Here is a 57,671-nt window from a genome sequence, read left to right on the forward strand (position 1 = left end):
CCTTCGAGGAACGCGCGGATCGACGGATGCGTCTTGTAGCGCTGGAATTCCTCGAACGGCGACAGGTACGGGTTCGTGTAGCCGAGGCCGACCACGAAGCCGACCACGACCTGGTTGTTGTCCATGTGATACAGGAACGAGCCGCCGTACGTGTCCGACTTCAGCGGCCAGCCGGCCGTGTGGATCACGAGGCCCGGCTTGTGCTTGGCGGGATCGATTTCCCACAGTTCCTTGATGCCGATCCCGTACGCTTGCGGATCGGCGTTCGCGTCGAGCTTGAACTTCGAGATCAGCTGACGGCCCAGGTGGCCGCGGCAGCCTTCGGCGAACAGCGTGTACTTCGCGTGCAGCTCCATGCCGAGCTGGAAGTTCTCGGTCGGCTCGCCGTCCTTGCCCACGCCCATGTTGCCGGTGGCGACGCCCTTCACCGAGCCGTCGTCGTTGTACAGGATCTCGGCAGCGGGGAAACCGGGGAAGATCTCCACGCCCAGGGCCTCGGCCTGCTGGCCGAGCCAGCGCGTGACGTTGCCCAGCGAGATCACGTAGTTGCCGTGGTTCTGGAAGTTGGCGGGCAACGCCCAGTTGGGCGTCGTGATCGCGCCCGTCTCGGACAGGAACAGGAAGCGGTCTTCGGTCACCTCGACGTCGAGCGGCGCGCCGCGTTCCTTCCAGTCGGGGAACAGTTCGGTGATCGCGCGCGGGTCCATCACCGCGCCCGACAGGATGTGCGCGCCGATCTCGGAACCCTTCTCGAGCACGCACACGCCGATCTCGGTGCCTTTCTCGGCGGCCAGCTGCTTGAGCCGGATCGCGGCCGACAGCCCGGCCGGGCCGCCGCCGACGATCACGACGTCGTATTCCATCGATTCGCGCGGGCCGTACTGCGCGAGCAAGTCCTGTGTGGTCAAAATCCTGTCTCCTCCTGCGCCCCGACCGTTACGGTCAGAACTGGTCTTCCGTCAACGCGAGCACGCTCTCGTTGCCCTTCGCGCCGACGATCGACGCTTCGAGCCCGCCTGCCTGTACGAGGACGTGTTCCGCATAGCATTGTGCGATCGCGATCTTCGCATCGTAGAACGCCGTGTCGCTCGCGCGGTTCGCGTGCGCCGCCAGCAGCGCGCGCGCCATCTGCCATCCGCACAGCACCACGCCCGCCAGCTTCAGGTACGGCACGCTGCCCGCGAACACCGCGTTCGGGTCCTGCTTCACGTTCGCGACCACGTAATCCACCACCGTCGACAGCGAACGCGCGCCCTTCTCCAGCTGCGCCTTCATCGACGCGGCCGCCGCGCCGTCGACCTTGCCGAGCGCCGCGACGGTGTCGCCGATCTCCGCGATCAGCGCCTTCGCCACCGCGCCGCCGTCGCGCATCGTCTTGCGGCCGACCAGGTCGTTCGCCTGGATCGCGGTCGTGCCTTCGTAGATCGCCAGGATCCGCGCATCGCGATAGTACTGCGCGGCGCCGGTTTCCTCGATGAAACCCATCCCGCCGTGCACCTGCACGCCGAGGCTCGCCACGTCGTTCACCATCTCCGTGCTCCAGCCCTTCACGACCGGCACCAGATATTCGTAGATTGCCTGATGACGGGCCCGCGTCGCCTCGTCCGAATGGCGGTGGGCAACGTCGCTGTGCGCGGCGGCCACATAGGCGAGCGCCCGCGCGCCTTCGGTCAGCGCGCGCATCGTGCCGAGCATGCGGCGCACGTCCGGGTGGTGGATGATCGTCACCGACTGCTTGGCCGACCCGTCGACCGGGCGGCTCTGCACGCGCTCCTTCGCGAATTCCGCGGCCTTCTGGTATGCGCGGTCGGCCACGCCGATCCCCTGCATCCCGACGCCGAAGCGCGCGGCGTTCATCATGATGAACATGTATTCGAGGCCGCGATTCTCCTCGCCGATCAGGTAGCCGATCGCGCCGCCGTGGTCGCCGTATTGCAGCACCGCGGTCGGGCTCGCCTTGATCCCGAGCTTGTGCTCGATCGACACGCAGTGCACGTCGTTGCGCGCGCCGAGCGAGCCGTCCTCGTTGACCAGGAACTTCGGCACGATGAACAGCGAAATGCCCTTCACGCCTTCCGGCGCGTTCGGCGTGCGCGCGAGCACCAGGTGGACGATGTTGTCCGCCATGTCGTGCTCGCCCCACGTGATGAAGATCTTGGTGCCGAACACCTTGTACGTGCCGTCGCCCTGCGGCTCCGCGCGCGAGCGCACCAGCGCGAGGTCCGAGCCGGCCTGCGGCTCGGTCAGGTTCATCGTGCCCGTCCATTCGCCCGAGATCAGCTTCGGCACGTAGCGCCGCTTCTGCTCGTCGGTGCCGGCCGTCAGCAGCGCCTCGATCGCGCCGTCGGTGAGCAGCGGACACAGCGCGAACGACAGGTTCGATGCGTTCAGCATCTCGATGCACGGCGTCGCGATCAGCTTCGGCAGCCCCTGGCCGTCGTATTCGGCCGGATGTTGCAGACCCTGCCAGCCGCCTTCGACGAACTGGCGGAACGCCGCGCCGAAGCCGGGCGTCGCCGTCACGACGCCGTCCTTCCAGCTGCTCGGGTTGCGGTCGCCCTCGACGTTCAGCGGCGCCAGCACCTCGCCGCAGAATTTCGCGGATTCGTCGAGCACGGCCTGCGCCGTGTCGTAGCCGGCTTCCTCGAAACCCGGCAACTGCGCAACGGTGTCGATGCCCGCGAGTTCCTTCAGCACGAACAGCATGTCCTTGACAGGGGCGTTATAGCTCATGGTCGATGTTCCAATCAGGCGGTGAATGAGGCGCGCGGCCCGGGCGGCTGCGGCAAAACCGGCCAGCGCCAGGCGACGTCGTGACCCATCGTAATGCCGCGCCGGCGGTTTTCCATTGTCATATCCGGCCCACATGGTGACAAAACCGGCCATGCGATGCGCGGGGCGATGGCGGAAACGGGCGTCGGAGCAGGGTCTTACGGGCGCGGGTCTTCAGCGCACGACGACGCGCAATCGGCGTGCCGGCCGGATGGGTGGAGCGGTGAGGTCGAAGCGCCGGCGCGTCACGGTGGCGTGAACCAGCGGCAAGGGGCAAGGCCGGCGACGGGGCGCCGATCAGCGGAATCGCCAAAGGATGCCGGCCATGGGAGCCGGCGAAGGGAGCACGTTATGGGATCGCGCCCCGCACGCGACGAACCCGGCGGGACCGAACGATCCGGAATCCGGCACCGGATCGCGGAGCAGATGGCGGACGACGACCGGCCCGGGCCGGTGAAACGAGCCGGATGGCGCGCGGCATCCACGCCCACGGCGCGCCGGCCGCCCTCCGCTATCGCTTGTCCTGCGCGAGCACCGGATCGCCGAGATTCACGGAGACGGCCATCCCCTGCGGCGCCGCGTACTCGGTCATCCGGCGGCGCGACAATTCAAAGTGATCGCGGACCAGTTGCCCCGCCGCGTCGGCGTCCTGCCGTTCGAGCGCATCGATGATCTGGTCGTGCTGGACGACGGCGCTTTCGAGCGTGTGCTGCATCGTGTCCGTCGTCGGATAGCGGTAGAACATCTTCCCGAGCCGCGCGTGATCGATCAGCAGGCGGCGCAGGCTCGGCATCAGGTAGTCGTTCTGCGCGATCCGGCCGATCTCGAGGTGGAATTCGTCGTTGTAGAACACGCGGTTCGCGACGTTGCCGCTTTCGATCGCGGCGCGGAAATGCGCCTGGATCGTCCGCAGCCGCGCGATGTCGTCGGGTGTCGCGTTCAGCGCCGCCAGCTGGGTGGTCGCGATATAGATCACCGGCGCGGCAATGAAGAAGCTGCGCAGCGACTGGAAATTCATCGACGTGACACGCGGCGCCCGGTTCGTCTCCAGCTCGATATAGCCTTCCGCGGCCATCTGCCGGATCAGCTCGCGAATCGGCGGCCGCGACATGCCGAACTCGTCGGCCAGCGCCGCTTCGTCGATCAGCGCGCCCGGCGCCAGCTCCATGTTCACGATCCGGCGCCGCAAGGCCTCGCCCAGGGCCGACTTGCGATCGACCGTTTGTGCCACGTCCACCGGTGCCGACTCCCCACCCGTTCCTTTCATAACGCCCTCGTCACTTTGAAGCGCGTACTATACGGCCCCGTCCGGGGCCATGGCTAGCGCCGTTCCCTGTCCCGACGGCATGCGCACGATGCATGCGCCGCCTCCTCCTACCCCCTCACGAAAACCTCGCCTCGACGGCATGCGATACCTCGCGCCGCCGCTTCCGGTCTCCGTCGTCTCCACCATCGCCGTCGAACCGCCTCGCACGTTGAGGGTTAACCCTCGATTTCCGCGATTCGATTGTTAGACTATAGTTTGTCTACTAAGTATAGTTTATTGGACGCACGACAAAATTATTCTTCCCGGACAGGCGGATCGCGCATCAGGACACCGCCGCCGACGGCCCGGCGCCACCGCCCCGATCACCCGCACGGCCAGGGGCTGACATCGCCAACAAGGACATGGGCGCATTCGCACGCACGTGTCATTTCAACCAACGAGACACTGGATTCAGGAATGCTTAGGGTTACTTCGCCGACGGTAGAAGAGGTTGCGCAGCCTCAACGCGATGCGCGCAAGGTCCGGGTCGGCGCGCTGCCTGCCGACGACCAGGCGTGCGGCTGGTACCACACCAGCCCGCCGCGCGTGCCGCGGCCGTGCCACACCGGCACCACGAAGGCGCGCTGGGGCGTGATCGGCGCCGGCTTCACCGGGCTCGCCGCGGCGCGCCAGCTCGCGCTGAACTTCCCCGACGACGAAGTCGTGCTGGTCGACGCGCAGGAAGTCGGCTTCGGCACGTCGGGGCGCAATGCGGGCTTCGCGATCGACCTGCCGCACGACATCGGCGCGGACGACTACATCGGCGACATCGATACGGCGAAGACGACCCTGCAACTGAACCTGCTCGGCCAGTCGATCCTGCGTGCGCTGGTCGACGAACACGGGATCGATTGCCACCTGCGCGCGTCGGGCAAGTACCAGGCGGCGGTCGAGCCGCGCGGCGTCGCGGTGCTCGACGCGTACCGGCGCGGTCTCGACAAGCTCGGCCAGCCGTACGAAGTGATCGAAGGCAAGGACCTCCCCGCGCATATCGGCACCGGCTTCTACCGCAAGGGGCTGTTCACGCCCGGCACGATGCTGCTGCAGCCGTCCGCGCTGGTGAAGGGCCTGGCCGACAGCCTGCCGCCGAACGTCACGCTGCACGAGCACACGCCGATCACCGACGTCGAATACGGCGACAAGATCGTGCTCTCGCATGCCGGCGGCCGCATCGTCGTCGACAAGCTGGTGCTCTCGAACAACGCGTTCGGCATGCGCTTCGGCTTCCTCCAGCGCACGATGCTGCCGGTGTTCCTCTATGCGAGCCTCACGCGGCCGCTGACCGGCGCCGAGCAGGCGCGGCTGGGCGGCCAGCCGTTCTGGGGCGTGATTCCGGCCGACCCGTTCGGCAGCACGGTGCGCCGCACCCACGACAACCGCATCCTGATCCGCAACAGCTTCAGCTTCAATCCGAACGGCCGCCCGAACGACCGCCATCGCGAGCGCGCGCTCGCGCGCCACCGCCTGTCGTTCGAGCGCCGCTTCCCGATGCTGCCGGACGTCGGGTTCGATTACACGTGGAGCGGCTCGCTGGCGCTGTCGCAGAACCACAAGGGCTTCTTCGGCCAGCTCGCGCCGAACGTTTATGGCGCGCTCTGCTGCAACGGCCTCGGCATCACGCGCGGCACGGTGACGGGCACGCTGCTCGCCGACTGGCTGGCCGGCAAGCGCGATGCGCTGATCGACTTCCTGCTCGCGACATCGGGCCCGAACCGCACGCCGCCCGAGCCGTTCCTGTCGGCCGGCGTCAACGCGACGCTCTGGTGGGGTCAGCGCAAGGCCGGCATGGAGAGCTGAACCGGCCACCTCGCACAACCACCCCATCGCATCCAGGATTCAGCGATCGGGCGCCGCGCCAACCCCGCGCGCCCCACGGAGATCGCCCCCATTCATCAGGAAGGAAGGAGACAACAGCCAATGGCAAAAACGACGGTATCCATCGAAGACGTACCACTCAACGGATTTCACCAGTTGCTCACCGTGCGCTCGGGCGGCGGCTGGCTCATGGACGGCTACGTGCTCAGCATCATCGGCGTGGCCATGGTGCAGTTCTCGGCCGCGCTGCACCTGACCAGCTTCTGGGAAGGCATGATCGCGGCGTCGGCGCTGCTCGGCATCTTCGTCGGCGGCTTCCTCGGCGGCTGGCTGACCGACCGGATGGGCCGCCGCCGGCCGTATTTCTTCGGCCCGGTGCTGTTCATCGTCTGCTCGATCGCGCAGCTGTGGGTGCAGTCGGGCGAGGCGCTGTTCGTGCTGCGCTTCATCACCGGCATCGGCGTCGGCATCGAGTATCCAGTGGCCGGCTCGCTGCTGACCGAATTCATGCCGCGCAAGTACCGCGGCCCGCGCCTCGCGCTGCTGACGATCATCTGGTTCTTCGGCGCGGCGCTCGCGTACATCGTCGGCAACGTCCTGCTCGCGCAAGGCGGCCCCGACGCGTGGCGCTGGGTGCTGGCGAGCCCGGCCGTGATCGGCGTCGCGCTGTTCCTCGTGCGCATCGGCACGCCGGAATCGCCGCGCTGGTTGCTCAACAAGGGCCGCAAGGCGGAAGCCGACGCGGTGATCCGCAAGGTGTACGGGCCGTCGTTCTCGATCCGCAACCTGCCGGAAGAGCCGGTCGACCGGAAGATCTCGCTCGGCGCGCTGCTGCACTCGGGCTACGGCAAGCGCATGCTGTTCGTGGTGCTGTTCTGGACCTGCTCGGTGATCCCGGTGTTCGCGGTCTACTCGTTCGCGCCGCGTGTGCTGCAGGCGCTGCACCTCGAAGGCGACTGGGAAGCGTACGGCTCGGTCGCCATCACGCTGCTGTTCGTGGTCGGCTGCGCGCTCGCCACGCGCGTGATCAACACGCTCGGCCGCCGCGCGCTGGTGATCCACAGCTTCCTGTGGTCGGCGCTCGCGCTGCTGGCACTCGGCGCGTGCTCGAACGGCTCGGCCATGCTGATCCTGGTGCTGTTCGGCGCATACGCGTTGCTGATTGGCGGTGCGCAGGTGCTGCAGCTCGTCTATCCGAACGAAATTTTCCCGACCGACATCCGCGCGTTCGCGGTCGGCATGGGCGCGTCGCTGTCGCGCATCGGCGCGGCGGTCGGCACGTGGCTGGTCCCGATCGCGCTGCAGAACATCGGTATCGGCAACACGATGTACGCGGCGGCGGCCGTGTCGTTCGTCGGCCTGCTGGCTTCGGTCGCGCTCGCGCCCGAAACGGCATCGCTGTCGCTGCAGGAAGCCGCCTCGCTCAGTCATTGACCCGTATTTCACGCACGCCGCGACGGTCGCGGCGTCGGCATTACCCACGCAACGCTTACTTTCATTCCAGCGGGAGCACATCATGCAATTCAACGGCATCTACACGCCGGCCATCACGCCCCTGACCGCCGAAGGCGGCATCGACAAGGCGGCGTTCGCCGAGGTCCTCGAATACCTGATCGACGCCGGCGTGCACGGCATCATCATCGGCGGCTCGACCGGCGAATACTACGCACACACGATGCAGGAGCGCATCGAGCTCGGCGCATACGCGAAGCAGGTGATCGGCACGCGCGTGCCGCTCGTGATCGGCACCGGCGCGATCCGCACCGAGGATTCGGTCGAATACGCGAAGTCGGCGAAGGACATCAAGGCCGATGCGATCCTGGTCGGCTCGCCGCCGTACGCGCTGCCGACCGAGCAGGAAAACGCCGCGCATGCGATCGCGGTGGACCGCGCCGCCGACCTGCCGGTGATGCTCTACAACTACCCGGCGCGCATGGGTGTGTCGATGGGCCGCGAGTTCTTCCGCACCGTCACCGCCGCGTCGAAGAACTTCGTCGCGATCAAGGAAAGCTCGGGCAGCACCAGCCAGCTGCACATGCTCGCGCGCGAATTCCCGAACATCAGCGTGTCGTGCGGCTGGGACGACCAGGCGCTCGAATTCTTCGCATGCGGTGCGAGCAGCTGGGTTTGCGCGGGCTCGAACTTCCTGCCGGCGGAACACGTCGCGCTGCACCAGGCGTGCGTGGTCGAGAACGACTTCCGCAAGGGCCGCCGCATCATGTCGGCGATGATGCCGCTGATGGATTTCCTCGAGGACGCGGGCAAGTTCGTGCAGTCGATCAAGTACGGCAGCGAACTCGCCGGCCTGCGCAGCGGCGGCGTGCGCGCACCGCTGCAGCCGCTCGACGAAGCGAACAAGGCGGCCCTCAAGCAGATCGTCGCCGACGTGAAGCGCGAGATCGCGGCGGTCGTCGGAGGCCAGGCCTGATGGCGGAACTGCTCAGCGCATCGCAATACGCGGCCCTCGCGGCCGGACTGAAGCTGCCGACGCAGGCCTTCGTCGACGGGGCGTTCCGCCCCGCCAACTCCGGCAAGACCTTCGCGACGGTCAACCCGGCCACCGATCAGGTGCTCGCGCATGTCGCCGCGTGCGACGCCAGCGACGTGGACGATGCGGTGGCACGCGCGAAGGCCGCCTTCGCCGACGGCCGCTGGCGGCAGCTGCCGCCGTCGCAGCGCAAGTCCATCCTGCTGAAGTTCGCGGACCTGCTCGAACAGCACGCGCACGAACTGGCGACGATGGAAAGCCTCGACAGCGGCAAGCCGATCCGCGAATGCCAGAACATCGACGTGCCGGAGACGATCCACACGATCCGCTGGCACGCGGAGCTGATCGACAAGATCTACGACAACACCGCGCCGGTGGGCTCGAACGCGCTCGCGCTGGTGGTGCGCGAGCCGATCGGCGTGGTCGGCCTGGTGCTGCCGTGGAACTTCCCGCTGCTGATGCTGGCGTGGAAGATCGGCCCGTCGCTCGCGGCAGGCTGCTCGATCGTGGTCAAGCCCGCGACGGAAACCACGCTGACCGCGCTGCGCGTGGCCGAACTCGCGCACGAGGCCGGCGTGCCGGCCGGCGTGTTCAACGTGGTGCCGGGCGGCGGCAAGGATGTCGGCGAGCCGCTCGGCCGCCACCCGGACGTCGCGATGGTCAGCTTCACCGGCTCGACCGCGACCGGCCGGCGCTTCCTGCACTACGCGGCGGAATCGAACCTGAAGCGCATCGTGCTCGAATGCGGCGGCAAGAACCCGGCCGTCGTGATGCGCGACGTCGCGGACCTCGACGCGGTCGCGCAGCATGTGGTGAACGGCGCGTTCTGGAACATGGGCGAGAACTGCTCGGCGTCGTCGCGCCTGATCGTGCACGCCGACATCAAGTCGGCGCTGCTCGAGCGCATCGGCGTGCAGATGCGCGAATGGAAGATGGGCGACCCGCTCGATCCCGAGCACCGCGTCGGCTCGCTGATCAGCAAGGCGCACTTCGACAAGGTCCGCTCGTTCCTCGATCAGGCCGGCGCGGACAAGCTCGACGTGGTGTTCGGCGGGTCGACCGAGCAAGGCATCTTCGTCGAGCCGACCGTGGTGGACGGTGTGAGCCGCGACCACACGCTGTTCCAGGAGGAAGTGTTCGGGCCGGTGCTGGCCGTTACGACCTTCACGGACACCGACGAGGCCATCGCGCTCGCGAACGACTCGGTCTACGGGCTCGCGGCGTCGGTCTACACCAGCAACCTGAACGACGCGATTCACCTGTCGCGGTCGATCCAGGCCGGCGTGGTGACGGTAAACTGTTTCGGCGAAGGCGACATCACGACCCCGTTCGGCGGCTACAAGGCTTCCGGCTTCGGCGGCCGCGACAAGTCGATCTGGGCGCACGACCAGTACACCGAGATCAAGACCATCTGGATCGACGTACCGACCCGCGCCGCATAATCTCATCGACACGCAGCACCCGCATGCCGGCCGCGATCGCCACGAGCGATCGCGGCCGGTTTGTCGCATCTGCCGGGCAATCGGCCCGGCGCAACGTATTCACCCGGTATTGGCAGGAAACACGCATGAACAGCAGGAACAGGGCGACGCTGATCGGATTCGTCGCAATCGTTTTATGGAGTTCGGTGGTAGGGCTGATTCGCGGTGTCAGCGACAGCTTCGGCGCAACCGGCGGCGCCGCGATGATCTACACGGGGGCGGCGGCGCTGCTGCTCGTGACGACCGGGCTGCCGCGGCTCGGCGATTTCCCGCGCCGCTACCTGCTGTGGGGCAGCGTGCTGTTCGTCGCGTACGAATGGTGCCTGTCGCTGTCGATCGGCAACGCGCACACCGCGCGCCAGGCGATCGAGGTCGGCATGGTCAATTACCTGTGGCCGACCTTCACGATGGTGTTCGCGATCCTCTTTCTCCGCCAGCGCGCGAACCTGCTGATCGTGCCGGGCGTGATCCTCGCGATGGGCGGCGTCGGCTGGGTGCTCGGCGGCGAGCACGGCTTCGATACGGCCGGCATGGTGGCCAACGTCGTCGACAACCCGCTCAGCTACGGGCTCGCGTTCGCCGGCTCGCTGATCTGGGCCGCCTATTGCACCGTGACCATCAAGATCGCGAACGGCAAGAACGGCATCACGCTGTTCTTCATCCTCGTCGCGCTGTCGCTGTGGATCAAATACCTGCTCGACGGCGAGCACACGATCGTGTTCAGCTTCAGTGCGCTCGCCTGCTTCGTGCTCGCGTCGGCGGCGATGGGCTTCGGTTATTCGGCATGGAACATCGGCATCATGCGCGGCAACGTCGCGATCCTGGCCGGCGTGTCGTACTTCATTCCGGTCATCTCGGCCGGCCTCGCGGCGCTGCTGCTGGATGCGTCGCTGTCGTCCAGCTTCTGGACCGGCGCGTTCTGCGTGTGCGGCGGCTCGGTGCTGTGCTGGCTCGCGACGCGCAAGCGCGCGCCGCGCGCCGCCACGTCGACGCGGGCGGAGCAGTGCACGTAACGGCCGTGCCGATCGTGCGCAGGCTCCGGCCGGACGCGTCGCGCCGATGGGGCGCCCGTCAGATCCCGTGCGCGTCGAGGCGCCCCGCATACCAGTCGACGAACTGGTCGACGTAGTTTTCGGTGGACGGCGAGTACGGGCCCGGAATGTAGCCCGGGTCTTTCGCACCGCGGTGGTTGATCGCGACCAGGCTCGCGTCCTGCGCATTCGTCGCGACCCAGACCTCGGTCAGCTTCGTCAGGTCGTAGTCCACGCCTTCCACCGCGTCCGCATGCACGAGCCACTTCGTGCGGACCAGCGTCTTTTCCGGCGTGAGCGGAATGATGTAGCTGATCATCGCGTGGTCGCTCATCACGTGCGTCCACGAGTTGTGCGTCCACATGTGCGTGTCGCCGAGGTCGCGGCGGGTGAGCTTGCCCAGCAACTTCTGCGACGCCACCTTGGTGTCCATCGTCTGCGACTCGCCGTGGCCCGCGATCAGCAGCCGCTCGGTGCGGAAATGCGTCGCGACGTCACCGGACAGCGCTTCGACCGCCTTGCACAGCCACCCTTCGCTTTCCCAGTCGCGCTGCGTGTCGGCATTGAGCTTCTCGTAGGCTTGCTGGGCCTTCAGCGACGCCTCGTCCATGTCGTCCGCGCTGGAACCGGTCGACTCGGGCAGGAACGACTGCGTCAGCTCCGGGTGCCCGGCCTCGCAGTGGTAGCACTCGCGGTTGTTCTCCATCACGAGCTTCCAGTTGCCGTCCTCGACGATCTCCGACTCGAACGCGATCTTCGTGTTCTGCAGTTCGTACGGCGCGAAGCGCGGCCCCATAGTTTCCTCGAGGTGCGCGATGTCGGCCGGCGGTTCATCGGCAAAGCACACGAGCACGTGCGTGCCGACCACCTTCACATGCACGGGCAGAAGATTGCGGCAGGTGCGGTCGAAATCCTTCCCCATGTGCTTGGTGTGACGCAGGCTGCCGTCGAGGTCGTAGGTCCACTGGTGATACGGGCACACGAGCATGCCGACCGTCGACTTCCCTTCTTCCTTCAGACGCGCGCCACGATGGCGGCACACGTTGCGATACGCACGGATGGCTTCGTCGTCGTCGCGCACGATCATGACCGACGCGTTGCCGATGTCGACGACCGACACGTCGCCCGGCTCCGGGACGTCCGCGGTCACGCCGACCACGATCCAGTGCTGGTGGAAAAAGATGTCGACGTCCGTCTCGAATACATCGGGCCGGCTGAACACTTCGCCCGGCAACCCGCAGCCCGGCTCGCGGCCGCGCACGAGTTCGCCAAGGGGTTTCAATTGAACGTCTGACATCGTCTTCTCCAACGTTGATGGGGAAGCGGGACATCGATCGATCCCGCGTTAGCCGCAGTATTGGATTGCCGGAAAAACGCGTCAATGCGCTTTATTTTCCCGGATTCATTACATTGGATTATGGGTCGACGGGGGCGGCGAGACGCGGCCTTCCGCTGCGATTCCGGTACGGCCTCACGCGCAAAGAAAATCCCGCGCCTCGGGCGAATCGCGCACGAGGGTCGCGGGACAAGGCAGTTCACCGCAGGCAGCCAAACCGCGTCAGTGATAAGGATGATCAAGCAATCGAACCGAGCGATGGCGCGTGCGCATGACATCCGTCGCGCTCACGTCACGCGACACCGGCGGCGTCCTTCAACAGGTCGATCAGCTTCCGGATCGTCGGCGTGACCGAGCGTCCGTGCGGCACGACCAGGTAATACGCGTCGTTCAACGGCAGCGACACGTCCATCAGACGCACCAGCTCGCCCGACGCCAGATGCTCGTGCAGCAACCGGCTCCACCCCAGCGCGACACCTTGCCCGAGCAACGCAGCCTGAACCGCGTCCGGATACAGGCAGGTGCGCACGCCGTACTTGAGCTTGGCCGGACGCGCGCCGACGGCCCGGAACCACTTGTCCCAGCTCAGCCAGCCCTCGGACGTCGAGTCTTCCTCGATGAAGGTCATGTTCGCGAGCTCGTCCAGCGAACCCGGCGTCCCGTACCGGTCTCGCCACGCGGGCGAACAGACCGGGAACACCTGTTCGTCGAACAGCTGATGCGCGGTGCCGTCGCTCCACTTGCCGTCGCCCCAGCGCACCATGGCGTCCACCTCGGTGTGACGCAGATCGGCGGTAAACATCGTCGTCGTGAGACGGATCCGCAGGTTCGGGTGCAGTTCCTTGAGTTGCGCGAGACTCGGCATCAGCCGGAAATGCGAGAACGCAGCGGTCGTGGCGACCACCAGTTCCTCGTCTTCGATGCCGGTCGACAGCCGGTCGAACACGCCGGCGATCTTGCCCATCGCCTCGGCCACGACCGCATGAAGCGCCGCGCCTTCGGCGGTCAGCGTCGTCGCGCGGTGCAGGCGGTCCAGCAGGCGCACGCCGAGCAGTTCCTCGAGCAGGCGTATCTGCCGGCTGACCGCGGCCTGCGTGACGCCCAGCTCGGCGGCGGCCTGCGTGAAGCTGCGCAGCCGTGCGACGGCCTCGAACTCCACCAGCGCCGTCAACGAAGGGATGAGTCGCCGATACCCTTTTGCACCGTCCATGTGCGCTTCACCGTGAACTTGTGTTGTATGAGGCTGAGTTGCCCGTTCCGTATACGCCGCCGACGGGCGGGCGGCAGATCGTGCCGCCCACCCTTCGGTGTCCGAATCGCAGAGAACGGATGACGATCTCGCGCTCGCGATCGCCGTTACAGCGACGCCTTGATCTTCTCCGCGGCAGCCGGCGTCACCCACTTCGTCCACACGTCCTGCTTTTCCTTCAGGAAGCGCTTCGCGCCGTCGTCGCCGGTGGCCTGATTGGCCGTCATCCAGAGCATCACCTGTTGCAGGTCCGCAGTCTTGAAGCTGCGCGTGTTCAGATACTTCATCACGTCCGGACTGGCCTTGTCCGCGAACGACTTGGCGACCAGCGTATACAGCTGCCCGACCGGCCAGCCCGTCGGCTTGGGATCGGGGCAATTGGCCACCGTCGTGCAGCGCTTCCATTCCGCCTGATCGACCGGCACGCCAGCCTCGAGCTTCACCATCTGGTACTTGCCGAGAAGCGAAGTCGGCGCCCAATAAACACCGAGCCACCCCTGCTTCCGCTCGTAGGCCTTCGCCATCGACCCGTCCAGCCCCGCCGCGGACCCTGTATCGACGATTCGGAATCCGGCCTGTTGCGCCTTATAGGCCTTGAACAGCTGGGCAGTGTTGACCGTCATCCCCCATCCCTGCGGGCCATTGTAGACGGCGCCCTTGCCGGGATTTTCCGGGTCGGGGAACAGCTCCGGGTGCTTCAGCGCATCCGGAATCGTCTTGATCTCAGGATGCGCATCCGCGATGTACTTCGGGATATACCAGCCGTAGACCGCGCCCTCCTGAATGGTCTTCGCGCCCATCACGATCTTCTTCTCGTCGATCCCGCGCTGCACGATCGCTGGCAGCAACGCTATGGCCCCTTCCGACACGACGTCCGGCTTGCCCTTGTCGACCATCGACGTAATCGTCGGCACGGTGTCCCCGATCACGGTATTGACCTGGCAGCCGTAGCCTTCGCCGAGGATCACCTTGTCGACGGCCGCCTCCAGCTCCGCACTTTGCCAGTTCATGCTCGCGATCGTCACGTTTCCGCATCCGGCAGCATAGGCGTGCGAGCCGCCGAAGAAAACGCCGACTGCGGCGAGTGCGCCAAGATATTTCAGTTTCATTGCAGTTTCCTCAAAGTTGCCGGACCTTCCCCGGTATGCGTTGGTCTGTACGCCCTTCCGTGTCCGGTGCGAACCGGAAACGGTCGAGCGCATTACTGCGGGCACATGCGATCGTTCGAATCGCCGGCCTGATGGAAAAACGTGGTGTCAAGCAAGCGTCACGGGGCGCTCACCCGCGCACCGCCGCGACGGAGGCCTCCACCCGCGCACCCGCGTCCGGCTGCACGTGCGGCAAGTCGGCTGCGTCTTCCGGCGTCGCCAGCGCGCAGGCCAGCTGGCGCAGGTCGACCGTGCCGAGCGGATGGCTGCCTTCGCCGACGACGGTCAGGCGATCGATGTCGGGATCGCGCGTGAGCATCGACAGCGCGCTCTCGAGCGTCGTTCCGGCCGCGACACGCATCCCGGCCGTCGCCGCGCCCGTGCGCAGCGGCGCCATCACGTCCTCGACACAGACCACGCGCCCGCGATTCACCTGCCTGACGAAGTTGGTCACGTACTCGTCGGCCGGGCGCAGCACGATGTCCTGCTTCGTGCCCTGCTGGACGATGTTGCCGTCGCGCAGGATCGCGATCTGGTCGCCGAGCCGCAGCGCCTCGTCGAGGTCGTGCGTGATGAAGACGATCGTCTTGCGGATTTCCTTCTGCAGATCCAGCAGCACGGTCTGCATGTCCATCCGGATCAGCGGATCGAGCGCCGAGTACGCTTCGTCCATCAGCAGCACGGGCGCGTCCATCGACAGCGCGCGGGCGAGGCCCACGCGCTGCTGCATGCCGCCGGACAGCTGGTTCGGATAGCGTTGCTCGAAGCCCTTCAGGCCCACGCGTTCGAGCCATCGCATCGCCGTGTCGACCGACGTGTTGCGCGCGACGCCGCACACTTCGAGACCGTAGATCACGTTCTCGAGCACGTTGCGGTGCGGCAGCAGCGCGAACTTCTGGAACACCATCGCCGTCTGGCGCCGGCGGAACTCGCGCAATTCCTTCAGCTTCATCTTGCACACGTCGACACCGCCGATCAGCACCTCGCCGGCCGTCGGATCGATCAGCCGGTTGATGTGGCGGATCAGCGTCGACTTGCCCGAGCCGGACAGGCCCATGATCACCTGGATGGAACCGGCGGGAATGTCGAGGTTGATGTTCCTCAGCCCCAGCACGTGGCCGGTCTGCGCAAGCAGTTCCGCCTTCGACAGGCCGTTCTTGACGGCATCGACATGGGACGCGGCTTTCGGTCCGAAGATCTTGTAGAGATTGCGGATCTCGATGCCGCCGGATTTGATGTCAGCCATGGACCACCTCCTGATGCTTTTGAAGCCGCTTGCCGTAGGCCTGGCTGACGCGGTCGAAGATGACGGCGATGCCGACGATCGCGAGGCCGTTGAAGATACCGAGCGTGAAGTACTGGTTGGCGATGGCCTTCAGTACCGGCTGGCCAAGCCCCTGGACGCCGATCATCGCGGCGACCACCACCATCGCGAGCGCCATCATGATGGTCTGGTTGACGCCTGCCATGATGGTCGGCAGCGCGAGCGGCAGCTGCACCTTCACGAGCCGCTGCCAGCCCGACGAACCGAACGCGTCGGCGGCTTCGATGATGTCCACGTCGACCAGCCGGATCCCGAGATTGGTCAGGCGGATCATCGGCGGGATCGCGTAGATCACGACCGCGATGAGGCCGGGCACGCGCCCGATGCCGAGCAGCATCACGACCGGAATCAGGTAGACGAAGCTCGGCATGGTCTGCATCACGTCGAGCACCGGGTCGACCAGCTTGCGGATCCGGTTCGACTTCGCCATCAGGATGCCGATCGGCAAGCCGATGAGGATCGACAGGAACGTGCAGACGAAAATCATGGACACGGTTCGCATCGTGTCCTCCCACATGTCGAGATAGCCGATCGCGGCCAGCGTGACGAAGCAGCCGGCAACGATCTTCCAGTTCCGGCTCGCGACCCATGCGACCGCGAGCACCAGCAGCATGATGATCGGCCACGGGGTGCGCGTCATGAAGTGCTCGGCCGCCGTCAGGAATTGCTGCAGCGGCTGGAACGCCGCGTCGATCGGGTCGCCGTACGCGGCGGTGAAGGCGCGAAAACCGTCGTCGATCGAGCGCTTCATGTTCAAAAGCGCGTCGTCCTGCATGTGCGGAAACGTGTGTATCCAGTCCATTTTTTTCTCCATCATTCCGATACTTGCCAATGCGCCGGCGTGTCGGGGTTGTCGTTCATTCGATGCCGGCCGACCATTCCTTGACGCTCAGGTTGGCCGTCGCCCCGATCGTCAGGAACGGTTGCGGCGGCAACCGCTTCGGCGCCGCGAACCCGCGGAACACCTGTACGAGCCACGAGTCCATGCCCAGCGCCGCCTCGGCGGCCGCGATGCCCGACGCGGTCGCCTTCGTCGCGCCGACGCCGTTGCAGGCGATCGCCGCGAAGATGCCCGGCTCGATTTCGCCGAACGCCGGCACGCCGTTCCACGTCAGCGCCATCGCGCCTGCCCAGCGGTACTCCATCGGCACGCCCCTGAGCATCGGGAAACGTGCATCGAACTTGCGGTCGTGGACCCGGCCGGCGCGGGCGATCGCGCCTTCGGTCACCTGCAGCCGCGGGTTGTACGTATAGCGCGAGCGGATCAGGATCCGGTCGCCGTCGTCGCCGCGCACGCGACGCACCGTGGTCCCCATCGGGAACGCGGGCGTCGCGGCCCAAGCGCGCTCGCCGCCGAGCCGCGATGGATCGAATGCCTTCGTCATCGATGCGTACGTGTAGACATGCAGCAGCACGCCCGGAAACAGGCCGAAACTCTGCGCGTGCCCGTTGTTCGCCAGGATGATCTTGCCGGCGTTGACCGCACCGTTCGGGGTCTTGATGCGCCACGATGCGCCCTGCCGCTCGAGCGACAGCGCGGGCGTGTTCTCGAAAAGCCTGATCGGGTCGCCGAAGGAATCGGCGAGGCCCCGGATGTAGGCGGCCGGCTGGATCATCACGGTGCCGGGCGTAAAGATCGCCGACGTGAACGACGTCGTGCCGGTGACCGCCGCGATCTCTCTTGCATCGAGCAGACGATATGGTTCGTTGACCTTATCGAGCTGGACCGCATAAGAGGCGACGTGCTTGTCGCCTTGCGGCCCCATCGCGACGTTGTACTTGCCGCACGGGTCGAAGACGTCCTTGCCCCAGCCCTTCTCGAGCGCCAGATCGCTGGCGAGTGCGATCGCCATCCGGTGCACCTGGATGTCGTGCCGCCGCTCGTTGCTGCCCGAGCCGCCATAATCTTCCGACGATACTTCGTGCGGCAGATCGATGATGAAACCCGAATTGCGGCCCGTCGCGCCTTCGGCGACTTCGCCGGCTTCCAGCACGACGACCTTCAGGCTGGGATCGAGTTGCGACAGCCGCCGCGCCGCGGACAGGCCGGCGAAACCACCGCCGATGATCGCGATGTCGGCGTTCACCGTGCCGGTGAGCGGCGCGCGTGGCGCCCGCGGGGGCAGCATCTCGACCCAGCCTGACTTGCCGAGGTGCTGCGGGAGTTTGCTCGCTACGAACATGATGGTTCACCCGCTCCGTTACACGGCCTGCCGTTCGCGCTCGACCAGCGGGCCGACCGCGCTCCGCAGTGCGTCAAGCTTCGCCGCGGACAGGCGCGACAGCGGGCGACGCGGATTGCCTGCGCCATAGCCGGTCATCTCGGCCGCGGCGTAGACCGACTGCACGTAGTCGCCTTCCCAGATCAGCGACATCGCGGGCTCCAGCAGTCGCCAGATTTCGCGGGCGTCGTCCCAGCGATGTTCCTGCGCTGCCGCGACGAGTTCGAGGCAAGTCTTCGGTGCAAAGTTGGCGCCGCCCCAGATCAGGCCGCTGACACCGGCATACATCGCATACGGCACGAGCGGATCCGCGCCGTTCATCATCGGCAGACCGGTGCGGACCAGCGCGGCCTGCTTCGCCAGGTCGCCGCTGCTGTCCTTGACCGCGAGGAATTCGGGAATCTGGCACAGCCGGCGCAGCAGCGACGGCGTGATCTCGACACCGACCGCCTGCGGCACGTTGTAGCCGATGATCGGCAGCCCGGCGCGCGCGACGGCGGCGTAGAACTCGAACACGCCGTCATCGTCGGTCGGGCCTTCGAAGAACGGCGGCAGCACCATCACGCCGCCCGCCCCGCAATCGGCCGCATGACGCGTGCGCTCGACGACATCATCGACGAGCAGCGCGGACGTCTGCGCGATGATGCGCGCGCGCCCGTTGATGACCTTCGCGCCGAACGCGACCAGCGCCTTCGATTCCTCCTGCGACAGGTACACGTGCATGCCGGTGCCGGAACTCAGCACGAAGCCCTCGATGCCGACCGCGAGATAGCGCTCGATCAGTTGCTCCAGTCGCGCATGATCCGGTTTCCCGCTCTCATCGAAAGGAGTACTGATTGCCAGGTTGATGCCAGGGAAAGCAAAGTCTTTCATGTCGTTATGCCTCGTCCGCTTCGTTAACGTTCAGGTCGACCCAGAGGGTCTTGAGCTGCGTGTACTGGTCATGGGCGTGCAGCGAGTTGTCGCGTCCGCCGAAGCCCGACTGCTTGAAGCCGCCGAACGGGGTCGTGATGTCGCCTTCGCCGAATGCATTCACCGTCACCGTGCCTGCGCGAATCGCCCGTGCCGCACGCATCGCGCGTTTGCCGTTGCCGGCGAATACCGACGCTGCAAGGCCGTAGTCGGTGTCGTTCGCGATGTCGATCGCCTCCTGCATGCCGTCCACGGTGATGACGGACAAGATTGGTCCGAAGATTTCCTCGCGTGCGTGCTTCGCGTCGTTGTTCGCGACGTCGATGATGGTCGGGTGGACGTAACGGCCTTCGCTCGTCTGGCCACCGTAAAGCACGGTGTAGTCGCCACCCAGATAAGACTGCACTTTCTCGTAATGCTGCGGCGACACCAGCGGCCCGATCCGGTTGGCCGGGTCGAGCGGGTCGCCCACATGCCATTCGTCGGCCAGCTGCGTGATCTTGTCCAGCAACGGCGCCTTGATGTCGCGATGCACGATCAGCCGCGAGATCGCCGAGCAGTTTTCGCCCATGTTCCAGAATGCGCCGTTGACGATGTGGCTCGCGACGGCGTCGAGGTCGGTCGCATCGGCCATCACGACGCACGGGTTCTTCCCGCCCATCTCGAGCACGACTTCCTTGAGGTTGCTCTCCGCCGAATACGACAGGAAGCGCCGGCCGGTATCGGTGGACCCGGTGAAGGACACCATGTCGATGTCGCGATGGCGGCCGATCGGCTCGCCGACCGCCGGGCCCGTGCCGGTCACGACGTTGAACACGCCGGCAGGAATGCCGGCCTCGAGCGCAAGCTCGGCGACCCGCATCGTCGTGAGCGACGTCTCCTCGGCGGGCTTCACGACCAGCGTGCAGCCGGCCGCGAGCGACGGACCGATTTTCCACGCGAGCATCAGCAGCGGGAAATTCCACGGCAGCACGAGGCCGACGACACCGACCGGTTCGCGCACGATCATCGAAATATGACCGTCGGAGGCCGGCGACACCTGATCGTAGATCTTGTCGATCGCTTCCGCATGCCAGCGCAGCACGTTGACCGTTTCCGGAATATCGACCGTCTGACAATCGTAGATCGTCTTGCCGCTGTCGAGGCTCTCCATCACCGAAAGCTCGAGCGCATGCTGCTCGACGAGGTCTGCCAGGCGGAGAATCGCCTGCTTGCGCGCGGCCGGATGCAGCTTCGACCAGCGGCCGTCGTCGAACGCGGTGCGCGCGGCGGCAACCGCGACATCGACGTCCTCCTTCGCGCACGCCGGCACGTCGGCGAGATGCTCGCCGGTCGCCGGGTTGATCGTCGCGAACGTGTCGCCCGACAGCGCCGCGCGCGCTTCGCCGTCGATCACGACGCGGCGCGGCACGTTCAATTCGCGAGCGATGCGTTGATACTCGCTCCTGGACAGCAACTCAGTCATATCAGTCTCTCATCGACACGGGGTTTCATGAGGAACCGAACCAGCCGCTCGGTTCGTCATGCTAAAAATCAATCGATACGTCGACACCTTCGGGCGCCACATACGACGCCATGTTTCTGCGCGCCAGGTAGACGTGCGCGCTCACGATCTCTCCGGCGGCCTGCGCGTCGCGGCGCTCGATGGCGTCGATGATCGCGTCGTGCTGCTGAACCGCCTCGACGAGCTCCGCTTCCATCTTCTCGTCGCGCGGTTGATAAAACGTCTTCGCGAGCCGTGCATGATCGATCAGCAAGCGGCACAGGCTCGGCAACAGATACGGGTTGTGCGCCATCTTGCCGATCGCCAGGTGAAACTCGTCGTTCTCCAGCACCCGCTCGTCCACGCTACCGCGCTCCACCGCGGTACGAAACCGCTCCTGGATCCGCTTCAGCCCGTCGATTTCCGCCCGGGTCGCATGCATCGCGGCCAGCTTGGTCGTCGCCACGTAAATCAGCGGCGCGGCCAGGAAATAGTTGCGCAGCGAGTCGTAGTTCATCGACGCGACGCGCGCGGCGCGGTTGGCCTCGAGCTCGATATAGCCCTCCGCCGCCATCTGCCGCATCAGCTCGCGTACCGGCGGGCGGGACAGCCCGAACTCCTCGCCGAGCGCCACCTCGTCCAGCGTCGCCCCGGGCTGGAGCTCCATGCTGAGGATCCGGTGTCGAAGCGTCTGCGCCAGAACCGCCTTGCGATCCAGCGACGGCGACTGCGCGTCGTCACGTTCGGTGTCCACGAGATTCGCCTTCATGTGCTCTCCTGTTGCATGCATCGTCTGTATACAAATTGTATTCGTCAAGACTTCAATGTGTCTAATGAGGGAAACTGCTGACGCCACGGGCGTTCGTACCGGCCCCGAAAACGGCCTGACGCGCCTCGATCGACCGGCAACGCCATGCCTGCCGGGGCCGTCGGAACCGGAATCAGTGTCGTCCCAGCCCGGATGTTAGAGGAACACTCTTCTCTGGACACCCGATTCGGCTGGCACGCCATTTCTTGACGGGAATCGGGCGGCAATGGCGACTGCCCCATAGCAGGAACGCATCGACCTATCGATTGCGGCGCGCGCCGCCTGCGGCAAACGCGAGGCAGCCTCATCCGTTCCGCCGGCTCGCATCGCACCATCGCGAACGAAATCCATCGCGGCAATATTCCGATCGTTGCCGCCGCGGCAATGGCCGCGCGGACACGCGTCACGCATAACCTAATGTAATGGCGCCCGGAAAATAAAGCGCATTGACGCTGTTTTAGTGCACGCCAATACTCGGCGCACAGCGAAGGCAATCCGGATACGGAGCGCGCCATCGGAACGAGGCGCTACCGGCCCGTGATCGAAGCCCGGCTTTCGCGAATGACAGCGTGCACGTCGAACGTGCGACGCGCCCCAAGGAAGCGATGCCATGAACTCCGTCAACACCCTGTTCGATCCCGCCCACGAAGCACACGACCGTCTCTCCAATCCCGGCACGTGGGACAACACCGGGAGAACCTGGGCGAGCGGCGAACAGCAGGTGCTGACGTGCTGCCGCGTCGTCGACGAGACGCACGACGTCAAAACCTTCGAGTTCCGCGTGGGCGACGGCTCGCCCGTTCGCTTCGAACCCGGCCAGTTCATGACGGTGTCGGCGCACGTCCACGGCCAGTCGGTCGAGCGCTGCTACACGATCTCGTCGCCGCCGACCCGCCCCTATCTGCTGTCCATCACGGTGAAGCGCGTGCCCGGCGGCATCATGTCGAACTGGCTGCACGACACCATGAAGCCGGGCAGCCAACTGCTGGCCTACGGCCCGTCGGGCAGCTTCACGCCGACGGCAGCGCCCGCGGCCAAGCTGCTGTACCTGTCCGCCGGCTCGGGCGTGACCCCGCTGATGTCGATGACGCGCGCGAGCATCGACCTCGGGCTCGACCTGGACATCGTGTTCGTCCACAGCGCGCGAACGCCCGCCGACATCGTGTTCCGCAAGGAACTGCAGCGGCTCGAGGCGCTGTCGCCGCGCCTGCGCACGTTCTTCGTCTGTGAAGGCGTCGGCGACGAAGCGCACTGGCCGGGACCGATCGGCCGGCTCAGCCTGCAACTGCTTGCGGAACAGGTGCCCGACTATGCCGAGCGCGAAGCCTTCACCTGCGGCCCGGCCGGCTACATGAATGCGGTACGCGACGTGCTGCGCACTGGCGGACACGATCCCGCGCGCTATCACCAGGAAAGCTTCGACATCGGCGCCGGCGTCGCGCCGGAACCGGCCGCCCCGGCTGCCGAAGCGTCGTCGGAGACCTTCACGGTCAAGCTGTCGCGCTCGTCGAAGACGTTCACGATGAACGCCACCGACACCGTGCTGTCGGCCGCGAGAAAGGCCGGCCTCGCGATTCCGTCGTCCTGCAGCCAGGGCATCTGCGGCACGTGCAAGACCAAGGTACTCGACGGCACGGTGGACATGCAGCACAACGGCGGCATTCGCGACCGGGAAGTCCAGAAGGGCTTCCGGCTGCTCTGCTGCAGCCGCCCGACATCGGACCTCGTGCTCGAGCTCTAGTCCGGCGGAAACGCGCGCGCGGTGCGGTCACGGGCCTTTCCACATGAGCCCGGACCACGCCGGCGCCCTCACTCCAGATTCCCTGCAAACGCACCCTCAGAACAATTCCAGGAGGCACAGTATGGCGGTCGACCAGTTCCACGATTTAAGCAGTGCTATTGATCAGAATCGCAAGGATGCGGTATTGCGCGACGTACGTGCATACAGGTTGGCCCGGGTTCAGGAACAGCTGCTCGCGCACAAGGTGCCGGCGATCCTGCTGTACGACCCGGTCAACATTCGCTACGCGACCGATACGTCGAACATGCAGGTATGGGCCGGGCGCAACCCCGCACGCTACGTGATGGTGTTCGCCACCGGCCGCATCGTCGCGTGGGAGTTCCACAGCAGCGAGCACGTGTGGGACGGCCTGGATCTCGATGTGGAGTTGCGCGGCGCGGTCAGCTGGACCTACTTCAACGCCGGTCCCGATGCCGAGCAGCGCGCCGAGACGTGGGGCGCCGAGATCGTCGACGTGTTCCGCAAGCACGCGCCGGGCGAGCGCTTCCTGGCGGTCGACCGGCTCGATCCGTTCGGCACCGCTTACCTGGAGAAGCACGGACTCACGCTGACGGACGGTCAGGCGCTGATGGAAACCGCCCGGCTCATCAAGTCGTCGGGCGAGCTCGTGTTGATCGGCGAATCGCTGCGCACCGCCGAGAAAGGGATCGAGCGGATGCGGCGCGAACTGCGCCCGGGCCTGACCGAGAACGACATCTGGGCGAACCTGCATTACGAGAACATCCGCCATGGCGGCGAATGGATCGAAACGCGCCTGCTGGCCTCCGGCGACCGGACGAATCCGTGGATGCACGAGTGTTCGTCGCGGGTGCTCAAGGCGGGCGACCTGCTCGCGTTCGATACCGACATGGTCGGGCCGAACGGTTACTGCTCGGACATCTCCCGTACCTGGCTCGTCGGCGACGGCCGCCCGTCGGACGAGCAGCGCAGGCTGTATGCGTATGCCTACACTCAAGTCCATTTCAACATGGATCTGCTGCGGCCCGGCATGACGTTCCGCGAGTTCTCGGAAAAGGCATGGAAGATCCCCGACCCGTTCGTGAAGAACCGCTACTGCTGCCTGGCGCACGGCATCGGGATGGTCGACGAGTATCCGTCGATCGCGCACCAGGTCGACTGGGACAGCGCGGGTTACGACGGCCGGTTCGAGGTCGGCATGACGGTCTGCGTCGAAAGCTACATCGGCGAGGAAGGCGGCCGCGAAGGCGTCAAGCTCGAGCAGCAGGTCGTGCTGACCGAGCACGGCTGCGTGTCGCTGACCGACTGCAGCTTCGAAACCGACTGGCTGTAACGCTTCGCGGAAAGCCCCGCTTTCCAACGACGCGCGACGCGCGGCGCGGGCCGGACGGCAACCGCGGCGCGTGCGCGTGCATGGCGGCCGGTGCCAAATCGGCCGCCTTTTTCGCTATCCGGACCCGTGCGTTTCTGCGTAGACTTTCGTCTCATCAAGCCAAGTGACCGCGGGAGCAGAGACCAGCATGAGTGAACGCCCGAAGAACATCGCGGATTTCGTCCGGATAGCCGGCGATCTGTTTCAGTCGGACAAGCTTCCCCCTGCCGCGCGTGCGTTCGCACCGAAGGTATTCGCGCGGCTGCAGGAAACGTCGGATAACGGCATGCGGAACGCGGTGCGATACCCCGCATGCGAATGGCTTGACCGGGCGCTCGAGTCGGTCGCGCGCGTCAACCCGACGTTCGCCACCGTCGCGCAACTGATCAAGTCGCTCGAGCCCGTGGTCGGCTGGTCGCGTCGCACGTCGGGAAAGGACGGCAGTCCGAACTACATCGACGGGCACGTGAACGGGATGATCTGCGGGCCCGGCGGCGCGGAAAGCCGTGACGACATTCAGCTCGGCTTCTCGTTGATGATGCCCCACGTCAGATATCCGGATCATGGTCACGCGCCGGAGGAAGCGTACGTGCTCATGACCGCCGGTGAATTCCGGCAGAAATACGGCGAATGGTTCGATCCCGGGATCGGCGGCGGCATCCACAACGCACCTGGCGGGTTGCATGCGATGCGCTCCGGCGACGCGCCGTTCCTCGCGATCTGGTGCCTGCTGAATTGATCTGACGATCGACGCGTCGTGCCGGCCGGGCCGCCTGCGGTCACCGGCAAGCCATTGACCTACCGGTCGGTCTGGATTGCTGCGGATCGCGGTCTAGCGCATGGGCTCCCGCAAGGGAAGCCTGCGATGGGAACCCCATGCGATCCCGCCACGCGCCGCCCCGCTCACGCAGCAACGCCGCACCGCTGAAGCGACGGTCCGACCACCTCGTCAACCTCCGTTCGGCCGATGCGATAGGGTTCGCGCGTGGATAAAACACAACAGTGCAACGGAAGACGCGTTCGAGGCGTTCGCATCCTCGATGGTGCCGTTGTTATGGGGCATACTCTATTCGCTCCCAGCGAACGCTCGTACTATTTACAACGCAAACCCTCGCGCGAGCCACTAAACACACACATGATTCTGGTACCTTGACGCACCGGCCCGAGCGCATCGCGATGGCCATCACCCATCTTTCACACTATGACATTACAGATTGGGATTCCTCTGGAGACAGCCACCGGCGAACGGCGCGTTGCGACCGTGCCCGAGGTGGTCGAGAAACTGATCAAGCTGGGGTTTTCGGTGGCCGTCCAAAGCGGCGCCGGTGCCGGCGCGAACTTTGACGACGACACGTACCGCGCGGCCGGCGCGAGCATCGCCGCCACCGCGGCCGAGCTCTGGTCCGGCAGCGACATCGTGTTCAAGGTGCGTCCGCCGAGCGCGGACGAAGTCGCGCTGATGCGCGAGGGCGGCACGCTGATCGGCTTCGTGTGGCCCGCGCAGAACCCCGAGCTGATGCAGCAGCTGGCCGCGAAGCGCGCCACGGTGCTGGCGATCGATTCGCTGCCGCGCACGCTGTCGCGCGCGCAGAAGATGGACGCGCTCACGTCGATGGCCGGCATCAGCGGCTATCGCGCGGTGATCGAGGCCGCGCATGCGTTCGGCCGCTTCCTGAACGGCCAGGTCACGGCGGCCGGCAAGATCCCGCCGGCCAAGGTGTTCATCGCCGGCGCCGGTGTGGCCGGCCTGGCCGCGATCGGCACGGCCGCGAGTCTCGGCGCGATCGTGCGCGCGAACGACACGCGCGCCGAAGTGGCCGACCAGGTCAAGTCGCTGGGCGGCGAGTTCGTCAAGGTCGACTACGAAGAGGAAGGCTCGGGCGGCGGCGGCTACGCGAAGGTGATGAGCGAAGGCTTCCAGCAGGCACAGCGCGCGATGTACGCGCAGCAGGCCAAGGATGCCGACATCATCATCACCACCGCGCTGATCCCCGGCAAGCCGGCGCCGAAGCTGATCAGCGCCGAGATGGTGCAGTCGATGAAACCCGGCAGCGTGATCGTCGACATGGCCGCCGAACAGGGCGGCAACTGCGAACTCACGGTGCCCGGCGAGGCGGTCGTGCGCCACGGCGTGACCATCGTCGGCTATACCGATCTCGCGTCGCGCCTGTCGCGGCAGTCGTCCACGCTGTATGGGACCAACCTGCTGCGCGTGATCGAGGAGCTGTGCAAGGCCAAGGACGGCACGATCAACGTCGACTTCGACGACGACGCGATCCGCGGCCTCACCGTCATCAAGGAAGGCAACGTCACGTGGCCGCCGCCGCCGATCAAGCAGGCGGCCGTCGCGCCGAAGCCCCCGGCAGCCGCGCCCGCGGCGGCCGCACCCGCAAAGTCCAAGGGACACGGCCACAGCGGCGAGCCGATGTCGGCCAAGGCGCTCGCGATCGTGTTCGCGATCGGCGCGCTGGCGTTCCTGCTGGTCGGCCAGTTCGCGCCGTCGAGCTTCCTGTCGCACTTCACGGTGTTCGTGCTCGCGTGCTTCGTCGGCTACATGGTGATCTGGAACGTCACGCCGTCGCTGCACACGCCGCTGATGAGCGTGACCAACGCGATCTCGTCGATCATCGCGATCGGCGCGCTCGTGCAGGTCGCGCCGCCGCTGGGCGAGCTGGCCAATGCCGGCGATCGTCCGTCCGGGCTGATCCTCGGTCTCGCGGTGGGCGCGCTCACGCTCACGGCCGTCAACATGTTCGGCGGCTTCGCGGTCACGCGGCGCATGCTGGCGATGTTCCGCAAATAAGGGGACAACAACAATGACTTCCAACCTGACTACCGTCTCCTATATCGGCGCCGCGATCCTGTTCATCCTCAGCCTCGGCGGGCTGGCCAACCCTGAAACCGCGCGCCGCGGCAACCTGCTCGGCATGATCGGCATGCTGATCGCCGTGCTGGCCACCGTGGCCGGCCCGCGCGTGTCGGCCGCGGGCATTCCGTACGTGATCGCCGCGCTGGTCGTCGGCGGTGCCGTCGGCCTGTACGCCGCGAAGAAGGTGCAGATGACGCAGATGCCGGAACTGGTCGCGCTGATGCACAGCCTGGTCGGTTTCGCGGCCTGCCTGGTGGGCTTCGCGAGCTATATCGACACGTCGCTGCAGCTCACCGGCGCCGAGAAGGCCATCCATGAAGTGGAAATCTACGTCGGCATCCTGATCGGCGCGATCACCTTCGCGGGCTCGGTGATCGCGTTCGGCAAGCTGTCGGGCAAGATCGGCGGCAAGCCGCTGCTGCTGCCGGCGCGGCACTGGCTGAACCTGGCCGCGCTGCTGATCGTGATCTACTACGGCCGCGCGTTCCTGCATGCGGAAAGCATCCAGGACGGCATGCTGCCGCTCGCCGTGATGACCGTGATCTCGCTGCTGTTCGGCGTGCACATGGTGATGGCGATCGGCGGCGCCGACATGCCGGTCGTGGTGTCGATGCTCAACAGCTACTCGGGGTGGGCGGCGGCGGCCACCGGCTTCATGCTCGGCAACGACCTGCTGATCGTGATCGGCGCGCTGGTCGGCTCGTCCGGTGCGATCCTGTCGTACATCATGTGCCGCGCGATGAACCGCAACTTCATCAGCGTGATCGCGGGCGGCTTCGGCAGCGGCGCGGGCGCACCGGCGGCAGCGAGCGGCGGCGCGCAGCCGGCCGGCGAGGCCGTGGCGGTGAGCGCGTTGGAAACGGCCGAGCTGCTGCGCGAAGCGAAGCGCGTGATCATCGTACCCGGCTATGGGATGGCCGTTGCACAGGCTCAGCACACGGTGTTCGAACTGACGAAGCTGCTGCGCGAGAAGGGCGTCGACGTGCGTTTCGCGATTCACCCGGTCGCGGGCCGCATGCCGGGGCACATGAACGTGCTGCTGGCCGAGGCGAAGGTGCCGTACGACATCGTGCTGGAAATGGACGAGATCAACGGCGACTTCCCCGAGGCCGACGTGTCGATGGTGATCGGCGCGAACGACATCGTGAACCCGGCCGCGCAGGACGACCCGTCGAGCCCGATCGCCGGCATGCCGGTGCTGGAAGTGTGGAAGGCGAAGACGTCGATCGTGATGAAGCGCAGCATGGCGTCCGGTTATGCGGGCGTCGACAATCCGCTGTTCTACAAGGACAACAACCGCATGTTGTTCGGCGATGCGAAGTCGATGCTCAACGAGATCTTCGGCGCACTGAAAGCCTGAATGCGGCCACGCGCGTGGAGCGGGCGGCAAGCCCGTTTCAGCAGCGCGCGGCCCCGATGACCCGTCGGCCCGTCACGCATCGGCAGTGCGTGACGGGCCGACGCACATCCGCGCTACCGAAACGAACGGGAGCCGTCCATGGGATCGCACGAAGGATGCCGGTTATGGGAGCGGGCTTGAACAAACCGCGCTACGCGCGCCGCCGGTAAGTCCCCGGCGTACTGCCCGTCCAGTGGCGGAACGCGCGATGGAACGCGCTCGGATCGTCGAAGCCGATATCGGCGCCGATCGCCGCGATCGTGTCGAGCGTGTCGGTGAGCCGCTGGATCGCGATGTCGCGCCGCAGTTCGTCCTTGAGCGCCTGGAACGTCGTGCCTTCCGAGGCCAGGTGACGGCTCAGCGTGCGCACCGAGCAATGCAGATGCTCGGCCGCCTGGTCGATCACCGGCAGGTCGGGCAGCGCCGCCGACAGGTATTGCCGCACGCGATGGCACACGAGCTGTTCGCTGAACGATTCGAAGATCCAGTCGCCGGGCGCGCGCGCGAGGAACTTGCGCAGGTTGCGCTTGCTTTGCCGGATCGGTGCGTCGAGATAGTCGGCGCTGAAGCGCATCAGCGTGCGTTCGCAATCGAACTGCACGGAGCCGGAGAAGAAGTACAGGTGCTCGACCGCATGACGCGGCCGCGGGCACGCGAACTCGATCTGCAGCAGCGGGATCTTCTGCCCGATCAGCCAGGAACACACGCCGTGCACGAGCTTGAGCATCAGCTCCTGGCCGAGCGCGCCGATCGGGCCCACGGCCGGGTTCGGCCGCAGCAGCACCTGCGCGACCAGGTCGTCGCGCTTCGATTCGACGAAGAAGTCGTCGAGCAGGATATGGAAGAACTGGCCGAAACGATGCAGCGCCGTTTCGAGGTTGCGCGCATCGAGCAGGCTCAGGCACAGGTACTTCAGCGTGCCGCCGCGCAACGGGCGAGAGAAGATGCCCGGCATCTCGTCGTCGAGGTCGATCGCGAGCGTGCGGTACAGCGTCGAGAACTGCTCTTCCGTCACGCGCGCATGCGGCTCGCCGAGCAGTTCGAGCGGAATGCCGGCCCCGCGCAGGTAGCGCTCGACCACGTCGCGCCGTGCGCCCGCGCTCGCCAGAAAACCGTTGACGAGCGAGATCGGCACCGTCGCGCTCGGCGACGGCAGCGCACGCCCGGGCCGGGCGGAAGGTGAATCTGAACCGGTCATCGCGTCCCCGTCGATCGAACCGCTCGCATTGTACTTGAGCGGCCCGTGCCGGGTTTTCGGGGCGTTCGGCGGGCCGGCCCGCGCGCTTCCGGGCGCGCGGCGCTTCGGCGCCATCAGTCGGCGCGGCTGAGTTCCCGGCGCAGGATCTTGCCGACCGCCGACTTCGGCAGCCGGTCGACCAGGCGGATCAGCTTCGGCACCTTGTAGCCCGCGAGGTTCGCACGGCAATGCGCGACGAGTTCCGCTTCCGTCACGGCCGCGTCCGGCGCGAGCACCACGAACAGCTTCACGGCCTCGCCGGTGCGCTCGTCCGGCACGCCGATGCACGCGCATTCGGCGACGCCCGGCAGCGCGGTCGCGACCGCTTCCACCTCGTTCGGGTACACGTTGAAGCCCGACACGATGATCATGTCCTTCTTGCGGTCGACGATCTTCAGGAAGCCGGCCGCGTCGAACACGCCGATGTCGCCGGTGCGGAAGTAGCCGTCCGCGGTGAACGCCACCGCATTCGCGTCCGGCTTCTGCCAGTAGCCGCCCATCACCTGCGGCCCCTGCACGCAGATCTCGCCCGCTTCGCCGATCGCGACCTCGCGATCCTGGTCGTCGAGCAGCTTCACGTCGGTCGACGGCAGCGGCAGGCCCGTCGTGCCCGTGAACGCGTCGATCGACTGCGGGTTGAACGTGACCACCGGCGACGTTTCCGACAGCCCGTACCCTTCGCGGATGAAATTGCCCGTCACCGCCTTCCAGCGTGCGGAGATCACGTCGATCACCGCCGCGCCGCCGCCGGCCGACAACTTCAGCCGCGACCAGTCGATTTCCTTCAGCCGCGGATGGCCGGCGAGCCCCGCGTACAGCGTATTGACGCCGACGAACACCGACGGCCGCGCGGCCTTCAGTACGTCGATGAAGCCATCCATGTCGCGCGGGTTCGCGACGAGCCAGTTCTCCGCGCCGATCGCGAAGTAGGACAGGAAGTTCACCGTCAGCGCGAAGATGTGATACAGCGGGATCGCCGTGACGACGACCTCCTCGCCCGGCTGCCGTGCGGCCGGCACGATCGCCGCGAACTGCTCGATGTTCGCGACCAGGTTGCGGTGCGACAGCGCGGCGCCCTTCGACAGCCCGGTCGTGCCGCCCGTGTATTGCAGCAGCAACAGGTCGGCGCCGCCGAGCGCGACCGGCTCGAAGGCGAGCGATTCGCCGGCGGCGAGTGCGTCCGCGAGCGGGATCGAGCCCGGCGGCAGCGCGTCGCACGCGCCGGCCGGCGCATCGACGACGCCGAGATCGCCGCGCCCCACGCTCAGCACGGTCCGGATGCGCGTCTTGGCGACCACGTCGGCGAACGTGCCCATCGAGCCGCCGCACACCACGGCCACTTCGACGCCCGCGTCGTTGAGCTGGTGTTCGAGTTCGTGCGCGGTATAGAACGGGTTCACGTTGACCTGGATCGCGCCGAGCCGCGCGACCGCGACAGTCGCCACCGGAAACGCGAGCACGTTCGGCAGCATGACGGCCACGCGGTCGCCCTTGCGCACGCCCACGACCTGCTGCAGGTACGCGGCCAGCGCGGCCGACAGGCGGTCGACGTCGGCGTAGGTCAGCGTGCGGCCGACCGCGCGGAACGCGGGGCGCTCGGCGAAGCGACGCATCGCGTCGTCCAGCAGCGCGGTTACGGAAGGAAAGCGATCGGCATCGATCTCGGCGGGGATCGTGCCGTACGAGCCGATCCAGTGTCTCTTCGTCATGTCCTGCTCCTCGGGGGACGGCGCCGGGCAGCGCCGTTCGCACGGCGGCCCGCGCACCGGATGGGCGCAGGCCGTCGCCTGACCGGTGACTATCGCCCGCCCAAGGTGCTTTGAAAATGATCCGGGCGGTCGAAAAGATGATCGAAACGGACACGCGAACGCGCGGCGGGCGGCCTGCCGCCGCTTCCGGCCGGGCATCGGCTCATCCGTGTCGGGCCGCGCACGCCCATGCGCATCAGGGTGAACCCTATGGCGCCCTCGCGCGTTCCGGCGCAGAATCGCGAACCCGGAACGGTATCGAATCGGACACAGAACCCCATGCCGCGCAGTGCGCTCCTGAACCCGACGGCCGCCGGCGCCGCCCCGCTGCCCGACGCGCCGCTTGCCCACGCGTGGCGCGAGAAGCGCTTCTCGCCGGCCAAGCTGGCCGTGCTCGTCGGCGTCGCGCAGGAACTCGGCCTCGACCCGGCCGCCGTGCTCGACGGCACCGGCCTGTCGCCGGAGGCCGTCGCCGACCCGTTCACGCTCACGTCGCCGCTGCAGTTCCTGACCGCCGCGCGCAACGCGATCGGCCGCTACGACGGCACCGATCTCGGCGTGCGCGTCGGCCGCCGGCTGCATGCGTCGAGCTACGGGATGTACGGCTACGCGATGCTGTGCTCGGAATCGCTCGCGCATGCGTTCGATTCCGCCGTCAAATATCACCAGCTCGCGAACGGGATGCTCGCGATCCGCTGGGTCGAACAGGGCGACACCGCGTCGTGGCTGTTCCCGGATCCGCATGAAGCCGCGCTGCCCGGGCCGGACCTGCCGCTGTACCGCTTCCTGATCGACATGCAGTTCGCGCTGCACGTGACGATCATCAAGGACGTGATGGGTGCATGGTGCGTGCCGGCGCGCGCGCAGTTCGCGCAACCGGAACCGGCGCATGCGGCCCAGCTCGCCGACGCACTCGAATGCCCGATCGCGTTCGACCAGCCGCACCATGTGTTGAGCTACCCGGCCGCCTGGCTCGCACGCGCACCGCAGCTCGCGAACCCGATCACCGCCGCGCAGGTGTCGTCGCACTGCGCGCGCGTGCTCGACGAATTGCGCAGCCAGGCCGGCGTCACGCGCCGCGTCTACCAGGAACTCACGCGCACGCCCGGGCAGTTTCCGGACATCGACGCGATCGCCGATACGCTGTGCATGACGTCGCGCACGCTGCGCCGCAAGCTCGACGCCGAAGGCACGTCGTACAGCGAGTTGCTGACGAGCGTGCGCAAGGCGCTCGCGATCGACTACCTGACCACCACCACGCTCAGCACCGAGGACATCGCGCTGACGCTCGGCTTCAGCGATGCGGTCGGGTTCCGCCACGCGTTCAAGCGCTGGACCGGCACGACGCCGAGCGACGTGCGGCGCAAGCGCGGCGGGTAAGCGCCACGCGTTGGCGAGCGCGCGGCGCCGCCGGTTTCAGCGCGCGTCGCCGGCCGCCGGATACGCCACCGCCAGCGCAAACTCGAACACCGCGCCGCGCCCGTCCCGATCGACGAGCCGGATGCCGCTGCCGTTGAGCGCCAGCATCCGGTGCACGATCAGCAGCCCGAGCCCGCCGCTCGTCGCCGCGCCGCCGCTCATCGGCCGCTGCGGCCGCTGGAACAGCCCCGCGCGCCGCGCCAGCGGAATCCCTTCGCCGGTATCCGACACGGTCACGACCACGCGATCGTCCCGCGGCGTCAGCGCGACCTCGACTTCGCCGTGCGGCGGCGTGTGCCGCAATGCGTTGTCGAGCAGATTGGTCAGCACGCGCTCGATCATCCCGAGATCGGCCGACACGACCGGCACGCGCGGCGGGATGCGCGCATGCAGCGCGATGCCGCGCGACTGCGCGGCCAGTTCGAACTTCTGGAATACGTCCTGCACCAGATCGACGACCGAGAACGGCTCGCGCTCGGCCTGCACGCCACCCGATTCGAGCCGCGCGAGTTCGAACAGCGCCTGCGCGAGCCGGCCGACCTTGGTGCTCTGCGCGAGCGCGATCGACAGGTAGCGGCGGCGCTCGGCCTCGGCGAGCGTGTCGGACTTCAGCGACAGCGTCTCCAGATAGCCATGCAGCGACGTCAGCGGCGTGCGCAGGTCGTGCGAGATGTTCGTGATCAGTTCGCGCCGCTGCTGGTCCTGGTGCGTCAGCGCGCGCCACTGGTCGCCGATCCGGTCGGCCATCTGCGCGAACGCGGATTCGAGCACCGCGATGTCGTCGCCGCGCCGGCCCGGCGGCGAGTGCGGCACCGGCGGCTGCGTGTCGGGCGCGCCGTTCGCGTCGAAGCGGCGCATCGCATCGGTCAGCCGGCGCAGCGGGCGCGTGATGAAGCTGAATGCGGTCAGGCCCGCGAGCAGGCCGAGCAGCGCGACGACCGCCATCGACCACAGCGTCGTGCGCAGCACGTTGCCGGCGTCGACGCGCGCGGCCAGCCGGTCGTGCGCTTCGCCGAGCAGCACCACGTAGATATAGCCGGACGGCGGCTGGCCCGCGCGCTGCAGCGGCGCGGCGCTGAACACCTTGCGCGCGTCGGAGCTGCGCGGATCGTCGCCGAGGATCGGCAGCGGCTCGCCCGCGATGAAGCGCCGCACCGGCGCGAGATCGACGCGGTCGCGCTTCACGTGGCCGGGCGGCGCGTCGTCGCCCTTGATGCGCCCGGCGTTGTCGAGCAGGTACACCTCGACGCTCGGGTTCACGCCCATCAGCTGGCCGAACAGCGTGCGCACGGCGTCCGGGCGCAGCCCGTTCGCGTCCATCAGCGGCGTGCTGCCCGCGATGTGCGCGGCGAGATCGCGCGACAGGCCCTGCACGACTTCCTTCTCGCGCATGTCGTTCGCACGGATCTGCAGCCACGCCGACGCACCCGAGCACGCGAGGAGCAGCACCGCGAACACGCACGACAGCCGCTGGGTGAGGGTCAGTTTCATTGCGCGTCCCGCTGGTCCGGCGCGGCGAGCCTGTAGCCGCGGCCCCACACGGTGAGGATCCGCACGGGCTCGGCCGGATCGGCCTCGATCTTCGCGCGCAGCCGGTTGATGTGGGTGTTCACCGTATGTTCGTAGCCTTCGTGCTGGTAACCCCACACGGCATTGAGCAGGTCCATCCGCGAGAAGACCTTGCCCGGATGTCGCGCGAAGAAATACAGCAGGTCGAACTCGCGCGGCGTGAGGTCGATGCGCGTGCCGTCGACGCTCGCTTCCCGCGCGATCGGGTCGATCGACAGCCCGGCGATGTCGAGCGTGCCCGCGTCGATCCGCGAATCGCGCGCGAGCGCGTCGACGCGCCGCAGCAGCGCCTTGACCCGCGCGACGAGCTCGAGCACCGAGAACGGTTTCGCCAGGTAGTCGTCGGCGCCGAGTTCGAGGCCGAGAATCCGGTGCACCTCGCTCGAACGCGCGCTCGTGATGATGATCGGGGTGTAGCGTGCCATCGCGCGGGCGCGCCGGCAGATTTCCAGGCCATCGACGCCCGGCAGCATCAGGTCGAGGATCAGCGCGTCCCAGTTGCCCTGTTCGAGCAGGCGCAGGCCTTCGGTGCCGTCCGCGCTGTGCACGACTTCATAGCGTTCGTCACGCAGGTGCAGGCTCAACACGTCGGCGATGTCGGCGTCGTCTTCGACGATCAGGATGCGTTTCGGGTGGTCCATGGCGGTCGGCGGCGGCACGGCGGTGGCAGTCTTCGGTCTCGAACGGCGGTTCTGGCCGGCCAGGGTCCGGAAAGCCGGCCTGCCCGGGGCGAATCGCGGCGCAACGCCGCGCTGTCGCCATTGTGCAAAATTTTGCCGGTGGCAGGGGTCACATTTCGTTTAAGTTTGCATCGTGTCCGTGCCGTGGGCCAACGGCCGCAAGGCTTTCCGATCCAGCCCCATGAGCGGGCCGCACCCGCACGCCCTCACGCATCCTTCGCCAGCGCGCGAAGGTCATGTGCGGGATCGCCGAGCACGTCCGGCGAGATCACGGCACGTCGCTCGATGAGGGTACGTACGCTACGCATGTCCCGCCCGCGATTGAGCGTCACACCAGCCGTCACGACGCCGTCGCGCAACCCGAACAGCACGCAGACGGATCCAGGGAGATCACCGCGCTCGATCCACTCGGGCGCCATCATGTCGCCTGCGAACTGCACGTTCACGCCGCATTGATCGGTCCAGAACCACGGCACATGCGGCGAGTCATCCGGCGCGCCGAGCATCGCCGCGGCCGCCCGCGCGGCCTGTCGATTCGCGTTGTCCCAGCTTTCGCGGCGCAAGTGCCCGGTGCCGCACGGGTCGGCTTCGGCCGTGTTGTCACCGGCCGCGAAGATGTCCGCGTGCGACGTCCGGCACGCGGCGTCGACGAGAATCGCGCCGTCCGTGCGCAGGCCGGCGTCCCGTGCGAGCGCGTCGTCCGGTTCGACGCCGATCCCGTAGACGATCGCGTCGCCGGACACGGTCGTGCCGTCTTCCAGCCTCAGAGCGAACCCGTCACCCGCGCGCGCCGCGTCTACCAGCCGACGTCCGATCAACACGTCGACGCCGCGTGCGCGATGCAGCGCGAGCAGATGCGAGCGCACCGGCAGCGGCGCGCAACGCGCCATCACGTCGGCTGCCTGCTCGATCACGGTCACCCGCGCACCGAGTTCGACCGCGCTCGATGCCAGTTCCATCCCGATCACGCCGCCGCCGACGATCAGCAGCCGCGTGCCGTCGCGCAGCGCACGGCGCAATGCGTGCGCATCGTCGAGCGTACGCAGCGTATGCACGCCAGCACCCAGCCGGTCGAGCATCGGCAGCCTCCTCACCCGCGCGCCGGTCGCCAGCAGCAGCTTGCCGAACCCGAGCGACGTGCCGTCGGCGAACGTCAGCGTGTGTTGCGCCGGATCGATCGCCGAAACGCGCGTGCCGAGCCGCAACTCGATTCGCTGGTCGGCATAGAACGTCGCCGGATGAAGCGCAACTCGCGCATCGTCGGGCTTCAGCAACACGTCCTTCGACAGCGGCGGCCGCTCGTACGGCAGGTGCGGCTCGTCGCCGATCAGCACGATGCGCCCGTCGAAGCCGCGCCGCCGCAGCTCGGCCGCGGCGGTCGCACCGGCCTGCCCGGCGCCCACGATCACGCAGGCGCCCGCCATCGCCACATCGTCCGCTTCACGTGCGTGATGCATGCAGCCCTCCCGCGACATGCCGGATCCCGCGAATGCCGAGCCCCGCGTCGGCCTGGATCATCACGCCGGACAGCGTGCGGTTGTTCGCGCGCGACGCGAGCAGCACGAACGGTCCGGTGAAATCGGCCGGGGCCGGAAAGAACTGCAGCGGCAGGATGCTGGCGATCGCTTCCGGCGTGCGCGTATCCATGATGCGTTGCTGCGACTGCCCGAGCGCGTCGGGACCACGCAGGTCGCTCGCCATCCCGCACGGCGCGACGCCGTTCACGCGCACGTGCGGCGCAAGCTCGTACGCGAGTTCGCGGATCAGCCCGGTCGCCGCATGCTTGCTCGCGGTATACAGCGGGCCGCCGCCGCCCGGGTAGAACGCCGCGTTCGACAGCGTAAAGATCATGCTTCCCTGCGACGCGACCAGCGCGTCGGCCGCCGCCTTCGCGCCGAGCAGATAGCCCTTCACGTTGACCGCGAACAACTCGTCGAAGCCTGCGTCGAGCCGCTCGGGCGACAGGTCGAGCAGGCTTGCGCCGTGATCCCACAGCGCCGCGTTGCCGACGAATGCATCGAGCTTGCCAAAGCGCGCGACGGTCGCGTCGACCGAGCGCCGGTTATCGGCGTACACGCGCACGTCGCCATGCACGACCTCGACGTCCGCACCGAACCGCGCGCGCAATGCATCGACCTTGTCCACCGAGCGTTCGAGCACGCCGACATGCGCGCCTTCGTCGAGAAAACGCTCGACGAGCGCGAGCCCGAGGCCCGACCCGCCGCCGGTAATCAGCGCGACTTCGCCATCGAGCCAGCTCATGCGCCCTCCGGTTCGTCGACGTACAGCGCACCCGCATCGACGACGACCGGGAACGTGCGCAACGCATCCGTCGCGGGCTGGCACAGCGCCGCGCCGGTCTTCAGGCAGAAACGCGCGGCATGCAGCGGGCATTCGACGGTCGCGTCGTCCTCGACATAACCATCCGACATCGACGCGTTGCCATGGCTGCATCGATCCGACAGCGCGTAGTACGCGCCCTGTGCATGAAATACCGCGATCGCGCCGTGCGCACCTTCCACCCGCGTCGCGTCGCCCTCGGCAAGCGACTCGACGGGGCCTACGAGAATTCGAGCCATGATCAGAAAAGTACACTCAGGTTATGAGAAGACAACACCGCCTGGTCGAGCACGATCTCGCGGCGGCAAACCTGCCAGCCGGCGAGATCGTCCCCACGCCGCACGCGATCGCGGCGCGCGCCGACGTAGAACGTCTCGTCGCGCTCCTTCTGAGAGCGGTACAGCAGATAGTTGACCTGAACGTCGTACTCGCCGTGCGCGTCCGCCGGTTCGACCCGCACGTTCGAGAGCAGATGCCGCGTGCGCGACGGCGGCTCCTCGGCCCACGCCATGCCCGTTTCGAGCCGCGCGATGCGCCGTTCGAGCTGCGCCTTCGTGTCGTTGAAGATCCATGTGGTCGGCGGCTGCACGCCCTTGCGTCGGTCGCGTGTCTGCGCGTTGACGGTCGTGCGCATCGTGTACCGCACGTCGTCGCTCAGCAGCGCGAGCCAGTCGCGAAAGCGCCATGCGTCGAGGCATTCGGCCTCGCGGTACAGGAACTGCGTGATGTCGTGATGCAGCGCGAGCGTCACCGGCGCGCGTTCGATCGTGGCGGCGTCGCTCATTTCATCAGCTCCTGTTCGTATTCGCGCGTGCGTTGCTCGACCTCGTCCCAGCGCTCCGACAGCAGCAGGTCGGCCCAGCGGCGATACATCCCGCGCGCGGCCGTCTCGGAGAAGATGTAGTTGGTGATGCCCGGAATGCCGTCGGTACGCACGCGCTCGCCGCCGAGACCCATTTCCATGCACAGTTGCGTCTTGCGCGCGCGGCTGCCACGCAGCACCTTCTGCACCTCGACCCAATTCTCCGAGTCGTCCTGCTCGAGGAAGCCGGCCGGACCGAACGCGCGCGTCGCGCTGCGCTCGAACGCAGCCTTCACCTCGTCCGATGCGTCCTTGTCGGCGATGCAGAATGCCCATACCTCGACCTGATTCGGGCCGCGCGGATGCCACACACGCAACGTCGCGGTGCCATTCAGCCAGGACAACGTCGGGAACAGGTTGTTGTGCCCCGCGAGTCGCCGTGCGCGCACTTCGCCGACGCGCGCCTTCGCTTCGTCATACGTGTCGCGGAAGTACTGCGACACCTCGCCGTCGACCCACACGTTCGCGTCCGGCTGCTCGGTGAAGAAGAAGCCGCTGCCGTGGCCTGCCTGCCCGTATTGCAACGCGTCCTTCGCCGTCTCCCACACGGGGCGCGCGGTCTGCCCGGCGCCGAGCGCCTTGCCGCCGCCGTCCGCCTTCGCACCGAGCACCTCGACCGCCGACGCGTGCGAATACAGCGCGTGATACTGGTCGCTCGCAAACTGCTCGGCGGGAAACTTCCAGTTGCAGTCGATCACCCACTTGTGCACGCCGCCGACAATTTCAGTGCCGCCCTCGCGACGATCGAGCACACCGTCGAGATACCACGCGATGTCACCCATGTACGTGCCGAGATCGGGCGCGTCGGCATCCCAATTGCCGAACACAAGTCCCTTGTAGATCGCGATCCGCGTCACTTCCTGCAGCCCCAGGTGCTGCTTGCACAGGCCCTGCGGAAACGCGCGCGCCTCGAGTGGCACGTCGATCAGCGCGCCGTCGGTGCCATACGACCAGCCGTGATACGGGCACGTGAACGAGCGCGTGTTGCCGGAGTCGGCAAAACTCACGCGCATCGAGCGATGCCGGCACTGGTTGAGGAACGCCTTCACCGAGCCGTCCTTCTGCCGCACGACGACGACCGGATCCTCGCCCATGTACGTATTGAAGAAATCGCCGGGTTTCGGAATCTGGCTGACATGCGCGAGGAACAGCCAGCAGCGGCCGAAGATGCGTTCGAGCTCCAGCGCATAGATCGCCGGGTCGGTATAGATCGACGACGTCACGCGCCCGTTGCGCGCGTCGACGAGGGCGTCGATGTCAAGCTTCTCTGTCATTTGTGTCTCCTCCGTGGCACCATCCGTTCCATACGGACAGGCACGCGACGATGATCGTCGGTCGGCCATTTCTTGTGAAATAGTTTGTTTGTTTGCCGTTAGACGTTTTGACGATGAAACCCGAATGGAACTCCGACATCTGCGCTATTTCGTGGCCGTCGCCGACGAGCTGAACTTCACGCGTGCCGCGCAGCGGCTCCATACCGCGCAGCCGTCGCTGAGCCAGCAGATCCGCGATCTCGAGAACGAGATCGGCACGCAGTTGCTCGAACGATCGAAGCGCAAGGTGGAGCTGACCGAAGCCGGTCGCGTGTTTCTCGCGGAAGCACGGCTCGTGCTCGCACAGGCCGATCGCGCGGTCGCCCGCGCGCGGCAGGCCGGCCACCAGCAGGCGCTGACCGTGAAGATCGGTTTCGTGCCCGCGGCGGAAGTGGCGATCTTCCCCGCGATCCTGCCCAAGCTGCGGATGCAGTTTCCGGGCGTGCATGTCGAACTACGCAGCCTGACGACGATGGAACAGGAGGACGCGCTGCTGCGCGGCGACATCGACATCGCGTTCATGCGCCGGCCCGTGCACCATCCGGAGCTGCGCGCCGAAGTCGTACTGACCGAGCCGCTCATCGTGCTGATGCCGGCCGGTCACCCCCTCGCCGCGCATGCGTGCATCGAACCATCGATGCTCGACGGCCAGCCGGTCATCCAGACCAACCCGGACTATGCGGGCCAGCTGTACGATATCGTCGGGCGGTACTTCGATGCGCACCGGATCAGGACGGATGTCGTGCAGGTCGCGACGAACATCCTGTTGAACCTGAACCTCGTCGGAATGGGGCTCGGCGTCGCGCTGCTGCCCGCGTACGTCGAGGCGCTCGCGGGAGAATCGCTGTGCTGCCGCCCCCTTGCGAATCCGGCACCCGATATCGACCTGCTGATGGTCACGCGCGCCGAGCCGCATTCGCGGGAACTCGACGCCCTGGTCGACCTGATGCGCCGTGCGCCATTCCGGCGCCCCGGCTGAGCGCTGCGCACGGACGTGAAGACCGCGCGCGCATCGCACGCGGGGCGCTGAACGGTCGTGCGCGGTGCGGAAATGCCGTTCAGCCCAGATTCAGGATCTCGCGAGCCTGGGCCGCGGTCGCGACGGGGCGACCATAAGCCTCGCAAAGCTCGGCAACCTGGCGCACGAGCGCGGCATTGGATGGGGCGAGCGTATTCTTGTCCATGCGCACGTTGTCCTCGAGCCCGGTGCGGCAGTGCCCCCCGAGTTCGAGAGACCAGCGAGCCATCGTCAGTTGATGGCGACCGATGCCGGCGCCGGTCCAGGTCGCATCGGGCGAAAGGCGCTCGAGGGTACGGACGTAGAATTCGAGCACTTCGCGATCGACGGGCATTGCGTTCTTGATGCCCATGACAAACTGAATGTGCAGCGGACCGACGATCGCGCCCGCCGCCTGCATGGCTGCGGCCTGGAAAATCATCGACAGGTCGAAGGCCTCGACTTCGGGCTTGATGCCGTAGGCTTTCATTTCGGCGGCCAGCCAGTCGACCAGGTCCGGCGGATTGTCATAGACCCGGGTCGGAAAATTGACCGAGCCGGTTGCCAGGGATGCCATGTCAGGCCGCAGGGATAACATGGCACCTCGCTCATTGCCGGCCCCGGAGCGACCACCGGTAGACACCTGGGTGATCATGCCGGGCGCGTGCTTCCGGATGCCTTCCAGCACCAGGGCGAAACGATCCGGATTTGACGTGGGCGTTTCGTCATCGTTGCGTACGTGGAGATGAACCAGGCTCGCCCCGGCTTCGAATGCCGCCTGGGTCGACTCCACCTGCTCGTTCACCGTGATCGGCACAGCCGGATTGTCTTTCTTGCGCGGCAGTGATCCCGTGATCGCAACGGAAATGATGCAAGGCTTGTTCATCGTGATCTCAGTAGATTGGGTAGGGGGACGCGGTGTTTCCTGGTGCATCGTATGGGCGGCCGCCTGCCTTCGTCTAATACCGATTGGGTCTGCAAACGATACGGAGGGGGTATCGATTGCCGTCGACGCCCGCCGAGGGCGATCCGCGGCAAGCCCGTCGGCGAGGAGGCCTGATGCGCTGCGCTTGCCTCCGTCGGCCTGCAAACCCACTACCGGCACTATTCGCTACGTGAAACGGCCAGCGTCTCGCATGGCGGGGTTCAATGCCGCAGGAAATCGACCACCATCCGGTTGAACGCGTCCGCATGCTCCCACTGCGCCCAGTGTCCGCACCGGTTGAACACGTGCAACTGCGCGTTCTGCATCCCGGCGATCAGCCGCAGCCCGATATCCATCGGCACGAAGCGATCGTCGCGCCCCCAGATGACGAGCGTCGGCGCCGCGATTTCGCCCAGCCGCGGACCATAGTCGGTGAACTGCTTTGGATTCGCCGCGAGGCTCTTCACGAAGTTCTCGAGGTGATCGCGCCGCGCGAGCATGTTGTCGAGGCGCGCCTTCATCAGCTCGTCGGTGAGCGCGCTCGCATCGTAGACGAACACGTTCATCATCCGCTTCAGGTTCTCGATCGTCGGTTCCCGATACAGGCCTTGCAACAGCTTGATGCCCTCGGTCGGCATCGGCGCGAAGTTGCTCGGCCCGCCCGTGCCGCCGCCCATCAGTACCAGCTTGCCGACACGTTCCGGATTGCCGAGCGCGAATGCAACCGCGCCATGCCCACCCATCGAATTGCCGAGAATATGCACACGCTCGATATCGAGCACGTCGAGCAGCGCTTTCAGCACGCGGCCGTTGAGTTCCGAGCGCGACGACGCACAGACGACCGGATCGCTCTTGCTCCAGCCCGGGCAGTCCATCAGGATCACGCGATAGCCGGCCGCGACCAGCGGCTCGACGTTACGGTTGAAGTTCGCCCAGCCGCTCGCGCCGGGGCCCGAACCGTGCAGCATCACGACCGTCTCGCCGGTCGGGCCGGCGCCCGTGTCGTTATAGTGAATCCGCAGTTCGAGGTCGCCGTCCTTCACGCGTGCAAACTGGCTCGTCGACGCTTCCGTGATCGGTGATGTCGTCGCAGTCATGATGATGTCCTTTCCGAAAAAATGAATGATCTCGATCGCGGGCCGCGCTCGCGCGGCCCGCCCGAATCGCTACACGCGCTGCGGCTCGCCCGTGCGCTGCTGCGCGAACGCGCCCACCACCGTCAATGCCGCCACTGCGGCGATCACGATCAGCGGGATGCTCGCCGACACCAGCATCGACGGGCTCTGACCGAGCGCGAACAACTGCCCTGCCACCAGCGGCCCGAGAATCGAACCGAGCCGCCCCACCGCGACGGCCGCACCCACGCCCGTGCCGCGCACTTCGGTCGGATACGCATGGCCGGCCAGCGCATACAGCACCGACTGGCCGCCGACGAGGAACAGCCCGCACAGCAAACCGCCCGTCGCCATCGACGTCGCGCCACCCGCGCTCGCCAGCGTGGTCAACGCGACGGCGACGCCGACATACATGCCGATCACCGTGCCGCGCCGTCCGAAGCGGTCCATCAGCGTCGCGATCGCGACGGCCCCGATGCCACCGCCGATGTTGAACATCATCAGCACGACGTTGGCCTGCACGCGTGTCAGTCCGCGCGACAGCACCATCGACGGCAGCCAGTTCATCAGGAAATACAGCACGACCAGCGTGCCGAGATAGCTGATCCACAGCGCGATGGTCGTACGCGCGCGGCCGTGTCGCCACAGCGCGTCACTCACGCCGGGCAGGCCGGCGACATGGCCAGCCACGGTCGACCGGGTCGCCACGAACTGCCGCGACTCGTGCAGGAACATCCCGAGCAGCGGCACCATGACGAGCGGTCCGAATCCGCCGACGTAAAACACGTGACGCCAATTCGCATCGCCTGCGCTCGCGATGCCGATCACCGCGGCGATCGCCGCGCCGAACGGCATCCCGCAGTACATCGCGCCGACCGCCGTGCCGCGCTGCCGCGGGCCCGCCGCTTCCGAGCACAGCGCGATCAGGTTCGGCATCGCGGCGCCGAGCCCGCAGCCCGTCATCAACCGCGCGATGAGCAGGCTCTCGAAGCTCCAGACCTGCGTCGTCGCGAGCGAGAACAGGCCGAACATCGCGACCGACCACATCAGCACGCGCTTGCGACCGAACCGGTCGGCCAGCCGGCCGCCGAGCGCGGCGCCCGGCAGCAGGCCGAGCGCGCCCGCGCTGAACGCCCAGCCCATCTGCGCGACGGCGAGCGAAAACTCCTTCGCCATGCGCGGGCCGGCCACCCCCGCCGATTGCAGATCCAGCCCTTCGAGCAACGCAATCGCGAGGCACAACATGATCGTCGCGTGTCCCGTGCGTCCATTTCGCGCGGTATCGCCTTCCTTTCGTGACGTATTCATCCAAAGTCTCCAATGATTGATATGCAGACCGCTCTTGCCGGCGGCTGTCATGTATCGGACCGCGACGTGCGCGGTCCTGCCGTCCGTTCCTATGCGGCCTCGCCACGCTTCTTCAGATCGAGCGCGACGTCGACGATCATGTCTTCCTGGCCGCCCACCATCCGGCGCTTGCCCAGTTCGACGAGGATGTCCACGGTCCTGATGTCGTACTTCTTCGCGGCCGCTTCCGAGTGACGCAGGAAGCTCGAATACACGCCCGCATAGCCGAGCGCGAGCGTTTCGCGGTCGACGCGCACCGGACGGTCCTGCAACGGTCGCACGATGTCGTCGGCGGCATCCATGAGCGTGTAGAGATCGGTGCCGTGGTTCCAGCCCATCCGTTCGGCCGCCGCGATGAACACTTCGAGCGGCGCATTGCCGGCGCCCGCGCCCATTCCAGCGAGCGACGCATCGATCCGGTCGCAGCCTTCCTCCACCGCGACGATCGAGTTCGCGACGCCGAGCGACAGGTTGTGGTGCGCGTGCATGCCGGTTTCCGTTTCGGGCTTCAGCACCGCCTTCACCGCACGGAACCGGTCGCGCACGTCCGACATCGTCAGCGCGCCGCCGGAATCGACGACGTAGATGCAGGTCGCGCCATAGCTTTCCATCTTCTTCGCCTCGGCGGCCAGCTTCTCCGGCGTCGTCATGTGGCTCATCATCAGGAAGCCGACCGTGTCCATGCCGAGTTCGCGCGCATATTCGATGTGCTGCTTCGAGATATCCGCCTCGGTGCAGTGCGTCGCGACACGCACGATGCGCGCGCCGGCGTCGTACGCGGCCTTCAGGTCGTGAATCGTGCCGATGCCCGGCAAAAGCAGTGTCGCGATCCTCGCGTGTTCGACAACGTCCGCGACCGCCTCGATCCATTCGAGATCGCTATGCGCACCGAAGCCGTAGTTGAAGCTCGACCCTTGCAGGCCGTCGCCATGCGCGACCTCGATGCTGTCCACCTTGGCGCGATCCAGCGCACGTGCGATGTCCTGCACGTTCGCGATCGAATACTGGTGTCGAATGGCGTGACTGCCGTCGCGCAGCGTCACGTCGGAGATATACAGTTTCTTGCTCATCGCCGTTTGCTCCTTACGCGCTCACGCGCGCCTGCGCCATGCGTTCGGCGGTCGCGAGCGCGGCGGAAGTCATGATGTCGAGATTGCCCGCGTAGGCAGGCAGATAGTGCGCGGCGCCCTCCACTTCGACGAACACCGACGTTTTCAGGCCGCTGAACGTTCCCAGGCCCGGAATACGGATCGGCGCGTTCGCCGGAATCTCGTCGAACTGCACCTTCTGCTTGAGCCGATAGCCAGGCACGTACGCGTGCACCTTCGCGACGGTGTCCTCGATCGACGCCTCGATCTCCGCGCGAGACGCGAGATCGGACAGCGTATAGACCGTGTCGCGCATCATCAGCGGCGGCTCGGCCGGGTTCAGCACGATGATCGCCTTGCCCTTCGCGGCGCCGCCGACCACCTCGATCGCCTTCGACGTCGTTTCGGTGAATTCATCGATGTTCGCGCGCGTACCGGGGCCCGCCGACTTGCTGCTGATCGACGCGACAATCTCCGCGTAGTGCACCTTCGCGACGCGCGACACAGCCGCGACGATCGGAATCGTCGCCTGGCCACCGCACGTGACCATGTTCACATTCGGCGCGTCGATGTGCGCGTCGAGGTTGACGACCGGCACGCAGTACGGGCCGATCGCGGCGGGTGTCAGATCGATCATGCGAATCGACGGCTTGAGCGTGCGCAGCAGCGCTTCATTGCGAACGTGCGCGCCGGCGGACGTCGCGTCGAACACGAAATCGATCTGGTCGAATACCGGAAGACGCGTGAGCCCTTCGACGCCTTCATGCGTGGTCGCGACACCCAGCCGCGCGGCGCGCGCGAGACCGTCCGAGTTCGCGTCGATACCGACCATCGCCACCATTTCCAGATGCCTGCCGTGACGGAGGATCTTGATCATCAGGTCCGTGCCGATGTTGCCGGAGCCGATGATCGCAGCCTTGAGTTTTTCGGAAGCCATGCGAGTTCCTGAGTTAAGCCGTGAAAGTTGCCCGGACGCTGCCGAGCCCGTCGATCTGCGCGACATAGGTGCCGGCCTCGCGGACGGCGACCATCGGACCGAGCGCGCCGGTCAGCACCACGTCGCCGGCGCGCAGCGGCGTGCCGAGTTGCACCATCCGGTCGGCCAGCCACACGGCAGCGTTGAGCGGATTGCCGAGGCAGGCGGCGCCGCTGCCCTTCGACAGCACTTCGCCATCGCGGGCAAGTGTCATCGCGCAGCCCGTCAGATCAAGCCGCGAAAGTGGCACCGGACGGCTGCCAACCACGAAGCGCGCGCTCGATGCGTTGTCGGCGACCGTGTCGACGAAGCGGATGTCCCAATCGCGGATGCGGCTGTCCACCACCTCGATCGCGGCGAGCGCATACGCGCTCGCGCGCAGGATGTCGACGAACGTGTGCCTGTCTTGCGTGAGGTCGTGATCGAGCACGAGTGCGATCTCCGCTTCGACCTTGGGCTGGATCAGCTGCGCGAGCGAAATCGGCGCGCCGTCGCCGCAAGCCATGCTCGCGAACAACGCGCCGAAATCGGGCTGGTCGACGCCCAGCTGTGTCTGCACCGCGAGCGACGTCAGGCCGATCTTGCGGCCGACGATGCGCTCGCCGTTAGCGACGCGCCGGTCGACGTTGGCCTGCTGCACCGCGTAGGCCATCGTCATCGCGTCGAGCGGGATGCCGCCCGCGGCGGCTTCGCCGCGCAGCGGCGCGATCGTGCTGCGCGACGCCTCGGCCTCGCGCAGTCGCGCGGCCAGTGTCGTCACAAGGTTCGAATCGGACATCGAGGTCTCCTGGAGTTCGGTCACGCCGCCGCCGCGACGGCGGTCGACGACGTGGCGTGCATGGTGGCGAAACCCGCGATCCACTCGGGAATCGCGCGGTAGTAGTCGAGTGACGCGTGATACGGGCCATACGCGGCGAGCGCGGCGAATGCGGCGACCCACGTGCGGATCTCGTGCGCGGACTTGCCGCCGTCGCGCGTGATCGCGTCATTGGTCACGCCATCCAGCGCTGTCAGTTCGCCGGATGCGAGTCTGGCGAGAAACGCGCGATCCCATTCGGGATTCAGCGGATGCAGCGGACTGTCGCCGGCGGCAAACGAACGGGCGGCGGCCACGGTACGCGCCTGGCGCGCCGCGCGCGATTCGGCCGACGGATTGCGCCCGGCGATCAGCCGCTCCGCCACGTCGGCCGGCGCACCGATCAGTTCCGGTACAGGCGGCTCGTGCGAGATGCCGCCCGAGCCGACCACCAGCACGCGGCGGTCGGTACGCGCGAGATGGCGGCCGATCGCGTCGCCCAGCAAACGCGCGCGGCGCAGCGGCGCCATCGGTGGCGCGACGGAGTTGATGAACACCGGGATCACCGGATGGCGATCGAGACCGCCCGTCAGCACTTCAAGCGCCTGCGCGCAGCCGTGGTCGACCTGCATCCGGTACGACAGCGCGACATCGACGTCGGCGGCCAGCACGCTTTCCGCCAGCCCGTGCGCGAGATCGCCCGGCACCGGCAGCGTGCCGGCCAGGCTCTTGAAATCACCGATCGCGTCGGCTCGTGCGCCGATGCAGAACGGCGGCATCATGTCGTAGAAGAATCCGTTGAAATGATCGGGGGCGAAAACGACGATCAGGTCAGGCCGGAAACGCTCGACACGTTCGCGCGCGGCTCGGCCGATGCGCTCGACTTCCGCAACCACGTCGGGCGCCGGATCGAAGTAACCGTGCAGCGGCGTATGGGAAAGACATTCGAGATGAATCGGCATGCTCATGCTCCTGCCATGTGTGTGAGGACATCGCGATCGCACACCGGGCTCTGCGAAGATGGCGAAACGTCGCCGTGTTCGTGCCGCGCGCCTCCCGTCATGCCGAGCTTTTCCGCGAGCGCGACAATGGCCGAGGACACCTGCTGTGGTGCGCATACGCCCGCAACGAAACGATCGGGACGCAGCAGCACGACCGACTCCGGCAGACGGCTGAACCAGTCCTTCAACCGGCCCGTCTCGTCACCGATCGCGAGCACGTCCGAGGGCACGTCGTCGGCGTAAGCGAGCTGGGCGTCCGGCTTCGCGATCACGAAGCGGCCACCGATCCGCGCCCACAACGCACGCGCCTGCGGCGTCATGCCGAAGGTCGGATCCGCGCCCCAACCCAGCAGGACGAAACCGGTGCCGATCGCGTCGTCGAGCAGCACGGTGCGTCCCTCGGCCAGCCGCACGCGCGGCTGGATGAACATGCGCCCGACCGGCGACGCGGCAAACGGATCGCGACCGTACGCGAGCCGGCCGATCAAGGAATCGCGCTTTTCGCTCATCAGGCCGAGCAGCCGGCCCGGCGCGGAATTGCCCGATCGTTCGAGCACGCGTGCAAGCCAGCCGCGCCTGGGTGCGTGCGTGGGCAGCAGTACCGCGCCCGCCTCGTAACGCGGCATCGGCTTGAAGCGCATTTCGACGAAGTAGCGCTTCACCGCCGGAAACAGGTTCAGCGCACGCACGAACGTGTCGCGAAAGCGCGCGCCGAAACGTGTCGTCGGCGCGAAAATATCGCCCGCCACTTCGGACAGATGGATCATCGAACGCGCATGCGCGCGGCGCTCGACGGTATAGGTTTCGAGCAGGCGGCTGTCCGCGAGCCCCCGTGCGACCATCGCGAGCTTCCAGCCGAGATTGTTCGCGTCGCGGATTCCGCTGTTGTAACCCTGCCCCTGCCACACCGGCATGATGTGCGCGGCGTCGCCCGCGAGCAGGATGCGGCCCACGTGAAACGTCGACGCGAGACGCGCATTGTGCGTATAGACGCGCTTGCGGATGTAGTCGACCGCATCCGGATCCGCGACCACCTTGCGGATCAGCGCAGCCATGCTTTCGGGTTTCGACAGTTCTTCCTCGGTCTCGCCCGGCATCACCATGAACTCGAAGCGGCGAATGCCGTGCGGCAGCGCCGCCGACACGTACGGCCGTTCGTGATCGCAATGCAGATAGATGTGCGGCGAGCCGATCGGGTCGTTGCGCACGTCCACGACGATCCACTGGTTCGGCTTCGTGCGCCCTTCGAACGACACGTTCAGCACGCGGCGCACGAAACTGTTGCCGCCGTCCGCGCCGACCATGTACGCTGCGCGCACGGTCCGGCGTTCGCCATCCGCATCGTCCACGTCGATGCTGACGCCGCCGGCGTCCTGCGTGAACGATGCAACGCTGTGTCCGAACAGCACCTGGACATGCGGGAAACGCGCGAGGCCTTCGTGGAGCACACGATCCGCGAGCGGCTGGATGAACGCGTTGCGGCGCGGCCAGCCGAATTCGTCGGTGCGCGGCTCGATCGATGCGAAGCAGTGACCGTCCTTCGTCACGAAACGCATCCAGTGATCGGGCGTCGTGTGCGGCACGAGTTCGTCGGCCAGGCCGATCGACTGGAAGACGCGCAATGCTTCGTCATCCAGACCAATGGCGCGCGGATAATCGATGATCCGTTCGAGCTTCTCGATCAGCGTGACACGCACGCCCTGAAGGCCCAGAATGTTGGCGATCATCAAGCCGACCGGGCCTGCGCCGATGATCGCGACGTCGGTGGAAAGCGGGTCGTGCCGGTCGCGATGCGTGGCTGGACTGGATGAGGGGTTCATGTGTCTCCTTCCTCGCGCGACTCGGTGGTCGCTGCGTATGCCGATGGATTCCGGCCGGGACACTTCGCGGGTTCCGTGTCGCGTCGTGTGGCGGCGGGATGAAGGCAAGTCTAGGGAGCGACAGACACGCGCTCAACAATTTCAACCAAATGTGCAAGGAATGCACATCGTTGATTTTTAATACATTTTTTGATGAGCAAGTACGCAAATGTCCGAGGGCTGTCGCGCGGCCTGCAGGTGCTGCAGGCCCTCAATGCGCTGGAAAACGGTCGCGCGACGAGCCAGCAGTTGAGCGAAGTCACGGGGCTGCACCGCACGACCGTGCGGCGGTTGCTGGAAACGCTGGTGGAAGGCGGATTCGTGCGACGCAGCGAGTCGGACGACACGTTTCGTCTGACGTTGCGCGTGCGCACGCTGAGCGAAGGATTCACCGACGACGAGCACATCGCCACCGTCGCGCCACCGATCATGGCGCGGCTGCTGCAACGAATCGTGTGGCCATCCGACCTGACGACACCCGACGGCGATTCGATGATCATTCGCGAGACGACGCATCGCTTCAGCCCGCTGTCGTTTCATCGTTCGATGGTCGGGCGCCGGCTGCCGATGCTGCTGACCGCATCGGGGCGCATTTACTTCGCGTCGTGCCAGGATGCGGAGCGCGAAGACATTCTCGATCTGTTGCGCGCCGGCGCCGGTGGCGAACAACAGCAGCGGCTCGCATCGGACAGCGCGTTCATCCGCAACCTGGTGCGGCAAACGCGCGCCGACGGCTTCGGTTCGAATCATGGCGACTGGGCCGACCAGCGCAAGATCGGCTCCATCGCGGTGGCGATCCGTGCGCACGATCGCGTGATCGCGGCACTGAACGTCATCTACCTCGAACAGGCGATCAATCCGGCGGAGGCCGTGCGCCGCTTCCTGCCGGAGTTGCAGCATGCGGCTCAGGAATTGGTGAGCGCACTCGAGGCGTCGAGCGATGAGCGATCGGTTTAAAGATCATGCCGTGGACCGATCACCCTTTCATACGACGGGCATCCGCTGGCCGAAGGTCCGTCGATTCGGCCTCTGACGGACGGTTCGGCACGCGTGGTGGATGGGGGCGTTCGCGTTGCACGCCGACACATCGATCGATTCGACAGCAACCCGAGAAATCGAGACAACGCCCCCATTGCCTACCGGAGTGAGTCCTGTCGTGCGACAAGCGGCCTCAGGTTTTCGTCACCTGGGTTTTCGCGAGATAGGTGTACGGCCCATTCGGACTCTTTTCGGCAATGTATGCGGCACACCACCCGGCCCCCCACAGCTGCTTCGTATTGAAGTTGTTGTTGTTTTCGTTGTCCCAGCTCCAGGCCTTCGCCTCGGTCGGATTGGATGGAAAGCTTCCCGGATACAGGCAGACTCGCCCTTGCTGCGCTCGGAACGGCGCATTCGTGGACCACTTGATCCAGCAGGTTCCCTGGTATTCATACAACGACAGTTCCCAGGTGTACGTACCGACACCGGTCACCGGCGCCACTTCCGCTTGGACGTTGCTCATGAATATTCCCCATAGATTCCGTATTGCATGACCGATCGAACATGGTCACCGTTTTTTAAAGTGGTTCCTGGACTCCACTCGAAGATCGACGAGATGCGCGCCGGCTCACTCAACTCAACAGCCGCTCGACTTCCTCGATGAGGGCATGACGACGCTGCACGTCGTGTTCGTAGGCACGCTCGGCCGCCGCGATGTCCGCCCCGCAGTGCGGGCACTGAGACTCGTGCTGATGGACGTAGCTGTTGCAGGCGCGGCAGACGACCAGCCTCGGCGGGACTCGCCCGACTTCTGGCGCACGCTTGCCCTTGTGTTTCCACGCGAGTTCGACGGTCTGTCCCGAGCGGGAAATGCTCGAGACGGGTGTGCCGTCCGAAATGCGTTCGGTGACCAGGTCGAAGCGACCCACCGCGAACGACGTTGGCGCCGCATCCTCGATCTTCTCGATGCGCTCGCGCAGCCCCTGCTTCTTCAATTCGAGCACGCGGTAGTGGCAATAAGGATTGTTGCCCGGCTTGCCGAGCAGCGAATGCGAGGTCCACGTACAGCCGCCACGGCACACATCGGCGTAGTAACACGTGCGGCAGAATCCCCACAGGTCGTCCACCGAGCGCAGTCGGCCGAAATGGATCGCCTCGCTCGTGCGCCAGATCTCCTCCAGGGACAGATCCCGAACGTTGCCGCCCGCGAAACCGACCGTCGCGAGCGACGGGCATCCCTTGACGGTGCCGTCCGCCTCGAGCGCAATGACGGTCTGCCCGGCTGCACATCCGGTCCAGTGCACCCGCTCGTCCCCGAAGCCGCGCCACAGATGCTCGTGCGGTCCGAAGTAGCCGATGTTGTTGCCGACGTTCATCAGCAGGCCGCGATCGAGCCCCCGCTTGTAGAGATCGGCGAGCAGCGGCATCAGCGCCTCGAGCTGGTACGGCTGCAGGAGCAATTCGTCGTGATCGACCGCGTTGCCCATCGCGACCGTCAACTGAATCTGCCAGTGGGTCGCCCCGATCTCGATGATCGTATCCATCAACGCCGGGAGATCGTGCATCGTTGCCGAACCGATCTGCGTGTTCACACTGACGGCGAGACCGTGCGCACGCGCACGCTTCAGGGTATCCACGGCCCGGTCGAACGATCCCGGGACATTGCGCAACTTGTCGTGCAGCGGCGCCAGGCCGTCCAGCGATACCCCCAGTCCGTTGAGGCCCGCTTCGACCGCCTGCGCGAGCCGGGCAGGTGTCAGGTTGCGGCCACCTGTCTGCACCGCGCAGTACATCCCGTGCGAGCGGATTGCCTTGATGAGTTGCGCCCAGTCCTTGCGCAGATAAGCCTCACCGCCGATCATCGACACTTCTCGCGTACCGAGCCTGGCCAGCGCATCGATCACTTCGAGACACTCGCCGGTCGACAGTTCGTTGGTGCGTCGGTGGCCCGCCCGCGATCCGCAATGCAGGCACTTCAGGTCGCAAGCCAGCGTGATTTCCCACACGACGTGAACCGGGACGAACCGTTCGTAGTCCTGTTCGCTCAGGAAGCGAACCGGGCGCACTTGATTCTCGTCCATTTCGATATCCTCGAGTATCGTCCATCCCGCACCGGCCACTCATCGACCGGTCGGCGGCGGCCGCCGCGCACCGCGGCAGGCACCGCCGCCTCGCGCGTGCTCAGCGCCCGGCTTCCAGCCGGGCAATCTCGGCGTTCAGGCCGGCAAGGGCTTGCTCGATACGGCCTGCATCGGCGAGCTGTTGTTCGGCCTGGCGGGCGAGCGCCTTCATTCGGCCGAGATCGCCCGATTGCCTCGCCTGCTGCAGGCCGACGCCATACAGCGGCGTGACCGGATGCCGGGGTTCGAACGGTTGCAGCGCGCCGGTCACCGTCATGATCGCGTGCTCCACGGCATGCCAGCGCTCCCCTTCGAAGAACCGGTAGCTGGCCACCCCCGACTTCCAGTCCGCTTCGACGATCCCCTGCAGCCGGAACGTTTCGGCCAGACCGCTGGTCGGCCCGGACGGGTTGCCCTGCAGGCTGAGGACGAGTTGCGTCTTGCCGCCGGGCGTCAGCACGATCGGGCTGAATTGGCCCCATACCTGCGCACTGAATTCGAGCGGTGGCCAGGTCGTCTGGGTGATGCGCGCCACGCCGCTGACCTTCTTGGCCGGCGAGTTGACCAGTAGCGCCAGCGTGAGGACAGGTGCGCCGATAGCCGGCGTTGCGACGCGGAAATTCACGGGAAAAAGAGCGGCGGACATAGGATGGCTCCTGTAGCGAATAGGGATCGGGGCAACCGGGCCGGTTTCAGTTCCCGGCTTCCAGGCGCGCGATTTCGGTCTTCAGCGCAGCCAGCGCGGCCGCGATTTCGTCACGGCTTTGCAACTGGTGCTTCGCCGCGGCCGCGACCGTCTTCATGTGCGCGAGATCGCCGGAGGCCGCCGCTTGCTGAATGGGCGCACCGTACAAAGGCCGCGGCCCGCCATGCGGCTCGACGATCACCGGGCCGGGCTCGAGCGGTACGAATTCCCGATCGATCCTTGCCGGCACGTTCTCGACGGCGCGCCAGCTGCCGTTGTCGAAAAAGCTGTACGACGCGACGCCGCTTTGCCAGTCGCTTTCCAGCACGAGATGAAGTCGGAACGTCACGATCGAATTCGAGCCCGGGCCGCCGTCGTTGCCCTGCAGCGTCACCAGGATGCGCGTGTTGACCGGCGGCATCAGTGCCATATAGGTGTAGTTGCCCCAGACGTCGGCATGGAAATCGACCGGCGGATTCACTGCCTGCCCGATCGTTGCGGTGCCGACCACACTGCCCTCGGGCGTATCAACGAGCAATGCGAGCCTGAGCGCCGGTGCGCCCGGCATGCCCGTGCCGATGAGGTAGCCCGCCGGGAAAAGCCCGATACGTGTGTTTTCTGACATTTGGTCCTCCTGCGTGGTAAACGAAATGGCGATGCGTGCGACGGCAGCTCAGGCCCGCTCGCGCCTCACGATTTCCTGCTTGAGCCTGCCGACCGCGGCAGCAAGGTCCTCGTGCTGCTTCAGAACCTCTTCGGCCTGGCTGAGCAACGCCTTCATCCTTGACACATCGCCTTCCGATATGGCCTGGTGGATCGCTACGCCGTAAGGCGGAATGACATGGCCGGTTTCCCTGTTCATAACGTTCTCGCTAAAAAGGTCGTCGTGCCGATTCGCGGAATCTCCGCGAGCACGAGATCAAGCAACCGATGTGCCAGTCGTGAATCGACAGGCCTGTATCCGTGCGCGGTGCCGCCGCCCGACAACCGGAGGACGAATTCGTCCGGCCGTTTGCTGCGCGATGGACGAATGTGTCCATGTGCAGCGCGATCGCCCGATCTCCCGGATGCAAGCGCGCGAGGTCCGGTGCCGGGGACGCGTACGGGCGTGCCATGTCGGAAAAGGCTCGGCGCGCGTCGACAAGGCGCCAGCCTTCGCCGCTCGCCACGGTTTCGGGATGAAGGGGGCACGCGCGCAAGCCGCCGAGCCGCGCGCTCAGGACATCGCGTTGACGCGATCGCTACAGCAGGCGTGGATCCTGGAGCGGCATGGAGGGTGGGCGTGCGGCGACGGGCACGAGCAACGGCCGGTCGATCGCTTCGATGATCGACGCCGGACGGGCGGGCTGTCGCGACAGATCCGCGAGATGTCCCATCGCGGCAAGGCGAGCGGGCACCGAGCCCAGCGCCAACGCCGTCGAGATCGCGATGCGCAACCCTTGCTCGGCACCCGCCGTATCGCCCAGCATCGATTGCGCACGCGCCTTGACGATCAACAGCTCACCGAGATACGCACGCTCCTGCCTGCGGATCACCTTGTCGAGCGCGTCGGAAACGAGCACTTCGCATTGCCGCGCGCGCCCCGTGCTCAACAGTATCTCGCCATGCTTCCAGACCTTGATCGAATGGAACAGCGCACCGCCCTGCCTTTCGATTTGGTTTTCATAGCCGTCCAGCAGCATCGCCTCGGCGTCGCCGAACTCGCCGATCGCACTCAGATAGCATGCCCTGAAAATCCGCAGCGCACCGCCCGCACAGGCCGGTGCGCCGGTCGCCGGTATTGCGTCGAGCGCACGGGTCAGGCTCCCGAGCCGCTCGACGTCGTTGAAGAGCATCGCAAGCCACGCGGCGCCTTGCAGGTCGAGCGCGCGACCGAGCCAATCTGGCGGATCGAGTTCCGCTCGCTCGGTCAAGCGGTCCATGGCCTCGCGTGCGTGGTCGAGTGCGCCAGTCTGGTAAGCGGCGAGACCCTCGAACGTCAATGCGAGTCCCGCGATATCGGTGCCCGACACGCCGAGCCGCCGATCGGCGCGGCCGATGCCGGTCAGCCCGCCACGGGAAAGCAACGCCAGCGCTTCCTCACTGTCGCCGAGCCAGAACAGCGTGTTGGCCAGCGCGACGTGCGCGTCGTCGAGCATCGCGCGATCGTCCATCGCGTGCGCGCGGTGCAGCAGTTCCTGCGCGGTGGCACGTGCCCGTGTGAGTTGCAGCGTCACCAGTTGCGTCATCCAGATGCCGAACTGCACCGTGGCGAGTTCGCGCGCGTCGCATACGCCGTCGCCGATCGACCATGCAGCCTCGTAACAAGCCGTCGCTTCGGGAAACTGCCAGCCATGGATGCCTCGCAGCACAACGGCAAGCAGGCGATAGGCACCGAACTGCAAGCGGCGGCTCTCCTCGGTCGGACTGGCCTTTTGCAGGAGCGCGAGGCAGCGGTGCAGCAGCGCGACGGATTCGCGATACTGAAGGGCGCCGGCCAGCGCTTCCGCACGCTCCAGGCACTGTCGAGCCTCCCCGTGTTGCACTTCGCGCGCCTTGAGCCGGCGCTCGACGACCTTGCGGCCGACACCGAGCAACGCGGCCGCGGCGCTCTTGTTATACGAAGTCCTCTCGAGCGCACGGTCGATGAGCAGGCGCTCGGCCGCGGCCAGCTTGTCGCTGCCGCCGAACTCGAGCAGGCGGTCCGCGAGAAGCGCGCATGCCGTCGCGTCGGGCGTGTCCGTGGCCAGAAACGGCGCGAGCGTGTCGGCGTCGATCCGCGCATGCTCCGCGAACACGCTGAGCTGGCTCACGAGATTGCGCAACTGCCGAACGTTGCCCGGCCACGGATGCTCGCACATCCGCTTGATCGCCGCCGGCGTGAACGCGATCGCGCGCGTTTGCTGGGCCGCAAAATGGGCGGCCAGCAGCGGGATGTCCTCGCTTCGTTGCGCGAGCCCAGGCACATTGAGAATGAAAACCGCAAGCCGGTAGAACAAGTCTTCCCTGAACCGGCCAACGCGCGCTTCTTCCAGCAGGTTTCGATGGGTGGCCGCAACGATGCGTCCGGCAAAGCGCCGGCTTGCCGATGCGCCGATCGGCCGGAACGTGCGCGTTTCGAGCACGCGCAGCAGTTTCGGCTGGAGCGCAAGCGGCAGTTCGCCGATCTCGTCGAGAAAAAGCGTGCCGGCCCCGACCTGGTCGAACAGGCCGCGGTGGTCTTCCACAGCGCCCGTAAAGGCGCCGCGGACATGACCGAAGAACTCCGCTTCGATCAGATCATGGGGAATGGCGCCGCAATTCACGTCGATGAACGGCATGTCGCGCCGCGGGCCGTTTGCGTGAAGGCGCCGCGCCACCAATTCCTTTCCGGAGCCGGTGGGTCCGACAATCAGTAGCGTATGGTCGGTCGGCGCCACGCGATCGATCATCCGGACCAGTTGGCGAAATGCTGCCGACACGCCGATCAGCGCATGCGCATCAAGTGCGTCATTGCCTTGCGCGGCCCCGTTCGGTATCCCGTTCATCGCGCGACGCCCGGCAATCGCGATACATGGGCAGGCATGACGATGTCGAGCCGATAAAAGGTGGGCTCAGCGCACGCCGCCGCGTCGAGATCGTGCAATGTGCCCGCGCTGCGGACATCTGTCCCCGGTCTTTGCATGCTCTTTCCTATACGGTTAGGCTCTAGAGCGGTTCTTTTTCAGCTTTCTTGTTTTTTAAAACCAGACACCAACAGCCGTTGCTCAAGACAGTGTAGAGGGATTTATTCGATCGGGAATCTAAATAAATAGGGCTTGATTATTTCTCAACACGATCGAAAGCGGAAATAATCGCCATGTTTGTTCAATAATCGCTGCCTC

At 66.5% G+C, this 57,671-nt stretch carries 49 protein-coding genes (1 of these 49 running past the window's edge); 13 read left to right on the plus strand and 36 right to left on the minus strand.

Annotated elements, in window-relative coordinates:
• From DIE23_RS09440 to DIE23_RS09450, 3 genes are all read right to left on the minus strand, one after another.
• The coding region (locus DIE23_RS09440) for an NAD(P)/FAD-dependent oxidoreductase (RefSeq protein WP_409364227.1) at positions 1-863 on the minus strand (863 nt) is incomplete at its 3' end.
• Between the two features lie 79 nt (positions 864-942).
• Positions 943-2,733 carry an acyl-CoA dehydrogenase gene (locus DIE23_RS09445; RefSeq protein WP_124611868.1) on the minus strand — a complete coding sequence of 597 codons (1,791 nt, stop codon included), beginning with the start codon at positions 2,731-2,733 and terminating at the stop codon, positions 943-945.
• Positions 2,734-3,283: 550 nt separating this feature from the next.
• Positions 3,284-4,009 carry a GntR family transcriptional regulator gene (locus DIE23_RS09450; protein ID WP_260436010.1) on the minus strand — a complete coding sequence of 242 codons (726 nt, stop codon included), beginning with the start codon at positions 4,007-4,009 and terminating at the stop codon, positions 3,284-3,286.
• A 663-nt stretch (positions 4,010-4,672) separates the two neighbouring features.
• Between DIE23_RS09450 and DIE23_RS09455 the strand changes: the two genes are divergently transcribed.
• From DIE23_RS09455 to yddG, 5 genes are all read left to right on the plus strand, one after another.
• Positions 4,673-5,875, plus strand: coding sequence for an FAD-binding oxidoreductase (locus DIE23_RS09455; protein ID WP_260436021.1), 1,203 nt, complete (start codon positions 4,673-4,675; stop codon positions 5,873-5,875).
• Between the two features lie 120 nt (positions 5,876-5,995).
• Positions 5,996-7,327, plus strand: a complete 1,332-nt coding sequence (locus tag DIE23_RS09460; protein WP_124611871.1) for an MFS transporter — start codon at positions 5,996-5,998, stop codon at positions 7,325-7,327.
• 82 nt (positions 7,328-7,409) lie between these two features.
• Positions 7,410-8,321, plus strand: a complete 912-nt coding sequence (locus DIE23_RS09465; protein ID WP_124611872.1) for a dihydrodipicolinate synthase family protein — start codon at positions 7,410-7,412, stop codon at positions 8,319-8,321.
• Positions 8,321-9,823, plus strand: coding sequence for an aldehyde dehydrogenase (locus DIE23_RS09470; RefSeq protein WP_124611873.1), 1,503 nt, complete (start codon positions 8,321-8,323; stop codon positions 9,821-9,823). Before DIE23_RS09465 ends, DIE23_RS09470 begins: the two co-directional genes overlap by 1 nt.
• Positions 9,824-9,948: 125 nt before the next feature.
• Complete coding sequence (yddG, locus tag DIE23_RS09475) at positions 9,949-10,875, plus strand: aromatic amino acid DMT transporter YddG (protein ID WP_124611874.1); 927 nt, start codon at positions 9,949-9,951, stop codon at positions 10,873-10,875.
• 58 nt (positions 10,876-10,933) lie between these two features.
• Here yddG and DIE23_RS09480 read toward each other — a convergent pair whose 3' ends face one another.
• The 9 genes from DIE23_RS09480 to DIE23_RS09520 form a co-directional block, all read right to left on the minus strand.
• Positions 10,934-12,190 carry an SRPBCC family protein gene (locus tag DIE23_RS09480; protein WP_124611875.1) on the minus strand — a complete coding sequence of 419 codons (1,257 nt, stop codon included), beginning with the start codon at positions 12,188-12,190 and terminating at the stop codon, positions 10,934-10,936.
• A gap of 331 nt (positions 12,191-12,521) precedes the next feature.
• On the minus strand, positions 12,522-13,439 hold the full coding sequence (locus DIE23_RS09485; protein ID WP_124611876.1) for a LysR substrate-binding domain-containing protein: 918 nt from the start codon (positions 13,437-13,439) through the stop codon (positions 12,522-12,524).
• A 146-nt stretch (positions 13,440-13,585) separates the two neighbouring features.
• Complete coding sequence (locus tag DIE23_RS09490; RefSeq protein WP_124611877.1) at positions 13,586-14,587, minus strand: glycine betaine ABC transporter substrate-binding protein; 1,002 nt, start codon at positions 14,585-14,587, stop codon at positions 13,586-13,588.
• A 169-nt stretch (positions 14,588-14,756) separates the two neighbouring features.
• Positions 14,757-15,872, minus strand: a complete 1,116-nt coding sequence (locus DIE23_RS09495) for a glycine betaine/L-proline ABC transporter ATP-binding protein (RefSeq protein ID WP_124611878.1) — start codon at positions 15,870-15,872, stop codon at positions 14,757-14,759.
• On the minus strand, positions 15,865-16,752 hold the full coding sequence (locus DIE23_RS09500) for a proline/glycine betaine ABC transporter permease (RefSeq protein WP_069227432.1): 888 nt from the start codon (positions 16,750-16,752) through the stop codon (positions 15,865-15,867). The genes DIE23_RS09495 and DIE23_RS09500 overlap by 8 nt, the downstream gene beginning before the upstream one ends.
• A gap of 55 nt (positions 16,753-16,807) precedes the next feature.
• Positions 16,808-18,133 (minus strand): FAD-binding oxidoreductase, encoded by a 1,326-nt coding sequence (locus tag DIE23_RS09505; protein ID WP_124611879.1) that lies wholly within the window; start codon positions 18,131-18,133, stop codon positions 16,808-16,810.
• Positions 18,134-18,151: 18 nt separating this feature from the next.
• Complete coding sequence (locus DIE23_RS09510) at positions 18,152-19,045, minus strand: dihydrodipicolinate synthase family protein (RefSeq protein ID WP_124611880.1); 894 nt, start codon at positions 19,043-19,045, stop codon at positions 18,152-18,154.
• A 4-nt stretch (positions 19,046-19,049) separates the two neighbouring features.
• The gene (locus tag DIE23_RS09515) at positions 19,050-20,549 is read right to left on the minus strand and encodes an aldehyde dehydrogenase (protein ID WP_124611881.1); all 1,500 of its coding nucleotides are present in this window, start codon (positions 20,547-20,549) and stop codon (positions 19,050-19,052) included.
• 61 nt (positions 20,550-20,610) lie between these two features.
• Positions 20,611-21,336, minus strand: coding sequence for a GntR family transcriptional regulator (locus tag DIE23_RS09520; RefSeq protein ID WP_124611882.1), 726 nt, complete (start codon positions 21,334-21,336; stop codon positions 20,611-20,613).
• Positions 21,337-21,985: 649 nt separating this feature from the next.
• Here DIE23_RS09520 and DIE23_RS09525 point away from each other — a divergent pair.
• The 5 genes from DIE23_RS09525 to pntB all read left to right on the plus strand — a co-directional run bounded on the left by DIE23_RS09525 (position 21,986) and on the right by pntB (position 28,735).
• Positions 21,986-23,116 carry a hybrid-cluster NAD(P)-dependent oxidoreductase gene (locus DIE23_RS09525; RefSeq protein WP_124611883.1) on the plus strand — a complete coding sequence of 377 codons (1,131 nt, stop codon included), beginning with the start codon at positions 21,986-21,988 and terminating at the stop codon, positions 23,114-23,116.
• Between the two features lie 121 nt (positions 23,117-23,237).
• Complete coding sequence (locus DIE23_RS09530; protein ID WP_124611884.1) at positions 23,238-24,467, plus strand: Xaa-Pro peptidase family protein; 1,230 nt, start codon at positions 23,238-23,240, stop codon at positions 24,465-24,467.
• Positions 24,468-24,654: 187 nt separating this feature from the next.
• On the plus strand, positions 24,655-25,245 hold the full coding sequence (locus DIE23_RS09535) for a dimethylsulfonioproprionate lyase family protein (RefSeq protein ID WP_124611885.1): 591 nt from the start codon (positions 24,655-24,657) through the stop codon (positions 25,243-25,245).
• A 462-nt stretch (positions 25,246-25,707) separates the two neighbouring features.
• Positions 25,708-27,309, plus strand: coding sequence for a Re/Si-specific NAD(P)(+) transhydrogenase subunit alpha (locus tag DIE23_RS09540; RefSeq protein WP_124611886.1), 1,602 nt, complete (start codon positions 25,708-25,710; stop codon positions 27,307-27,309).
• 13 nt (positions 27,310-27,322) lie between these two features.
• The gene (gene pntB / locus DIE23_RS09545; protein ID WP_124611887.1) at positions 27,323-28,735 is read left to right on the plus strand and encodes a Re/Si-specific NAD(P)(+) transhydrogenase subunit beta; all 1,413 of its coding nucleotides are present in this window, start codon (positions 27,323-27,325) and stop codon (positions 28,733-28,735) included.
• A gap of 190 nt (positions 28,736-28,925) precedes the next feature.
• On the opposite strand, the gene DIE23_RS09550 is transcribed toward pntB, so the two are convergent.
• Positions 28,926-30,086 carry an AraC family transcriptional regulator gene (locus DIE23_RS09550; RefSeq protein ID WP_124611888.1) on the minus strand — a complete coding sequence of 387 codons (1,161 nt, stop codon included), beginning with the start codon at positions 30,084-30,086 and terminating at the stop codon, positions 28,926-28,928.
• Positions 30,086-31,720: an AMP-binding protein gene (locus DIE23_RS09555; RefSeq protein WP_124611889.1), complete on the minus strand. Its 1,635-nt coding sequence runs from the start codon at positions 31,718-31,720 to the stop codon at positions 30,086-30,088. The genes DIE23_RS09550 and DIE23_RS09555 overlap by 1 nt, the downstream gene beginning before the upstream one ends.
• A 318-nt stretch (positions 31,721-32,038) precedes the next feature.
• Between DIE23_RS09555 and DIE23_RS09560 the strand changes: the two genes are divergently transcribed.
• Positions 32,039-33,139 carry an AraC family transcriptional regulator gene (locus DIE23_RS09560; RefSeq protein WP_124611890.1) on the plus strand — a complete coding sequence of 367 codons (1,101 nt, stop codon included), beginning with the start codon at positions 32,039-32,041 and terminating at the stop codon, positions 33,137-33,139.
• A 36-nt stretch (positions 33,140-33,175) separates the two neighbouring features.
• On the opposite strand, the gene DIE23_RS09565 is transcribed toward DIE23_RS09560, so the two are convergent.
• The 7 genes from DIE23_RS09565 to hcaE form a co-directional block, all read right to left on the minus strand.
• Positions 33,176-34,669 (minus strand): HAMP domain-containing sensor histidine kinase, encoded by a 1,494-nt coding sequence (locus tag DIE23_RS09565; RefSeq protein WP_124611891.1) that lies wholly within the window; start codon positions 34,667-34,669, stop codon positions 33,176-33,178.
• Positions 34,666-35,388 (minus strand): response regulator transcription factor, encoded by a 723-nt coding sequence (locus DIE23_RS09570; protein WP_124611892.1) that lies wholly within the window; start codon positions 35,386-35,388, stop codon positions 34,666-34,668. Before DIE23_RS09570 ends, DIE23_RS09565 begins: the two co-directional genes overlap by 4 nt.
• Positions 35,389-35,633: 245 nt before the next feature.
• Positions 35,634-36,884 carry a 3-phenylpropionate/cinnamic acid dioxygenase ferredoxin--NAD(+) reductase subunit gene (gene hcaD, locus DIE23_RS09575; protein ID WP_260436012.1) on the minus strand — a complete coding sequence of 417 codons (1,251 nt, stop codon included), beginning with the start codon at positions 36,882-36,884 and terminating at the stop codon, positions 35,634-35,636.
• Positions 36,868-37,689 (minus strand): 3-phenylpropionate-dihydrodiol/cinnamic acid-dihydrodiol dehydrogenase, encoded by an 822-nt coding sequence (gene hcaB / locus DIE23_RS09580; RefSeq protein WP_124611893.1) that lies wholly within the window; start codon positions 37,687-37,689, stop codon positions 36,868-36,870. Before hcaB ends, hcaD begins: the two co-directional genes overlap by 17 nt.
• Positions 37,686-38,006 (minus strand): 3-phenylpropionate/cinnamic acid dioxygenase ferredoxin subunit, encoded by a 321-nt coding sequence (hcaC, locus tag DIE23_RS09585; RefSeq protein WP_124611894.1) that lies wholly within the window; start codon positions 38,004-38,006, stop codon positions 37,686-37,688. Before hcaC ends, hcaB begins: the two co-directional genes overlap by 4 nt.
• 2 nt (positions 38,007-38,008) lie before the next feature.
• Complete coding sequence (hcaF, locus tag DIE23_RS09590; RefSeq protein WP_124611895.1) at positions 38,009-38,551, minus strand: 3-phenylpropionate/cinnamic acid dioxygenase subunit beta; 543 nt, start codon at positions 38,549-38,551, stop codon at positions 38,009-38,011.
• Complete coding sequence (gene hcaE / locus DIE23_RS09595) at positions 38,548-39,903, minus strand: 3-phenylpropionate/cinnamic acid dioxygenase subunit alpha (RefSeq protein WP_124611896.1); 1,356 nt, start codon at positions 39,901-39,903, stop codon at positions 38,548-38,550. Before hcaE ends, hcaF begins: the two co-directional genes overlap by 4 nt.
• A 124-nt stretch (positions 39,904-40,027) precedes the next feature.
• Between hcaE and hcaR the strand changes: the two genes are divergently transcribed.
• Positions 40,028-40,921, plus strand: coding sequence for a DNA-binding transcriptional regulator HcaR (gene hcaR, locus DIE23_RS09600; RefSeq protein ID WP_124611897.1), 894 nt, complete (start codon positions 40,028-40,030; stop codon positions 40,919-40,921).
• A gap of 79 nt (positions 40,922-41,000) precedes the next feature.
• Here the strand turns inward: hcaR and DIE23_RS09605 are convergent, their stop codons facing one another.
• The 8 genes from DIE23_RS09605 to DIE23_RS09640 form a co-directional block, all read right to left on the minus strand.
• Entirely contained in the window at positions 41,001-41,825 is an 825-nt protein-coding gene (locus DIE23_RS09605) for a 3-keto-5-aminohexanoate cleavage protein (RefSeq protein WP_124611898.1), read from the minus strand.
• A gap of 260 nt (positions 41,826-42,085) precedes the next feature.
• A complete protein-coding gene (locus tag DIE23_RS09610) occupies positions 42,086-42,961 on the minus strand; it encodes an alpha/beta fold hydrolase (protein ID WP_124611899.1) in 876 nt (291 codons plus the stop codon).
• Positions 42,962-43,030: 69 nt separating this feature from the next.
• Complete coding sequence (gene mhpT / locus DIE23_RS09615) at positions 43,031-44,287, minus strand: 3-(3-hydroxy-phenyl)propionate transporter MhpT (RefSeq protein ID WP_124611900.1); 1,257 nt, start codon at positions 44,285-44,287, stop codon at positions 43,031-43,033.
• Positions 44,288-44,376: 89 nt separating this feature from the next.
• A complete protein-coding gene (gene dmpG / locus DIE23_RS09620) occupies positions 44,377-45,396 on the minus strand; it encodes a 4-hydroxy-2-oxovalerate aldolase (protein WP_124611901.1) in 1,020 nt (339 codons plus the stop codon).
• A 13-nt stretch (positions 45,397-45,409) separates the two neighbouring features.
• Entirely contained in the window at positions 45,410-46,351 is a 942-nt protein-coding gene (locus tag DIE23_RS09625; RefSeq protein WP_124611902.1) for an acetaldehyde dehydrogenase (acetylating), read from the minus strand.
• 13 nt (positions 46,352-46,364) lie between these two features.
• Entirely contained in the window at positions 46,365-47,168 is an 804-nt protein-coding gene (locus tag DIE23_RS09630) for a fumarylacetoacetate hydrolase family protein (RefSeq protein ID WP_124611903.1), read from the minus strand.
• A 20-nt stretch (positions 47,169-47,188) separates the two neighbouring features.
• Complete coding sequence (locus tag DIE23_RS09635; RefSeq protein WP_124611904.1) at positions 47,189-48,148, minus strand: 3-carboxyethylcatechol 2,3-dioxygenase; 960 nt, start codon at positions 48,146-48,148, stop codon at positions 47,189-47,191.
• A 2-nt stretch (positions 48,149-48,150) separates the two neighbouring features.
• Complete coding sequence (locus tag DIE23_RS09640; protein ID WP_124611905.1) at positions 48,151-50,007, minus strand: bifunctional 3-(3-hydroxy-phenyl)propionate/3-hydroxycinnamic acid hydroxylase; 1,857 nt, start codon at positions 50,005-50,007, stop codon at positions 48,151-48,153.
• A gap of 192 nt (positions 50,008-50,199) precedes the next feature.
• On the opposite strand from DIE23_RS09640, the gene DIE23_RS09645 reads away from it, so the two are divergent.
• Positions 50,200-51,003: a DNA-binding transcriptional regulator gene (locus tag DIE23_RS09645; protein ID WP_124611906.1), complete on the plus strand. Its 804-nt coding sequence runs from the start codon at positions 50,200-50,202 to the stop codon at positions 51,001-51,003.
• Positions 51,004-51,217: 214 nt separating this feature from the next.
• On the opposite strand, the gene DIE23_RS09650 is transcribed toward DIE23_RS09645, so the two are convergent.
• The 7 genes from DIE23_RS09650 to DIE23_RS39455 all read right to left on the minus strand — a co-directional run.
• Entirely contained in the window at positions 51,218-51,547 is a 330-nt protein-coding gene (locus DIE23_RS09650; RefSeq protein WP_124611907.1) for a hypothetical protein, read from the minus strand.
• Between the two features lie 109 nt (positions 51,548-51,656).
• Complete coding sequence (locus DIE23_RS09655; protein ID WP_124611908.1) at positions 51,657-53,105, minus strand: GDL motif peptide-associated radical SAM/SPASM maturase; 1,449 nt, start codon at positions 53,103-53,105, stop codon at positions 51,657-51,659.
• Positions 53,106-53,205: 100 nt separating this feature from the next.
• Positions 53,206-53,790 (minus strand): DUF1842 domain-containing protein, encoded by a 585-nt coding sequence (locus DIE23_RS09660; RefSeq protein WP_124611909.1) that lies wholly within the window; start codon positions 53,788-53,790, stop codon positions 53,206-53,208.
• A gap of 46 nt (positions 53,791-53,836) precedes the next feature.
• A complete protein-coding gene (locus DIE23_RS09665; protein WP_124611910.1) occupies positions 53,837-54,454 on the minus strand; it encodes a DUF1842 domain-containing protein in 618 nt (205 codons plus the stop codon).
• Between the two features lie 48 nt (positions 54,455-54,502).
• Positions 54,503-54,691, minus strand: a complete 189-nt coding sequence (locus DIE23_RS09670; protein WP_124611911.1) for a DUF1843 domain-containing protein — start codon at positions 54,689-54,691, stop codon at positions 54,503-54,505.
• 379 nt (positions 54,692-55,070) lie between these two features.
• Entirely contained in the window at positions 55,071-57,335 is a 2,265-nt protein-coding gene (locus DIE23_RS09675) for a sigma-54-dependent Fis family transcriptional regulator (protein WP_124611912.1), read from the minus strand.
• A 255-nt stretch (positions 57,336-57,590) separates the two neighbouring features.
• On the minus strand, positions 57,591-57,671 hold the 3' portion of the coding sequence (locus DIE23_RS39455; RefSeq protein ID WP_185646414.1) for a hypothetical protein. It continues 78 nt past the right edge of the window; 81 of the gene's 159 nt are visible here — the last part of the coding sequence; its start codon lies beyond the right edge, outside the window; the stop codon is at positions 57,591-57,593.

This window comes from Burkholderia sp. Bp9143 (assembly GCF_003853645.1).
In the GTDB taxonomy this organism is placed as follows: domain Bacteria; phylum Pseudomonadota; class Gammaproteobacteria; order Burkholderiales; family Burkholderiaceae; genus Burkholderia.

Excerpts from the sequence above, each read along its gene's own strand:
- DIE23_RS09480 (WP_124611875.1), bottom strand. The coding sequence starts at position 12,190 with ATGTCAGACGTTCAATTGAAACCCCTTGGCGAACTCGTGCGCGGCCGC.
- DIE23_RS09665 (WP_124611910.1), bottom strand. The coding sequence starts at position 54,454 with ATGTCAGAAAACACACGTATCGGGCTTTTCCCGGCGGGCTACCTCATC.
- DIE23_RS09445 (WP_124611868.1), bottom strand. The coding sequence starts at position 2,733 with ATGAGCTATAACGCCCCTGTCAAGGACATGCTGTTCGTGCTGAAGGAA.
- yddG (WP_124611874.1), top strand. The coding sequence starts at position 9,949 with ATGAACAGCAGGAACAGGGCGACGCTGATCGGATTCGTCGCAATCGTT.
- DIE23_RS09640 (WP_124611905.1), bottom strand. The coding sequence starts at position 50,007 with ATGAACCCCTCATCCAGTCCAGCCACGCATCGCGACCGGCACGACCCG.
- hcaF (WP_124611895.1), bottom strand. The coding sequence starts at position 38,551 with ATGAGCGACGCCGCCACGATCGAACGCGCGCCGGTGACGCTCGCGCTG.
- hcaB (WP_124611893.1), bottom strand. The coding sequence starts at position 37,689 with ATGAGCTGGCTCGATGGCGAAGTCGCGCTGATTACCGGCGGCGGGTCG.
- DIE23_RS09555 (WP_124611889.1), bottom strand. The coding sequence starts at position 31,720 with ATGACGAAGAGACACTGGATCGGCTCGTACGGCACGATCCCCGCCGAG.
- mhpT (WP_124611900.1), bottom strand. The coding sequence starts at position 44,287 with ATGAATACGTCACGAAAGGAAGGCGATACCGCGCGAAATGGACGCACG.
- DIE23_RS09485 (WP_124611876.1), bottom strand. The coding sequence starts at position 13,439 with ATGGACGGTGCAAAAGGGTATCGGCGACTCATCCCTTCGTTGACGGCG.
- DIE23_RS09520 (WP_124611882.1), bottom strand. The coding sequence starts at position 21,336 with ATGAAGGCGAATCTCGTGGACACCGAACGTGACGACGCGCAGTCGCCG.
- DIE23_RS09570 (WP_124611892.1), bottom strand. The coding sequence starts at position 35,388 with ATGGACCACCCGAAACGCATCCTGATCGTCGAAGACGACGCCGACATC.
- hcaR (WP_124611897.1), top strand. The coding sequence starts at position 40,028 with ATGGAACTCCGACATCTGCGCTATTTCGTGGCCGTCGCCGACGAGCTG.
- DIE23_RS09560 (WP_124611890.1), top strand. The coding sequence starts at position 32,039 with ATGCCGCGCAGTGCGCTCCTGAACCCGACGGCCGCCGGCGCCGCCCCG.
- dmpG (WP_124611901.1), bottom strand. The coding sequence starts at position 45,396 with ATGAGCAAGAAACTGTATATCTCCGACGTGACGCTGCGCGACGGCAGT.
- hcaE (WP_124611896.1), bottom strand. The coding sequence starts at position 39,903 with ATGACAGAGAAGCTTGACATCGACGCCCTCGTCGACGCGCGCAACGGG.
- DIE23_RS09500 (WP_069227432.1), bottom strand. The coding sequence starts at position 16,752 with ATGGACTGGATACACACGTTTCCGCACATGCAGGACGACGCGCTTTTG.
- DIE23_RS09505 (WP_124611879.1), bottom strand. The coding sequence starts at position 18,133 with ATGTTCGTAGCGAGCAAACTCCCGCAGCACCTCGGCAAGTCAGGCTGG.
- DIE23_RS09670 (WP_124611911.1), bottom strand. The coding sequence starts at position 54,691 with ATGAACAGGGAAACCGGCCATGTCATTCCGCCTTACGGCGTAGCGATC.
- DIE23_RS09515 (WP_124611881.1), bottom strand. The coding sequence starts at position 20,549 with ATGACTGAGTTGCTGTCCAGGAGCGAGTATCAACGCATCGCTCGCGAA.
- DIE23_RS09630 (WP_124611903.1), bottom strand. The coding sequence starts at position 47,168 with ATGTCCGATTCGAACCTTGTGACGACACTGGCCGCGCGACTGCGCGAG.
- DIE23_RS09550 (WP_124611888.1), bottom strand. The coding sequence starts at position 30,086 with ATGGCGCCGAAGCGCCGCGCGCCCGGAAGCGCGCGGGCCGGCCCGCCG.
- DIE23_RS09660 (WP_124611909.1), bottom strand. The coding sequence starts at position 53,790 with ATGTCCGCCGCTCTTTTTCCCGTGAATTTCCGCGTCGCAACGCCGGCT.
- DIE23_RS09530 (WP_124611884.1), top strand. The coding sequence starts at position 23,238 with ATGGCGGTCGACCAGTTCCACGATTTAAGCAGTGCTATTGATCAGAAT.
- DIE23_RS09605 (WP_124611898.1), bottom strand. The coding sequence starts at position 41,825 with ATGAACAAGCCTTGCATCATTTCCGTTGCGATCACGGGATCACTGCCG.
- DIE23_RS09675 (WP_124611912.1), bottom strand. The coding sequence starts at position 57,335 with ATGAACGGGATACCGAACGGGGCCGCGCAAGGCAATGACGCACTTGAT.
- DIE23_RS09495 (WP_124611878.1), bottom strand. The coding sequence starts at position 15,872 with ATGGCTGACATCAAATCCGGCGGCATCGAGATCCGCAATCTCTACAAG.
- DIE23_RS09490 (WP_124611877.1), bottom strand. The coding sequence starts at position 14,587 with ATGAAACTGAAATATCTTGGCGCACTCGCCGCAGTCGGCGTTTTCTTC.
- DIE23_RS09470 (WP_124611873.1), top strand. The coding sequence starts at position 8,321 with ATGGCGGAACTGCTCAGCGCATCGCAATACGCGGCCCTCGCGGCCGGA.
- DIE23_RS09540 (WP_124611886.1), top strand. The coding sequence starts at position 25,708 with ATGACATTACAGATTGGGATTCCTCTGGAGACAGCCACCGGCGAACGG.
- DIE23_RS09610 (WP_124611899.1), bottom strand. The coding sequence starts at position 42,961 with ATGACTGCGACGACATCACCGATCACGGAAGCGTCGACGAGCCAGTTT.
- DIE23_RS09635 (WP_124611904.1), bottom strand. The coding sequence starts at position 48,148 with ATGCCGATTCATCTCGAATGTCTTTCCCATACGCCGCTGCACGGTTAC.
- hcaC (WP_124611894.1), bottom strand. The coding sequence starts at position 38,006 with ATGGCTCGAATTCTCGTAGGCCCCGTCGAGTCGCTTGCCGAGGGCGAC.
- hcaD (WP_260436012.1), bottom strand. The coding sequence starts at position 36,884 with ATGCATCACGCACGTGAAGCGGACGATGTGGCGATGGCGGGCGCCTGC.
- DIE23_RS09510 (WP_124611880.1), bottom strand. The coding sequence starts at position 19,045 with ATGAAAGACTTTGCTTTCCCTGGCATCAACCTGGCAATCAGTACTCCT.
- DIE23_RS09645 (WP_124611906.1), top strand. The coding sequence starts at position 50,200 with ATGAGCAAGTACGCAAATGTCCGAGGGCTGTCGCGCGGCCTGCAGGTG.
- pntB (WP_124611887.1), top strand. The coding sequence starts at position 27,323 with ATGACTTCCAACCTGACTACCGTCTCCTATATCGGCGCCGCGATCCTG.
- DIE23_RS09535 (WP_124611885.1), top strand. The coding sequence starts at position 24,655 with ATGAGTGAACGCCCGAAGAACATCGCGGATTTCGTCCGGATAGCCGGC.
- DIE23_RS09625 (WP_124611902.1), bottom strand. The coding sequence starts at position 46,351 with ATGGCTTCCGAAAAACTCAAGGCTGCGATCATCGGCTCCGGCAACATC.
- DIE23_RS09465 (WP_124611872.1), top strand. The coding sequence starts at position 7,410 with ATGCAATTCAACGGCATCTACACGCCGGCCATCACGCCCCTGACCGCC.
- DIE23_RS09655 (WP_124611908.1), bottom strand. The coding sequence starts at position 53,105 with ATGGACGAGAATCAAGTGCGCCCGGTTCGCTTCCTGAGCGAACAGGAC.
- DIE23_RS09525 (WP_124611883.1), top strand. The coding sequence starts at position 21,986 with ATGAACTCCGTCAACACCCTGTTCGATCCCGCCCACGAAGCACACGAC.
- DIE23_RS09650 (WP_124611907.1), bottom strand. The coding sequence starts at position 51,547 with ATGAGCAACGTCCAAGCGGAAGTGGCGCCGGTGACCGGTGTCGGTACG.
- DIE23_RS09565 (WP_124611891.1), bottom strand. The coding sequence starts at position 34,669 with ATGAAACTGACCCTCACCCAGCGGCTGTCGTGCGTGTTCGCGGTGCTG.
- DIE23_RS09460 (WP_124611871.1), top strand. The coding sequence starts at position 5,996 with ATGGCAAAAACGACGGTATCCATCGAAGACGTACCACTCAACGGATTT.